This is a genomic window from uncultured Corynebacterium sp. (genome assembly GCF_946998835.1).
Taxonomy (GTDB): Bacteria; Actinomycetota; Actinomycetes; order Mycobacteriales; family Mycobacteriaceae; genus Corynebacterium.
This window is the reverse complement of the sequence record NZ_CAMQAZ010000004.1, coordinates 57672-115342: the sequence shown is the minus strand read 5'-3', so window position 1 is coordinate 115342 and position 57671 is coordinate 57672. Positions and strand designations below refer to the sequence as shown.

Annotated in this window: 51 protein-coding genes (2 of these 51 cut by a window edge); 26 read left to right on the top strand and 25 right to left on the bottom strand. The window is 57.9% G+C overall.

The window, feature by feature from the left end; all coding sequences use genetic code 11:
- The 7 genes from nadD to holA all read left to right on the top strand — a co-directional run.
- Positions 1 to 143, top strand: partial view of a nicotinate-nucleotide adenylyltransferase gene (gene nadD / locus Q0U90_RS02460; protein ID WP_297451192.1) — the 3' portion only. The gene continues 628 nt to the left of window position 1, outside the view; 143 of the gene's 771 nt are visible here — the last part of the coding sequence; its start codon lies beyond the left edge, outside the window; it ends in the stop codon at positions 141 to 143.
- Between the two features lie 82 nt (positions 144 to 225).
- A complete protein-coding gene (rsfS, locus tag Q0U90_RS02455; protein WP_297451189.1) occupies positions 226 to 684 on the top strand; it encodes a ribosome silencing factor in 459 nt (152 codons plus the stop codon).
- Between the two features lie 2 nt (positions 685 to 686).
- Positions 687 to 1397 carry a histidine phosphatase family protein gene (locus tag Q0U90_RS02450; RefSeq protein ID WP_297451186.1) on the top strand — a complete coding sequence of 237 codons (711 nt, stop codon included), beginning with the start codon at positions 687 to 689 and terminating at the stop codon, positions 1395 to 1397.
- Positions 1342 to 2694 (top strand): DegV family protein, encoded by a 1353-nt coding sequence (locus Q0U90_RS02445; protein WP_297451183.1) that lies wholly within the window; start codon positions 1342 to 1344, stop codon positions 2692 to 2694. The genes Q0U90_RS02450 and Q0U90_RS02445 overlap by 56 nt, the downstream gene beginning before the upstream one ends.
- 126 nt (positions 2695 to 2820) lie before the next feature.
- Positions 2821 to 3606: a ComEA family DNA-binding protein gene (locus tag Q0U90_RS02440; RefSeq protein ID WP_297451180.1), complete on the top strand. Its 786-nt coding sequence runs from the start codon at positions 2821 to 2823 to the stop codon at positions 3604 to 3606.
- Positions 3590 to 5641 carry a ComEC/Rec2 family competence protein gene (locus Q0U90_RS02435; RefSeq protein WP_297451230.1) on the top strand — a complete coding sequence of 684 codons (2052 nt, stop codon included), beginning with the start codon at positions 3590 to 3592 and terminating at the stop codon, positions 5639 to 5641. Before Q0U90_RS02440 ends, Q0U90_RS02435 begins: the two co-directional genes overlap by 17 nt.
- A gap of 66 nt (positions 5642 to 5707) precedes the next feature.
- The gene (gene holA / locus Q0U90_RS02430; protein WP_297451177.1) at positions 5708 to 6697 is read left to right on the top strand and encodes a DNA polymerase III subunit delta; all 990 of its coding nucleotides are present in this window, start codon (positions 5708 to 5710) and stop codon (positions 6695 to 6697) included.
- Positions 6698 to 6796: 99 nt separating this feature from the next.
- Here holA and Q0U90_RS02425 read toward each other — a convergent pair whose 3' ends face one another.
- From Q0U90_RS02425 to Q0U90_RS02415, 3 genes are all read right to left on the bottom strand, one after another.
- Positions 6797 to 7231: an OsmC family protein gene (locus tag Q0U90_RS02425; RefSeq protein WP_297451173.1), complete on the bottom strand. Its 435-nt coding sequence runs from the start codon at positions 7229 to 7231 to the stop codon at positions 6797 to 6799.
- A 472-nt stretch (positions 7232 to 7703) separates the two neighbouring features.
- Entirely contained in the window at positions 7704 to 7970 is a 267-nt protein-coding gene (rpsT, locus tag Q0U90_RS02420) for a 30S ribosomal protein S20 (protein WP_297451170.1), read from the bottom strand.
- A 239-nt stretch (positions 7971 to 8209) separates the two neighbouring features.
- Positions 8210 to 8824 carry a type II toxin-antitoxin system PemK/MazF family toxin gene (locus tag Q0U90_RS02415; RefSeq protein WP_297451167.1) on the bottom strand — a complete coding sequence of 205 codons (615 nt, stop codon included), beginning with the start codon at positions 8822 to 8824 and terminating at the stop codon, positions 8210 to 8212.
- Positions 8825 to 8986: 162 nt separating this feature from the next.
- Here Q0U90_RS02415 and lepA point away from each other — a divergent pair, with 162 nt between their 5' ends.
- Positions 8987 to 10834: a translation elongation factor 4 gene (gene lepA, locus Q0U90_RS02410; RefSeq protein WP_297451164.1), complete on the top strand. Its 1848-nt coding sequence runs from the start codon at positions 8987 to 8989 to the stop codon at positions 10832 to 10834.
- Positions 10835 to 10927: 93 nt separating this feature from the next.
- On the opposite strand, the gene Q0U90_RS02405 is transcribed toward lepA, so the two are convergent.
- Positions 10928 to 11944, bottom strand: a complete 1017-nt coding sequence (locus Q0U90_RS02405; RefSeq protein ID WP_297451161.1) for a GIY-YIG nuclease family protein — start codon at positions 11942 to 11944, stop codon at positions 10928 to 10930.
- 159 nt (positions 11945 to 12103) lie between these two features.
- Here Q0U90_RS02405 and Q0U90_RS02400 point away from each other — a divergent pair, with 159 nt between their 5' ends.
- The 6 genes from Q0U90_RS02400 to Q0U90_RS02375 all read left to right on the top strand — a co-directional run bounded on the left by Q0U90_RS02400 (position 12104) and on the right by Q0U90_RS02375 (position 21045).
- Positions 12104 to 13120: an ankyrin repeat domain-containing protein gene (locus Q0U90_RS02400; RefSeq protein WP_297451158.1), complete on the top strand. Its 1017-nt coding sequence runs from the start codon at positions 12104 to 12106 to the stop codon at positions 13118 to 13120.
- Positions 13121 to 13196: 76 nt separating this feature from the next.
- Positions 13197 to 14780 (top strand): cation:proton antiporter family protein, encoded by a 1584-nt coding sequence (locus Q0U90_RS02395; protein ID WP_297451155.1) that lies wholly within the window; start codon positions 13197 to 13199, stop codon positions 14778 to 14780.
- 128 nt (positions 14781 to 14908) lie between these two features.
- Positions 14909 to 15844, top strand: a complete 936-nt coding sequence (locus Q0U90_RS02390) for a hypothetical protein (protein WP_297451152.1) — start codon at positions 14909 to 14911, stop codon at positions 15842 to 15844.
- 67 nt (positions 15845 to 15911) lie between these two features.
- On the top strand, positions 15912 to 16484 hold the full coding sequence (locus Q0U90_RS02385; RefSeq protein ID WP_297451149.1) for a histidine phosphatase family protein: 573 nt from the start codon (positions 15912 to 15914) through the stop codon (positions 16482 to 16484).
- Between the two features lie 82 nt (positions 16485 to 16566).
- Complete coding sequence (locus Q0U90_RS02380; RefSeq protein ID WP_297451145.1) at positions 16567 to 20073, top strand: exonuclease domain-containing protein; 3507 nt, start codon at positions 16567 to 16569, stop codon at positions 20071 to 20073.
- Between the two features lie 6 nt (positions 20074 to 20079).
- Positions 20080 to 21045, top strand: a complete 966-nt coding sequence (locus tag Q0U90_RS02375) for an ADP-ribosylglycohydrolase family protein (protein ID WP_297451142.1) — start codon at positions 20080 to 20082, stop codon at positions 21043 to 21045.
- Here Q0U90_RS02375 and Q0U90_RS02370 read toward each other — a convergent pair.
- From Q0U90_RS02370 to Q0U90_RS02350, 5 genes are all read right to left on the bottom strand, one after another.
- Positions 21042 to 24539 carry a DEAD/DEAH box helicase family protein gene (locus tag Q0U90_RS02370; protein ID WP_297451139.1) on the bottom strand — a complete coding sequence of 1166 codons (3498 nt, stop codon included), beginning with the start codon at positions 24537 to 24539 and terminating at the stop codon, positions 21042 to 21044. The two genes, Q0U90_RS02375 and Q0U90_RS02370, sit on opposite strands and share 4 nt — an antisense overlap.
- Positions 24540 to 24721: 182 nt before the next feature.
- Positions 24722 to 25882 (bottom strand): restriction endonuclease subunit S, encoded by a 1161-nt coding sequence (locus Q0U90_RS02365; protein WP_297451136.1) that lies wholly within the window; start codon positions 25880 to 25882, stop codon positions 24722 to 24724.
- Complete coding sequence (locus tag Q0U90_RS02360) at positions 25879 to 27474, bottom strand: class I SAM-dependent DNA methyltransferase (protein WP_297451133.1); 1596 nt, start codon at positions 27472 to 27474, stop codon at positions 25879 to 25881. The genes Q0U90_RS02365 and Q0U90_RS02360 overlap by 4 nt, the downstream gene beginning before the upstream one ends.
- A gap of 187 nt (positions 27475 to 27661) precedes the next feature.
- Positions 27662 to 29458 carry a BCCT family transporter gene (locus Q0U90_RS02355; RefSeq protein WP_297451227.1) on the bottom strand — a complete coding sequence of 599 codons (1797 nt, stop codon included), beginning with the start codon at positions 29456 to 29458 and terminating at the stop codon, positions 27662 to 27664.
- Positions 29459 to 29665: 207 nt separating this feature from the next.
- The gene (locus Q0U90_RS02350; RefSeq protein WP_297451130.1) at positions 29666 to 30751 is read right to left on the bottom strand and encodes a biotin/lipoate A/B protein ligase family protein; all 1086 of its coding nucleotides are present in this window, start codon (positions 30749 to 30751) and stop codon (positions 29666 to 29668) included.
- 32 nt (positions 30752 to 30783) lie between these two features.
- Here Q0U90_RS02350 and Q0U90_RS02345 point away from each other — a divergent pair, with 32 nt between their 5' ends.
- A complete protein-coding gene (locus tag Q0U90_RS02345) occupies positions 30784 to 31404 on the top strand; it encodes a cation transporter (RefSeq protein WP_297451224.1) in 621 nt (206 codons plus the stop codon).
- Between the two features lie 20 nt (positions 31405 to 31424).
- Here Q0U90_RS02345 and nagB read toward each other — a convergent pair whose 3' ends face one another.
- The 4 genes from nagB to Q0U90_RS02325 all read right to left on the bottom strand — a co-directional run bounded on the left by nagB (position 31425) and on the right by Q0U90_RS02325 (position 35437).
- The gene (nagB, locus tag Q0U90_RS02340; protein ID WP_297451127.1) at positions 31425 to 32210 is read right to left on the bottom strand and encodes a glucosamine-6-phosphate deaminase; all 786 of its coding nucleotides are present in this window, start codon (positions 32208 to 32210) and stop codon (positions 31425 to 31427) included.
- A gap of 164 nt (positions 32211 to 32374) precedes the next feature.
- The gene (locus Q0U90_RS02335) at positions 32375 to 32701 is read right to left on the bottom strand and encodes a hypothetical protein (RefSeq protein ID WP_297451124.1); all 327 of its coding nucleotides are present in this window, start codon (positions 32699 to 32701) and stop codon (positions 32375 to 32377) included.
- A gap of 90 nt (positions 32702 to 32791) precedes the next feature.
- Positions 32792 to 33580 carry a MerR family transcriptional regulator gene (locus Q0U90_RS02330; protein WP_297451122.1) on the bottom strand — a complete coding sequence of 263 codons (789 nt, stop codon included), beginning with the start codon at positions 33578 to 33580 and terminating at the stop codon, positions 32792 to 32794.
- Positions 33581 to 33691: 111 nt separating this feature from the next.
- Positions 33692 to 35437, bottom strand: coding sequence for an ABC-ATPase domain-containing protein (locus Q0U90_RS02325; RefSeq protein ID WP_297451119.1), 1746 nt, complete (start codon positions 35435 to 35437; stop codon positions 33692 to 33694).
- A gap of 142 nt (positions 35438 to 35579) precedes the next feature.
- Here Q0U90_RS02325 and Q0U90_RS02320 point away from each other — a divergent pair, with 142 nt between their 5' ends.
- Positions 35580 to 36905 (top strand): MFS transporter, encoded by a 1326-nt coding sequence (locus tag Q0U90_RS02320; protein WP_297451116.1) that lies wholly within the window; start codon positions 35580 to 35582, stop codon positions 36903 to 36905.
- 24 nt (positions 36906 to 36929) lie between these two features.
- Here the strand turns inward: Q0U90_RS02320 and Q0U90_RS02315 are convergent, their stop codons facing one another.
- Positions 36930 to 37538, bottom strand: coding sequence for a histidine kinase (locus tag Q0U90_RS02315; protein WP_297451113.1), 609 nt, complete (start codon positions 37536 to 37538; stop codon positions 36930 to 36932).
- Between the two features lie 67 nt (positions 37539 to 37605).
- Positions 37606 to 38214 (bottom strand): HD domain-containing protein, encoded by a 609-nt coding sequence (locus tag Q0U90_RS02310; protein ID WP_297451110.1) that lies wholly within the window; start codon positions 38212 to 38214, stop codon positions 37606 to 37608.
- 57 nt (positions 38215 to 38271) lie between these two features.
- Here Q0U90_RS02310 and Q0U90_RS02305 point away from each other — a divergent pair, with 57 nt between their 5' ends.
- The gene (locus Q0U90_RS02305) at positions 38272 to 39366 is read left to right on the top strand and encodes a trimeric intracellular cation channel family protein (RefSeq protein ID WP_297451107.1); all 1095 of its coding nucleotides are present in this window, start codon (positions 38272 to 38274) and stop codon (positions 39364 to 39366) included.
- Between the two features lie 15 nt (positions 39367 to 39381).
- Positions 39382 to 40677, top strand: a complete 1296-nt coding sequence (locus Q0U90_RS02300; protein WP_297451105.1) for an alpha/beta fold hydrolase — start codon at positions 39382 to 39384, stop codon at positions 40675 to 40677.
- Between the two features lie 51 nt (positions 40678 to 40728).
- Here the strand turns inward: Q0U90_RS02300 and Q0U90_RS02295 are convergent, their stop codons facing one another.
- The 8 genes from Q0U90_RS02295 to arsC form a co-directional block, all read right to left on the bottom strand.
- Positions 40729 to 42573, bottom strand: coding sequence for an ABC transporter ATP-binding protein (locus tag Q0U90_RS02295; protein ID WP_297451103.1), 1845 nt, complete (start codon positions 42571 to 42573; stop codon positions 40729 to 40731).
- A 1-nt stretch (position 42574) separates the two neighbouring features.
- Entirely contained in the window at positions 42575 to 44305 is a 1731-nt protein-coding gene (locus tag Q0U90_RS02290; RefSeq protein WP_297451101.1) for an ATP-binding cassette domain-containing protein, read from the bottom strand.
- A gap of 117 nt (positions 44306 to 44422) precedes the next feature.
- Positions 44423 to 45463, bottom strand: coding sequence for an ABC transporter substrate-binding protein (locus tag Q0U90_RS02285; protein ID WP_297451099.1), 1041 nt, complete (start codon positions 45461 to 45463; stop codon positions 44423 to 44425).
- Positions 45464 to 45532: 69 nt separating this feature from the next.
- Positions 45533 to 46402, bottom strand: coding sequence for an ABC transporter ATP-binding protein (locus tag Q0U90_RS02280; protein WP_297451096.1), 870 nt, complete (start codon positions 46400 to 46402; stop codon positions 45533 to 45535).
- Positions 46399 to 47496, bottom strand: coding sequence for an iron ABC transporter permease (locus tag Q0U90_RS02275; protein WP_297451093.1), 1098 nt, complete (start codon positions 47494 to 47496; stop codon positions 46399 to 46401). The genes Q0U90_RS02280 and Q0U90_RS02275 overlap by 4 nt, the downstream gene beginning before the upstream one ends.
- Positions 47497 to 47870: 374 nt before the next feature.
- Entirely contained in the window at positions 47871 to 48038 is a 168-nt protein-coding gene (locus Q0U90_RS02270; RefSeq protein ID WP_297451091.1) for an antitoxin, read from the bottom strand.
- 145 nt (positions 48039 to 48183) lie between these two features.
- On the bottom strand, positions 48184 to 49578 hold the full coding sequence (locus tag Q0U90_RS02265; protein ID WP_297451088.1) for an MFS transporter: 1395 nt from the start codon (positions 49576 to 49578) through the stop codon (positions 48184 to 48186).
- A 197-nt stretch (positions 49579 to 49775) separates the two neighbouring features.
- A complete protein-coding gene (arsC, locus tag Q0U90_RS02260) occupies positions 49776 to 50120 on the bottom strand; it encodes an arsenate reductase (glutaredoxin) (RefSeq protein ID WP_297451086.1) in 345 nt (114 codons plus the stop codon).
- 224 nt (positions 50121 to 50344) lie between these two features.
- Here arsC and Q0U90_RS02255 point away from each other — a divergent pair, with 224 nt between their 5' ends.
- The 7 genes from Q0U90_RS02255 to Q0U90_RS02225 are packed head-to-tail and all read left to right on the top strand — an operon-like array spanning position 50345 to position 55425.
- Positions 50345 to 51475, top strand: coding sequence for a metal ABC transporter substrate-binding protein (locus Q0U90_RS02255; protein ID WP_297451083.1), 1131 nt, complete (start codon positions 50345 to 50347; stop codon positions 51473 to 51475).
- Positions 51472 to 52167 (top strand): ATP-binding cassette domain-containing protein, encoded by a 696-nt coding sequence (locus tag Q0U90_RS02250; RefSeq protein WP_297451080.1) that lies wholly within the window; start codon positions 51472 to 51474, stop codon positions 52165 to 52167. The genes Q0U90_RS02255 and Q0U90_RS02250 overlap by 4 nt, the downstream gene beginning before the upstream one ends.
- The gene (locus tag Q0U90_RS02245) at positions 52157 to 52987 is read left to right on the top strand and encodes a metal ABC transporter permease (protein ID WP_297451077.1); all 831 of its coding nucleotides are present in this window, start codon (positions 52157 to 52159) and stop codon (positions 52985 to 52987) included. The genes Q0U90_RS02250 and Q0U90_RS02245 overlap by 11 nt, the downstream gene beginning before the upstream one ends.
- The gene (locus Q0U90_RS02240; RefSeq protein WP_297451074.1) at positions 52980 to 53798 is read left to right on the top strand and encodes a metal ABC transporter permease; all 819 of its coding nucleotides are present in this window, start codon (positions 52980 to 52982) and stop codon (positions 53796 to 53798) included. Before Q0U90_RS02245 ends, Q0U90_RS02240 begins: the two co-directional genes overlap by 8 nt.
- Positions 53799 to 53801: 3 nt before the next feature.
- A complete protein-coding gene (locus tag Q0U90_RS02235; RefSeq protein ID WP_297451070.1) occupies positions 53802 to 54494 on the top strand; it encodes a metal-dependent transcriptional regulator in 693 nt (230 codons plus the stop codon).
- The gene (locus Q0U90_RS02230; RefSeq protein WP_297451068.1) at positions 54461 to 54904 is read left to right on the top strand and encodes a hypothetical protein; all 444 of its coding nucleotides are present in this window, start codon (positions 54461 to 54463) and stop codon (positions 54902 to 54904) included. Before Q0U90_RS02235 ends, Q0U90_RS02230 begins: the two co-directional genes overlap by 34 nt.
- Positions 54901 to 55425 carry a hypothetical protein gene (locus Q0U90_RS02225; protein ID WP_297451066.1) on the top strand — a complete coding sequence of 175 codons (525 nt, stop codon included), beginning with the start codon at positions 54901 to 54903 and terminating at the stop codon, positions 55423 to 55425. The genes Q0U90_RS02230 and Q0U90_RS02225 overlap by 4 nt, the downstream gene beginning before the upstream one ends.
- A gap of 10 nt (positions 55426 to 55435) precedes the next feature.
- On the opposite strand, the gene Q0U90_RS02220 is transcribed toward Q0U90_RS02225, so the two are convergent.
- Both Q0U90_RS02220 and Q0U90_RS02215 read right to left on the bottom strand, forming a co-directional pair.
- Positions 55436 to 56401 carry an NADP-dependent oxidoreductase gene (locus Q0U90_RS02220; protein ID WP_297451063.1) on the bottom strand — a complete coding sequence of 322 codons (966 nt, stop codon included), beginning with the start codon at positions 56399 to 56401 and terminating at the stop codon, positions 55436 to 55438.
- 83 nt (positions 56402 to 56484) lie between these two features.
- Complete coding sequence (locus Q0U90_RS02215; RefSeq protein ID WP_297451060.1) at positions 56485 to 57165, bottom strand: GntR family transcriptional regulator; 681 nt, start codon at positions 57163 to 57165, stop codon at positions 56485 to 56487.
- Between the two features lie 148 nt (positions 57166 to 57313).
- Here Q0U90_RS02215 and Q0U90_RS02210 point away from each other — a divergent pair, with 148 nt between their 5' ends.
- Positions 57314 to 57671: the 5' end (the start) of an MFS transporter gene (locus Q0U90_RS02210; RefSeq protein ID WP_297451221.1), read on the top strand. It continues 1121 nt past the right edge of the window; 358 of the gene's 1479 nt are visible here — the first part of the coding sequence; it begins with the start codon at positions 57314 to 57316; its stop codon lies beyond the right edge, outside the window.

Below are 57671 nucleotides of genomic sequence, written 5' to 3'. Positions count from 1 at the left end.
AGTACATCGCTAAGCGTGGCCTGTACCAGTCTGCTGAGGGGACGGTCGGTTCGGTCGGACCGGCATCGGTGAACTCATCCTCCGCGGATGCGGTGTCGGGCGCAGCGGTGTCAGACGATGCGAAGGCCGAAACTGCCGGTTGAAAGTTAGCAAAATCCCGCTGAGGCGGTAAGTTACAAGTACAAACGCTGTTTTTCACTTAATCACAAGGAGCTGAAGTCTTTCGTGACTGCACAAGCACGCGCCATCGAGCTGGCGACCGCCGCGGCAAAGGCCGCCGATAGCAAGAAGGGTGAGGACGTCGTTGTTCTCGATGTCTCTGGCCCGGTGGTGATTACGGACGCATTCGTCCTGGTCAGTGCTGACAATGAGCGTCTGGTTGCCGCAATCGTCGATGAAATTGAGGACGATCTGCGTGACCTTGGCGCAAAGCCGGTGCGCCGCGAAGGTGTCCGCGAGGGACGTTGGGCGCTGCTGGACTACGGCGACATTGTCGTGCATGTTTTCCGCAGCGAAGAGCGTGACTTCTACGGTCTTGATCGACTGTGGCGCGATTGCCCGCGCATCGAGGTCGAGGGCATCGAGCAGCCGAGCAATGAGGACGGCGAAGATTCCGCCCGCAGGGCTCGCTCCATCGACGAGATTCCGCTGGCTGCCGACAACCCGGATACGGACGAGTTCTAATCGTGGCGGGCTCACGCGAGGCGCATGTTGCCGCTCGACGCCGCCTGATTATGCTGCGCCATGGGCAGACGTCGTACAACGCTACCGGCCGCATTCAGGGGCAGCTGGACACGCAGCTTTCCGACGTTGGCCGCGAGCAAGCCCGTACCGCGGCGCAGTACCTGGCGGTGGCGGAACCGAAGATTACAAAAATCGTGTCTTCTGATTTGTCCCGGGCAGCCGACACCGCCCGCGCGCTAGCGGAGACCACCGGTGCCGAGCTGAGCTTTGATAAGCGCCTGCGGGAGACCAACCTTGGCGAATGGCAGGAGCGCACCTACGACGAGATCGACTCCGCGTTCCCCGGCATGCGTGACCACTGGCGCCACAATCTCAACTGGGCACCCAAGGGCGGTGAGACCCGGTTTGAGGTTTCCAACCGCATGCTCGCAGTGATTGCTGAGCTAGCGGCCGACCCTGCTTGGGAAACGGACACTTTCGTGCTCGTATCCCACGGCGGTGCGATCGCTGCAGCTACCGCAGCTCTGCTGCAGATGCCGCGCGACTACTTCAGCACGTTCAACGGCCTGGGCAACACCGCATGGGTCGAAATGGAGCAGCGCACCCGCGTAAACGGTGAGACCTCCTGGTTCCTCAACGCGTTCAACGCGAAGGTTCGTGAACGGGAGCCGAAGATTTCTGACTCCGGTTCAGGAGGCCACCATGCCCGGTGACGGTCACGTCCGCATTGTTGTCGATGACACCGCGTGTCTGATGCCCGAGGTTGCCCGCAAGCTCGACATCACCGTGGTTCCCATCAGCCATGACATCAATGAAGATGCCGTCACAACCTCGGCGGTCAGTCCGCTGAAGCTATGTGCTGCATACGCGCGTGCGTTGGAACGTTCCAACAAGGACGGTTCCGACGCGGGCGTTGTTGCCCTGCATCTGAGCAAAGGCATGTCCGCCACCTGGTCCAACGCTGTCACTGCCGCAGGCGCCCTGGACCGCGTGACCATCATCGACACCGACACTGTTGGCGCGGGCGTCGGTGCCGCTGCCATTGCGGCCGCCAAGGCAGCGCGGGCTGGTGCCAGCCGTGATGAGGTTGCCGATGTCGCTCGCGATGTGCTGCAGCGCTATCGACTCTGGCTGTTTGTGCCGAAGCTCGACTCACTGCGCCGCGGCGGTCGCATCCCAGCTGGACAGGCGATGCTGTCTACGGCACTTGCCATCAAGCCCATCGTCGGCATTAAAGATGGCGCTCTGGCACTCGTCGCCAAGTGCCGCACAGAAGCCAAGGTCAAGCAGCGCATGGTGGATTTTGCCACCAAGATGGTGAAGTCCGCGTCTTCAGCGAACCGTCCGCCGGCAGTGCTCCTGCATCACGCCGACGCGCTTGACGACGTCCACGAGCTCCAGGCCATGCTTGCCGAAAAGCTACCCGACGATACCCGGTTTCGAATCCTAGATTTGCCGGAGTCGATTACTGCCCATGTCGGGCAGGGTGCCTATGCAATCGGCATGGTCTCTGGTGGCTCGATTGATTCGGAGGCCATGGACTTTGAAGCCGAGATGGGTGTGACAGCGCTAGTCCACAGCGTGGAGGAGAGCGATGCGGCCGGTGCCGGCGCTGAGGTTTCCAAGGGCGCCGGAGAAGATGGTTCTGGTGACTCAGCTGATTCCGGCACCCCTGACACCGATGAGCCAATCACCGACCAGGCGGCAGTGCAAGTAGTCGAGGATCCCACCGCTAGCCGTAACCGCAATAAGCGCATCCAACGCACGGTTGTGACCAATGAACAGGGAATTCCACTTTTCACCACGGCGGTTTCTAAGTTGCCAACGTGGAGTGAAAACCGGCAGGCAGCATTGGAAAAGGCTGAGCGTCTGGCGAAGGCTATCTCTGATTTGGCGCTGCGCGACAAGTCCGATCCCGAGGGGGCTGTATTTGGCGCTGAGGAGGAGAAGGCGCAGGGGCCGTCGTCAAGCGAAAAGCGCGATGATGACGGTGACGAGAAGAAGAGATAGCTTCTGACCTGTGTAGATGTTGTGGCCTGTGGATAACCTCCACAGGTCAATTTTTATCCACAGATGACGCTGTTATGGGCGCTTTCGCGGGGCCGCGGGGAGGGGCCCGGCGCTAGTGTGCGCATCGTGACGACTTTGCGGAATCGACTGGCGGACTATCTGGAACCGATCAATCAGGACAATCGGATGGCGGTGGACTTTTCCACGCGTCGGGCGGTGGTGACGCCGCGGGTTGCGATGGCTGCGTGCATCGTGATTGTGGTATTGGCGTTGGGGGCCATTGCTGCGGTGGTGTGGCCATCGTCGCCGCAGGTGGAGATGCCGCCGGTGCAGGACGCGGCATCGGTGGGGACGACGCCGGAGACGACTGAGACCGCGGCGGAGGTTCCTGGCGGTCCGGGGCAGGAGACCAGCGCGCAGACACAGACAGGGCCGCTGATTGTGTCGGTGGTGGGGCTGGTTGTACATCCCGGTGTGGTGGAGGTGCCAGCAGGTGCGCGGGTGGTGGAGGCAATCGATCGCGCGGGTGGGCTCTTGCCGGAAGCGAATCCAGCGAGCGTGAATCTGGCGGCACCGTTGGTGGATGGTCAACAGATTGTGGTCGGGACGGAGGCGCTGCCGGCAGAGGAGATTGCGGGTGGTGTTGGCGGTGCTGGCGGTGCTGGCGGCGCGCCCGGTACGCCCGGTGCAGGTAGTGCGGGCGGTGCGGGCGGTGCGGGCGGAAAGATTAACATCAACACCGCGACCGCAACCCAGCTGGAGGAACTACCAGGCATCGGCCCTGCGACAGCGACCAAGATTATTGACTTTCGAGAAAAGAACGGGCCTTTTGCCAGCATCGATGCACTAGAGGAGGTCCCGGGCATCGGCCCGGCCAAGGTAGAGGCGCTGCGTGATGCCGCCACCATCTGAGCTGCGCGTTCGCGCCGGGCTCGATGTGCGACTCGTGCCAGCCGCGGTGTTGGCGTGGGCGACTGCAGTGGCGGTCATTCTGCAACCAGAGTGGGCACTGGTTGTGGCACCGAGCGCAATCGTGGTCTCGGTGGCATTGCCGTGGGTGTGGAAGCGCTGGTCGTGGCGATGGGGCAGTAGTGCGGTGACGTCTGGTTGGCAAGCGATTGCCACCCTCCTGGTACCGGCCATAGCAGTGGCTAGCGTTGCGGCAACCACGCGAATCCGCATTGCTCAAGCCCGCGCCCACGAGCTCTATGACGACATTGGCGGAATTGCGAAAGTGCGGTTGCGCCTGGTCACTGAGCCGAAGGCAATTGAGTTCGGTGCCAGTGTGAAGGCTCGCATCGAAGGGCTTCCCGGCCAGGTTTCGGTTTTCGGTGACGAGTCACTGTTGGCTATCACGCGCGACTCAATCATTGAATCCACCGCTGGTGTACGCGCCGCGAACAAACCCTGCATTAGTGGAATCCAGTTGAAACTCCGCGGCGATGTGGAGGTCATCGTGCCACCGCAGGGGCTGGCAGCCGAGGTGCGCCAACAGCTCTTTGAGTCGTCGCAGCGTCTTCCGTCCGGTCCCGACCGCCTCATTCCCGCGATGGCCATCGGCGATGAGCGTGGTTTCACCCTCGCCGACGGCGACATGATGACCGCCTCCGGACTTTCACATTTATCGGCAGTCTCTGGGGCGAACGTCGCGCTTGTTGTCGGTGCGGTTGTAGCCGTGTTTTCGTGGGCCGGACCGCGGGTGCGGGTCGCAGTCGCCGCGCTTGCCCTGTATGGCTTTGTGGCAATCGTGGGCACAGAACCGTCAGTGCTTCGCGCGGTGGTCACCGGTTGCATTGGGCTATTGGCAATCATTGTGGGACGAGCAGGCCAGGCCATCGCGGCGCTGTCAGCTGGCATTATCGGGTTGATTCTTCTGGCGCCAGACTTGTCGGTATCGGTGGGTTTCGCCCTGTCTGTCGCAGCCACCGCCGGGCTCGTCCTGCTTGCCGAGCCCCTTGCCAGACGCCTTTCCGACACCACCGTCATGGGCACCTGGCCCGCGCCAATAGTCCGCGCCATTGCCGTAGCGATTGCCGCCCACGTAGTCACGATGCCCGTGTTGGCGCTCCTCATCGGCGAGATCAGCCATGTTTCGCTGCTCGCTAACCTCCTCGCCGCGCCAGCCGTCGCACCCGTTACTATCGCCGGTTCGCTAGCCGCTGTCGCTGCCGCACTGCATCTCAATTGGCTGATCAGCGCGCTGCTCTGGTGCGCCGCGCCATGCGCGTGGTGGATTCATCAGGTCGCACACCTCACCGCGAGTCTCGTCGCGCCCGCCACGGGCGCCACCACGTTGGTCATCTCCTGCGTACTCACGCTCGCATGCTTGACGACGCTCTGGGTCTGGCCCCGTGCGGCGCTCCGCGCAGGTTGTTCCGCAGTTGTCCTGGCTACCTGTAGTTACGCCATAATCTGGGTGTTCGGCCTGGACATTGCGCGTGCACCAAAGGGGTGGAGTGCTGCCGCCTGCGCTGAGAAGAACCACATTGTTCTCATTCACGCGGAGGCTGTCGGGAAACCCGGTGATGCCCCTGAGTCGTCTAACTACCCCATATCTGACGCCCACCCCGCACGATCTGACGCCTACCCCGCACGAGCTCCAGACAACCGCTCTGTACCGACGCCGCCCCCGCTCGCGCTCAGTCGGCAGTGCCGAATTGCGCTCGGCCTCACCGAGGAAAAGGCATGGCACGCCCAGGTGCTCGATGGCGCCGCCGATAATCCCACGACAGAAACCGTGGCGGTGGAGTCCCCGTCGTATGTCGCGGAAGCAATGAGTGGCCGCCCCGCCCAATCGCACAGTTCACCTCAGTGGTTTATCGCCCTCGAATGCGGTCCACGTGTCCGAGAAACCGTAATGACACCCGAGCATATTCCCGTGGTCTGCCCACAACGAGATGGCCCACAAGCCCTGTATTCGAATGGTGAAGTCTGGCGAGGAAGGTGAAATCCGGGCCGTCCCGTAGGCTAGAAACAACAGTGGCAGGAATCAACGCGGAAAAGAGGTTGGGGTTTGAGCGCCGTCGCACCCGTGAATTTGATTGTGGGCAAAGAAGAGCTGCTGAAAGACCGCGCCCGCCTCGCCATCGTCGCTGCCGTCCGCGCGCAGGCGGCTACCGAGTCTGATCCGGGCGGACGCTCGGTGCCTGTCACCACCATTCGGGCAGGGGACATGACCACTGTCGACGCAGTGGAACTTTTCAGTCCTTCGCTGTTTGGGGATGACCGGATTGTGGTTGTCACCGACTGCCAGGATGCCGGTAAAGAGCCTGCCAAGCTGTTGATGGATTCGGTTAAAGATCCCGCGCCGGGCATCACAATGATTCTCCTGCACACTGGTGAGGGACGCCAAAAGAAGATGGTCGCAGACCTGCGCAAGCTGGGTGTCCGCTTTTTTGAAGCTCAGCCGCTCAAGAGGAACGATTTGCCCGGTTTCGTTGGCGAAGAGTTCGCCTCCCACGGGGTTAAGGTGCGTCGCGACGTCATCGATACCGTCCTGGATGCGGTCGGTTCGGATCTCCGCGAGCTGGCCACTGCCATTTCCCAGCTCTGTGCGGATACTGCAGGCAAGGTCACCTCGGAAGCAGTGCGCACCTACTATGGTGCCTCGGCGGAGGTCTCGGGCTTTGAGATTGCCGAGCTCGCACTGCGCGGCCGGGGTGGGGAAGCGTTGGCCAAGATGCGCCGTGCTTTGCAGTTGGGAATGGCACCGGCACTGCTGTCGGCTGCCATCACCGGAATGGTCGGTGATGTTGCTCGGCTCCACGGCGCGCGAGGCGTGAATGCTCGCAGGGATGCCCACCGCTATGGCATGCCGCCGTGGAAACTGGAGAAAACACAGCGTTTGGCCTCGGCCTGGTCAACCCCGGCAGTAGCGCGCGCTGTGGTTGTTGCGGCACAGCTGGACGCGGACACCAAGGGAGCCTCGTCGACTCCCGAGCTGTCCCTGGAGCAGTCGGTGCTGCGAATCGCAGAGCTGGCGCATTCGTCCTATCGGCGTTAAGCAGTTCGTGTTCCGATGGGCTTCAGTTCTGTGACTTGCCCCGATACCTAGCCGCTTTTACGCTGCGTTGATTCTCCGCGATGCGCGTTTGAAGGACGATTATGCAAGCTCGAAGGACGAGGTAGCCGGGTTGGACAGCGTGTCCTGAACCGGGCAGTGGGATTCAACAAAGTCTAGGAATGTGACCAGTTCCTCCCTCGTGTTGTCTGCATCAATGTGGAAGCGGGTATGAATCTCGGAGAAACCGATCTTTGCCTCCGGGTTCTTCCCCATGAAACCGTCTGGATCGAGCACACCGGAGCACTCAACCTTGACGTCGTTGAGCTTGATGCCCTGGGCATCGGCGAATGAGCGGACGACGATGCACTTGCAGGCGCCTAGGGCTCCGAGCAGCGCCTCTACCGGGTTCATGCCCTTGTTGGTTCCCCCGAGGTCAGTCGGCTCGTCCAGGGTGAAGCTCATGTCGTGAGAGGTTACCGTGGTTTCGAGGTTGGTGGGGGCGTGCGCGACCGTTGTGAAAGTTGTCTTAGGCATGACGTTCCTTCCTATAGAAATTGTGCTGGCGTAGTCGATTCTGGTGGATTCTCAGATAATGCGCAGCATTTTTAGGGTTAATAGACAAAAGTGTGTCTGATTCAAGACATTCCCGCAGTTCAAGTTATGTAAATCGCGCTTGAATAGCGGGCTTGGTCCTGCTCAACGGGCTGCAAATGTGAAACTGTGTGAGTTTATAGCACTTTCATGCCATTTTTCATGCAATTTTTGCCATAACCGAGGTCACTAACTCGCATTGGCCCGCGGTCGCCAAACATAAACGCGGTCAGTAACTCGCGTTGGGGTTAAATAATAAAAACCGCCTCCCGCCACATCCGAAATGAAATCGGAAAATAGCAGGAAACGGTTAACTTTCACGGTGCAAGCGCGGCGTTAAAGCAGTGCTAGCACGACGCAAGCGCAGCGCTGAAATAGCCGCTGCAAAAGCACGGCGCACAGCGCCGAAAGGGGATTAGCCCTCCAGCTTGTTGAAAGCCTTAGCCATACCGGACTTCTTGTTAGCCGCAGTGTTGCGGTGGAAGACGCCCTTGGTGACAGCCTTGTCCAGCTTGCGGGAAGCAACGCGCAGCTGAGTCTCAGCAGCAGCCTTGTCGCCAGCCTCAACAGCAGCCTGGAACTTGCGGATCTCGGTGCGGACCTCAGAGCGGATAGCCTGGTTACGCAGGCGAGCCTTCTCGTTGGTCTTGTTGCGCTTGATCTGGGACTTGATGTTTGCCATCGTGAATACCTCTTGTATCCGTAGTAGTTGGAATTGTTACCGCCCGCCACCAAGAAAAGTCCTGATCACAGTGCAAATTGCGGTGTAATATCGCCGCCGGTCATTTCAATGAACCAGCGAGATGAAACCACGCACTGCGCTTGTACGACGACGAAAACGCGAACCCAAGGTCCTGCCCGCGCTCGCCGCAAAGGAACGCAACGGTAAACAACTTGCAGAATCTTAGCAAACAGCGCTGCCTAATTCCAGCCGTAGTCCCCGCGCAGTCGGGCAGCGATGAGCTCAAAGCGCCTGCGGGGCATCATTGCACCTGCACGGCGAATGCCAGATTCCGGAATAAGCAAGATGCGGTCCATACGAACCCACGATGGCTTGGGATCGTCATTCCAGAACCCGCTGCCGATAAACAGCCACTCCGGCTGCTCGCTGTGCTCACTGCGTGTGGAAATCAACATGCCCAAAAGGAACTGGTCATGGCGGCCAACCACAACCACAGCGCGCTCGCGCAAAGCGGCATTCTCACCTTCGAGCTGCAGCGGAATCCACACCACTTCGCCGGGGTCGGCTTGGCCATCCATGTCAGGGCTGTAGACAATTGTGCGGGCCAGTTCTGCGGTTGGGCGCGCGATGGTCACCGGGTCTCGCAGTCGAAGTAGGGCCTCCTTGGACTCGTCGGAAAGCGAGGTGTCCTGGGCGAGTCCTAGCTGCGTGTTGAGCTTAAACAGCGCCTCGTCGAGTGTGTCGGGGCCGCGGAACCACTCGGTACCGGCGAAAAGACGCGCGCTGATGCGATTGCGCAGGCGGCGCGGCCAGCTTTCGCGGTCATTTTGATCGGTGGGCGAAGTGGAGCTCATGGAATCTAAGTCTAGAGGTTTAGTGCGGAGGGAATCGATAGGTAAGATTGTGCGTGATTGTATTTAAGCCCGGCTGGTCGGTTTTCGAGGCCGGCGCATGTGGGTCGGTTCATACCGTGCCCCAATGCCCATAACGTCTTTATTTTTCGGAGTAGACCCAACGTGACCAAGAATTTTGCGGAGCAGACTTTTACGGACCCCTCACGGATTCGAAACTTCTGCATCATTGCGCACATTGACCACGGTAAGTCCACCCTGGCGGACCGAATTCTGCAGCTCTCGGGCGTTGTTGAAGCACGCGATATGCGCGATCAGTACCTCGACAATATGGATATTGAGCGCGAACGCGGCATCACCATTAAGGCCCAGAACGTGCGCCTGCCGTGGGTTCCGCGCACCGGCGAGCACGCTGGCGAAGAGATTGTCCTGCACTTGATTGATACGCCTGGTCACGTCGACTTCACCTACGAAGTCTCGCGTGCGCTAGAGGCGTGTGAAGGTGCGATTCTGCTTGTCGACGCCGCTCAGGGCATCGAAGCGCAGACCCTGGCCAACCTGTACCTGGCCATGGAAAACGACCTGGAAATCATCCCGGTTCTGAACAAGATTGACCTGCCGGCCGCGGATCCGGATAAGTACGCGGAGGAAATCGCGCACATCATCGGCTGTGAGCCGGAGGATGTCATGCGTGTTTCGGGTAAGACTGGTGAGGGCGTTGAGGAAATGCTCGACCGAGTCTGTGAGCTCGTCCCGGCGCCGGTCGGCGACCCGGAGGCACCTGCGCGTGCACTGATTTTTGACTCGGTCTACGACACCTACCGTGGTGTGGTCACGTACATCCGTGTTGTTGACGGTCAGCTTAAGCCGCGTGAGGTCATTCAGATGATGTCCACCGGTACCAAGCACGAGCTGTTGGAAATCGGCATTGTTTCGCCACAGCCGAAGAAGTGTAAGGGCCTTGGCGTCGGCGAGGTTGGTTACCTCATCACCGGTGTGAAGGACGTCCGCCAGTCCAAGGTCGGTGATACCGTCACGCTGAACGCCACACCGGCTGAGGAGCCGCTGGAAGGCTACGAAGAGCCCAAGCCGATGGTCTACTCCGGTCTGTTCCCGATCTCTCAGCAGGACTATCCCGACCTGCGTGATGCGTTGGAAAAGCTCCAGCTTAACGACGCTTCGTTGACATTCGAACCGGAGACCTCGGTGGCCCTCGGCTTTGGTTTCCGCGGTGGCTTCCTGGGCCTGCTGCACATGGAGATTACCCGCGCCCGCCTGGAGCGCGAGTTCGACCTGGATCTGATTTCGACGGCGCCAAACGTCGTCTACCGCGTTGTCACCGAGGACGGCTCTGAGGTCACTGTTCACAATCCGAGTGACTGGCCGGAGGGCAAGCTCCGCGAGATTTACGAGCCGATGGTCAAGTGCACCATCGTCGTGCCGAGTGAGTTCGTCGGCTCCACTATGGAACTGTGTCAGCAGAAACGCGGCGAGATGGGTGGCATGGACTACCTGTCGGAGGATCGCGTGGAGCTGCGCTACAAGATGCCACTGGGCGAGATTATCTTCGACTTCTTCGACATGCTGAAGTCCCGTACCAGGGGTTATGCCTCGCTGAACTACGAAGATGCCGGTGAGCAGATTGCAGACCTAGTCAAGGTGGATATCCTCCTGCAGGGCGAAGCAGTCGATGCGTTTTCCGCTATCGTCCACCGCGACAACGCGCAGTGGTACGGCAACAAGATGACCAAGAAGCTGCGCGAGCTGATTCCTCGCCAGCAGTTCGAGGTCCCGGTCCAGGCCGCAATCGGTTCGAAGATTATCGCCCGCGAGAACATCCGTGCGCTGCGCAAGGACGTCCTCGCTAAGTGTTACGGCGGTGATATCTCTCGTAAGCGCAAGCTGCTGGAGAAGCAGAAAGCCGGTAAGAAGCGCATGAAGAACATCGGTTCGGTCTCGGTGCCGCAGGAGGCATTCGTGGCTGCGTTGTCCACCGATGAGGGCGGTAAGTAGAGGGAGCGGCTCTGCCTTCTTCGTGGAGCCTCCCAACCGGGAGGCTTAAGTTGCCTAGGTTTTGGGTGCGTTGCTGTCGTACAATCAGGCAACCTATCGCGCCTCTTTCAGAGCGCGACAGTATTGAAATACCTCAGTCGAAAGAGCTTGGCTGTGCCAGCGGCGAAACTTTCCGGAGCCACCGTTTCGCATGAGGCTAATGACAAATTGGCGTGCGTCTATCAGCAAATCTGGTTCCGTCTTAAAGAATTCACGGAGTGTTCCTATCGGCATTTCGACGCCCACAGTGTCAATGAGACTGTAAAAATGTCGTTCGAAATATATCCAAGAATGCTCACTTCTGATAATGGCGTTGTTGTAGCCTTTGTCGAGGACACATGAAGGCAGATTAAAGAAGACAAGCTGGTGCATATCTGCGATGCGCCCTTCTGGGTCATCGAAAGGGAATCTAGGAAAATAACCTAGCTCGAGATTTCCGACGTTGAGTGTTGCGAATCGCCCACCCGAGGTATTCGGGTAGTCAGAGATTGTCCAGTACGTAGATTCCAGTTTTATTGCATCAGGGATTACGTGGCTGAGACAAAAAGCGAGATCATCTAATACAGCCGTATAGGTTTCATCGGATACCGAGGTTGGAACCTTGGAACGAAGCTTACTTGGAGTCGATGGGACTTCAGATAGGCGTAATTCTAGGTTTTCAAGTTCGTAATTGCCGTGGCCGAGTGCCCAATGGTTCTGTTCCTCGACGGTGACAACATCATCAAATTTTGAAGGCTGATTGTGGCCAAGGTTGAAAACCTTGTTCCGCAATTCAAAGCCGAGTGATTTTTGCCTAAAGATTTCTTGGTATTCCGCTTCGTCAAGATTTCCCACTGGCATCTCGCGGAACTGAATTGCTACAACGTCGTCCCAACCCTTGTGGTGGGATGAGCCGTGGACATGTGTCGCAAAACGGCTGACAACGTTTACTGATTGACCGACATATCGACAGCCATCGGCGAACTCGAGAACATAGATGCCACGTCGGTGGTTGCTGATTAGTGAGCTGATGCTCATGCCAGGTTCTAGTTCCCAGCGTTTGAAAACGATGTTGTCACCTGCAGGGTTCATGGATATTGATTTTATGGGTAGCGATTCTCCCGTAGTTAACCCTGCGCCAAACTCTCCGACTTCCGCTAGCCTGCGTGCATAACAATGAGTTTTCATTTTCCCAAAAACCTTTGACAAGCCAAAGCATATTGCTAACGAGACTGCAGAAAGGGAAACCACATGCCACGGAAGCGGAAGAAACTGGTTGAGAACTTCGAAGAGCTGCTCGAAGCCGGTGACATGGATGCGCTGAAAGCGGTTTATGACACTTGCACTCTCAACGCAGTTTTCGGATACAGCAAGGACACTGCACTGGCGCTCTGTGGCACCCCTCCGGAGCTCATGCGCTGGCTAATCGACCAGGGGCTCGACGTCAACACCGAGAACCGCTTCGGTAAAACCGCCCTGGCAGAGCACGCAAGCCGGGGCGACATCGACAAGATGAAGCTTCTGCTTGACTGCGGTGCCGACATCGAAGCTGGCAAACACTGGCCTCTATTCCAGGCAGCGAAGACCCATCAGCCCGAGGCGATTGCGTTGCTGCTGGACAATGGCGCTGACCTTCACCGCGAGAACCGCCTCGGTCACGGCCGGACAGCGTTCAAAGAGGCCGTCGCTACCGCCGATATTGATGCTCTCAGTCGAGTCCTAGAGAGTATCGAGGTGCTCCTGGACGCTGGTTCGGAAATCGACGACGAAGTGCGCGAAGAGTTCACCAAGTTCGGTCGCTGCTACAACCGCATGTCAGACAAGGCGCGCAACGAGTACCAGCCGGTCATGGATCGTCTCTACGAGCGCATCGGTGCGGAACATCCGCAGGTAGTCACACCTCACGACGGCCACAGCGACATCATTGTCCCTGCAGATAAGTCAACCAACGACCAGTTCCGATACCTCTGGAACTACCTGGTTCCGGGTGGTGGTGCAGCCGAGACTGTGCAGGGCGAAGTTATTCGCATCGTCGGTCGGCTCGGGTACGAGGTCCTAGAGATGGGCTACGTCAACTGGGACGAAGACTATGCCAAGATGACCGACTTCTGGCTGGAGACGGTTGGGGCTGCCGAGGGTGCAATGGCCGTCGTGAAGCAGCGTAAAGCTGGTGAAGCGGACATTGATGCGTTGATGGAAGCGGCCGTTGCGTGGGTGGCGGAGCACCCGCAGCCAATTGCGTTGGGCGAGGTTCCGTACCGACGCTAACCCCGGTTAGGTGTTAAAAATCTGTTAATGGTTGGCCACTGCATCAATCGGTAGTGTCAGCCGTTATCTTTGATGGGTGGAATCCGTATACCTAACAGCAATACTGTTTTCGATTATCGGCGGGCTCGGTGCGTCGTTGCTTCGGCTGCCGCCGCTGATTGGTTTCCTTGGGGCAGGCTTCGCCGTTCATGCAATGGGGCTTGAGGAAATCCCGTTCATTGATTCGCTAGCCGAGCTCGGTGTTACCACCTTGCTGTTCACGATCGGGCTGAAGCTAAATCCGAAGGATATCGTGGCGCCGCGAGTGGTCTTTTCGGGGTTGGGCCACGCGTTTTTAAACACGGTAGTTTTTGCCGCGCTATTCGGTATCGCCAGTTTCTTGCCGCTGCGTGAACTCACCGGGCTGTCGGTAACCGCGCTGATTTACATCGGCATCGCAACCTCGTTTTCATCGACGGTGTTTGTGATGAGCCACTTGGAGGAACAGAACCGCGGAGCTTCGGCCATCGGACGCATCGCGATTGGTGTGCTCATTCTGCAGGACATCATTGCGGTCGGCGTGCTGGTGGCATCGTCGGGTAAGACCCCGGAGCTGTGGGCGCTGGCGCTGCCGCTATTGTTCTTCATTCGCCCGCTGGCAGCGCGGCTTCCCAACCGCATGTTCCGCACTGAGCTGCTGGTTCTCACCGGTATCGGCATTGCGGTTGCCTCGTATTCGGCATTTGAGTTGGCAGGGTTGTCCGGCTCGCTGGGGTCCCTGGTGGCCGGCATTCTGCTGTCCTCGCACCCGATCTCTGACCGTCTGTCGGAAGCTCTGATTAGTATCCGCGAGTTGCTGCTGGTCGCGTTCTTCATTGAGATTGGTCTCGGTGGTCTGCCGAGCGCGGGCGGCTACGTTATCGCTGCGATTATGGTGCTGTTCCTGGTGTTCAAGGCCACTATCTTCATCTGGATTCTCAAGCGCACCGGACTGTCGCTGCGTACTAGTGCGTTGGCGGGCCTGACGTTGAGTAACTACTCGGAGTTCGGCCTGATTGTCATGGCGGCGGCGACGCAACAGGACATTCTGCCGGAAGAATGGACCTCGATTATGGCAGTCGCCGTGGCGGGTAGCTTCATTGCCAGCTCGCTGATGGCCCCGCACGAAGACAAGATTGTCAGCTTCCTGCAGAAGTTCGTCCCAGAAACCCCAGAGGACCGCCTGGTGCCAGAAGAGGCAAAGGTCATTATTGATAACGCCGATGCTCTCATCATGGGTATGGGTCGAGTCGGCGTTGGTGTCTATCGCAGGTTGGTTAATGAGTACGGCATGAACGTCTTCGGCGTTGACTTCGATGAGGATCGCATCGAAGAGCTGCGTAAGCAGGGCTACCAGGTCATCCCAGGCGATGTGACAGACCCAGAGCTCTGGCACCACATCGAGTTGGAGAAGAAACCAGCGCTGTACGTGCTGGCGCTGTCTGAGCACGCTGAGACCTACGCGATGATTCAGAACATCCGTAAGCAGGACACCGAAGCCGTGGTTGCTACTACCACCAAGGTGCAGCGGTTTAAGAGCCAGCTTCTTAACGTTGGTGCTGACATGGCTGTCTACCTATACGATGGTGCTGGCGAGGAGCTCGCCGACCGTGCAGTGGAGGCACTTAAGCAACACTCGTAGTCGCATCCGTTAAATACGGCAAACAACAAGCCAGCCGATTCGTTCGGCGATAAGCTGATTTCATGTCAGTCACCCAAAACCAGATGCCCGCGAGTCCTATTCGATCCAGTCGCAGTGCGATGTTTCGGATGACCGCGGGCCTTGCTGTTGTCATGCTCGGAACTCTCGTCGGCTGCTCATCTTCAGATTCCGAAGATGCCGCCGCATCACAAAGCAACAATGATCAGAGTGAAGTGCAGTCGCAATCGACGTCGGCAAGCGAGGGCGATAATCCGAAGATGCCGTCGCCGACGAAGGGGACAAGCGCCGACAGCATCGGATTCGATGAAAGCGCCTACCAGAAAATTGACGTTCAGCGGTTTAGCCAGAACGGAATCAAGGCGTTCTACGTCACGCTAGACGGGAAAAAGAGCGAGTGTTTCTACTCAGACGGCGCGGTGACGTGCATCGGTAAGGCTGATTCGTCGATCCCTGATGTGGAGGTTCCGCCGTTCCCACCACAGTCGCCGGGCGCAATCATGCTGAATACTTCAGGTGCCGCGTACACGCTCGTCGAAGGGGTACCGCCGGCTCAGGAAGAGCTTGACGACGGCCAATGGACGAGCTTCGGCACCGCTGCGTGTGCGAAGACGGATGCGAACAAGCTGGTGTGCCAGTCTGATAACGCGGCCTTTGCCATCGAAGGCAAGGACCGGAAGATTCGGACCTCTGGCAAGGTTTTCGATTCCGTCGAGGAACTCATGGCCCAGGGGAGTGAGCCGGCGAGGGGCTACAGTCAGGGCACGGATGCACTTGTTCAGGGGCCGATGATGTGCGGTGCCATGGAGGGCCATCGTCTGGCGGAAGTGGTAAAGGGTGAGATGACCTGCGCTGAGGCCATGGATGTGCTGGATCGGTACGACGCAATCAAGGACACTGAGGGCGGTGGCAATACGCTGACGGCCCAGGTGGGGGACTGGGTATGTAGTTCGCCGACATACGCGAGGTCACAGGAACTCCAGGCTGCGACGGTGTGTGAGAATTCTAAGCGGGGACTGCGAGTCCACGAGCCGCTGATGGGTTAGGTCGGCTAGCTGGGGTAATGGGAATGCCCCGGCTAACGGCATTTCGGAACAGGCCTAAGCTGGAGGTATGACTGATTTATATCTCGTGCGGCACGGCGAAACTGAGTGGTCGCGCACTGGGCAGCACACCTCGGTAACTGATCTCCCGCTGACTGACAACGGACGGGAAGAAGCCAAGGCCTTAAACGGCTGGCTGGATCCGAAGGACTTTGGGCTGGTGCTGGCATCGCCGCGTACGCGCGCCCAGGAGACTGCCCGTTTGGCGGGATTCCACGACTTTGAGGTCGACGAGGATCTTGCGGAATGGTTCTACGGCGACTACGAGGGGATTACCTCGAAGGAAGTTCAGAAGACTGTTCCGGATTGGCAGATTTGGACTCACGGTGTGCCCAATGGGGAGACCGCGGAGGAAGTCCGTGAACGTGTTGAGCGTGTGGTCAAAAGGGTGCGCGAATCGGGCGTGGACAAGGCAATCGTGTTCGCTCACGGCCACTCGCTGCGTGCGCTCACGACGGCTTGGCTGGAGCTGCCAATGCCGCTTGGCCAGTCCTTTCCGTTGAATACTGCGTCGTTGTCCGTGCTCGGTCGCTACCATGACCGACCTGCTGTGTTGCGGTGGAACCTCTCGCGGGGGTTGTAACCGCGAGCAGAGTTCGCCTGCCGGCCGAAAAGCTGCGAGCATATGATGTGAATCTCCCCGAAAGAAACGGAGTCCGCGTCCAATGACATCCATTCCACCCAGCAATTTCTTTCAAGCGATGAGGCCAACCGGCAGTAGGTCCGGTTTTGCGGTCTTGGACTTTGAGACCACCGGTTTTTCCCGGCATGACCGAGTCATTGAAATTGGTGTGGTGCTTTTGGACGCGAACTGTCGTGTCGAGTGGACGTGGCAAACTCTGGTGCAGCCGAACCGGGGTTTCGATAACTCAGATGTCCACGGCATTACCCCCACGGATTTGGTCGGGGCACCCACGTTTGAGCATGTTGCGCGCCGCTTCGCCGATGTTCTCAACGGCCGGATTGTTGTCGCTCACAACGCTGGCTTTGAGTACAAGTTCCTGACCAACGAATTCGGGCGTCTTGGCGTCGAGCTTGCCGACGGTAATTGGTTGCTGGACACGATGGTGCTAGCTCGGCAATTTATTCCTGGCCAGCCTGTTTCACTGAAAAATGTTCTCAGCATCATGGGCATTGAGAATAGGGCTGCTCATACGGCACTTGCGGATGCCGAGGCGACCGCGGCAGTGCTTCAGCGTTTTGTACAGGCCCGCCCTGACATCGTGGACTACGCCGAGCCGCTTTATTTTGCGCCAGCGCAGTTGGCACAATTACACATTTCCGATGTGCCACTGCTCGAACGCAATGATGCGCGGGCTGGTGGAGATGCAACTGCCGCAGGTGCCGGCACGAGCCAGCAAGCCCCCGAGAAGCTGTGGCTGCAGGAACTCACACAACATGTGCCACGAACTGGTGATGAGGCTTCCGATCAGTACATTGGCTACCTTGTCCAGGCAATGGTCGATGGGCGACTGGACATGCGAGAGCTGGCCAAGCTGCACGGCATTGCCGCCGAGCATGGGTTGAGCGCAGATGATGTCAATATGCTGCACGAGCAATACCTGCAGCAGCTGATTGTGCAGGCCTGGGCCGATGGCGTGGTGACAGAGCAGGAGCGCAGCTGGCTGATTCGAATTGCCGGGGAGCTCAACATCGAGCGCAATCGTGTGGAAGATTTGGTCACTTCTGCCCGAAAACTGGAACTTCGCCCTGGTGACCGCGTGACTTTCACCGGTGCCATGGCAACCCCGCGAGAAGTATGGGAAGCACGTGCGCGTGCTGCTGGCCTTGATGTCGGTGGAGTTATCAAGGCGTCTGTGGTTCTTGTTGCCGCGGATGTCCACACGCAGTCGGGTAAAGCGAGGAAGGCTCGGGCACTGGGCATTCCCATTGTCGACGAAGTGACTTTCGCCCATGCGCTGGCAGAGCTAAATGCTGCGCAAAAGCGCGAAGCGGAAGACACCCCGCGCCCAGAGCCCACCTCTGACAGCGAAGAATCCACGGGCAGCGACCCTCTGTCCGAGCTGCAGGACCTCACCACAATTTTCCCGTGGCTGGCTGATAGGGACTTCAGCGGAATCGGCGAAGACGTCCTGGGAATTGCGCAGGCGTGGATTAAGAATCACCAGACTTCGGGGCTCACAGGGCTGTCGCCGTACATGAACTTCGTGGTGTTCCCAGAAAGCCCGGAATGGCAGCGTGTTTTAGCCAAGTTGGGGCTAACAGAACCGGAGGTCAAAGACACTTCGCTGCGTGACCGCCTGATTCGCGAACTCACCGTCCGCGACTTGCAGGACCTCAAAGGTTACGGTCGTGTGCGCGTCCAAAAGCTGGTAGCTGATGCCGTCACCCATGCATTCGATGAATTTGAAGCGGGAGAGGCCAAGGACATCGGTGATGTTTTCTCCTCACTGCTGGGCAATGCTCAGCCGGATGAGCACGCTGCAGAGCACTCGGACGAGCACCCGGCGGATACTCCCTTCGACAGCACTGACGATTTCGGCATTAGCTGGGACGACACGACAGCTCCCGAGACATCGGTGCTGCTGGATTGGTTGGCAATCACCGGTGCCTCCAAGCGCATCCTCGACGAAGGAGAGGGCAAGGCCTACGTTCCCGAAGCCGTGCGTGAACAAGTGGGCAGCCTCAACGCCCGAATCACCGACATCCTCACCGGTGCCGAACGCGAAATTCAGAACATCACCGACCAGGACGAACGCTTCCCGGCAATCCTCAACCGCCGCCTGCACGACGGCGCCACCCTGGCGGAGCTCGGTCAGCAATTCGGTGTTTCCCGCGAACGCGTCCGGCAGTTGGAGTCCACACTGCTGGCATCACTTGCCGATGCCGGCCCCAACTGCGAAATCCTCCGCACCGGGCTCTTCCACCGCTACGCACCGCTGGCGACGATTAGCCAGCTCCGCCACGATATGCCAGGCCTGTTCACCGTTCCCGATGGAATGTCCGCACCGCTGCTGAACCTGGTCAACCTCACCGGCACCGCGGGTGCTGCCGTGCCCCAGGCACAGTGGAGCGTCGAGGGCGAATGGTTCATCGCCAACGGGTTCGAGGACAAATTCGCAACCGCTGTCGAGCAGCTCACCGATGACTTCGGCATCGCACCCGTGTCTGACTTGGTTGCCGAGCTCGACCTCCCCGAGGCAACCGTGCGCGAGTGGATCGCCCAGCGCACCGGGTACAAGATCTTTGAGGGCCACCTGTTTACCAAGGTCACGTCGGTAAGCGATAGGGCAGTGGCGTTGCTTGCGCACCGTGGCAAGCCGATGCACATCGACGACATCGCCACCGTTATCACCGACCGAAACTCGCGCGGCATTGATGGCCGTCTCGCGCTCGACCCGCGGACGAAGCGGTGCGCGCCGGGCACGTGGGCGCTGGCGCAGTGGGAGCTGGAAGAGTGGACGACGATTGCCGACTACATCTCTCGACGTATTGATGATGCTGTCGCACAGGGGCACGATGGCGTTTTGCTTGACGACGTCATTGCTGGCGCGACCGTGTTCGGAGTATCTGAAAACTCCGTGCGCACGTACGCCGGCGGTGGTGAGTTCGTGGTGGAAGACGGCTACGTTCGTAAGCGCTCGGCCGAGGAAATGGAACCGGTCGATGCCACGCCGGAGGAATCCCGTGGCCTCTACTTGCGCGATGGGCAGTGGTGCCTGCTGCTGACTATTTCTCACGATCATGCGCGTGGCTCGGGAAGCGCTATTCCCACTGGTGTCGCGGGCATGTATGGGCTGGGATACGGCGAAGAGAAGCTGTTGCCATCCAGGTTGGGTGACCAGCGTATTGTCGTTGGCCGCACGAACACTTCGATGTCGACGATTTCCCGCTTTGTCAACGATATGCAGCTGGCCGAGGGCGAGCGTGTGTGGATTCACTTCGGTGACACTTTCGACATCACGCGTGCGCCGGCGGAAAACCCTGACGCGGAAGGCCTGGCGGCGCTGGTTAATGCTTTTGGTCTCGACGAGGAGTTCGCCGGTGAGCTCTCTGCTGAGGGGAACGCCGGTGAGCTCGATGTCGATGCGGTGCTCGCGGCAATCAATAGGCAGCTCGGTCTGCCCGCCGATGCACCTCGCCGCAAGACGGTCTCACGCCTGCGCCATCGCCGCGATGACGAGCTGGCCGACACCATTCAAGCTCTGTAGGCGCCTGTGAATCACAATTCCGATGCTTTCGCCCGAGTAGTCGACCGTGCCCGTGGCGTGCTCTACGGCCAGGTCATCGGCGATAGCCTCGGGGCGCTAGTGGAGTTTTGTAGTGCCGAGGACATCGCACAGCGCTATCCGCACGGTGTCCGCGAGCTTGCCGAGGGCGGCACCCACAACATCGCCGCCGGTCAGCCCACCGATGATTCCGAAATGGCGCTGGCGTTGGCCCGCTCACTGGTGCGCTGCGAAGGCTACGATACCGCCGATGTCCGTGAGTCCTATGTGCGTTGGGCAAACTCCGATGCTTTTGATATGGGGGAGGCCACCACGGCGGCGTTGCTTCGGCGCGCACCGAACCCGAATTCCCAGGCCAACGGCGCGCTCATGCGCATCTCACCGTTGGCTATCGCGTACTGGCGCAACCCCGCACGCGCTGGCGAACTCGCCCGCAAGGATGCCGCCATCACGCACCCGCACCCGGTGTGCGTCGACGCCAATTCACGTTACGCATCCGCGCTTGCCGACGTCATCAGCGGTGGCCTCCACCAGCCGCGCCGCGGCATTGGCATAAGTGCGCTGATGGAATGGTTGGCCTCCCAGAGCACGCAGTGGGAGACCGAGTGGCAGGCCAGTGGTGCCATGCTGGACAGCGGCGAGCCGGATTTCTCTGTGCATCAGGGCTGGCTGCGCTTTGCGCTGTGGGCGCTGCATGAAGAATTGCGCCAGGTAGAAGACAAAACCACGACCTTTGAGGACTCCCTGGTCCGAGTCATTGGTCGTGGTGGCGACACCGACACTAATGCGGCCATTGTTGGTGCTTTTCTCGGTGGCGTTTTTGGTGCCTCCGCCATTCCACAGCGGTGGCGTGACGTGATTGATTCCTGCTCGCCGAAACGGAACCGGCCCGCGGAGTATCACCCAAACGATGTTGTGGAGTTGGCGGAGCAGCTGGCGGTCATCGCGAACTAACCAGCGTCCGCGCTGCGCTCAATTTTCTCCAACCGGTTCTTCAGGTCAATGACCGCGGCCATGCTGCCGTCAAAGACTTCGACGGGGGAGCCGTAGTCGTTGTAGGGCGCATTGAACAGGTCGGACACGGTGACAATGCCGTTTTGAACCAGGCCTGTAATCACTCGGTTCATAAATTCCAGCTGCACCGAGTTCAGATTCGCGCCGTCGATCAGGTCAGCGAATGCCGCGCGGGCAGCGCCTTCCTCAAGACCGATTACCGTGCGCACGAACCGGCTCAGCGACATGCCAAGTCGGTGCTGTAGCTCGTCGACATCGCCAATTCCGGCTTCTGCGACGAGCTGCTCCAATGACTCCACATCTACTGGTGTCAGCGGGATCGCCTTGTGTAGCTTCTGCAGCACAAGGGAGTCACCATGTTCTTCCAGAAGTTCGCGAATCTTCTGCTCAATGCTGCTTTCTGTGACGGCGAACGATGCTGCGGAGGCGGGTAATTCCACTTCCTGCAATTCGCCAAACTCGTCTTCAATGTCGGTAATCACGACATTGCGCCTGCCGCGGTCGACATGTCGCACCAGGGAACGCATGCCACGGCGCAGTAGTTCTAGCTCATCCAGGCTGACGCCTTCCCACCACGACTCAGATGCCGCATTTTCCAGCAACTCAGCTTGTGCTGCAATCTCTGGAACATTGAGTTTGGTCAGCAGGTTTTCCGCCAGCCGCATGACTCGATTGCGCGGTGCCTCAGGTACGGCTCCATCAACCGTTTCCAATCCCTCGGCGACGGCTTCCTGCATCTTCAAAATCAGCAGATCGAAGCGCTTCGCGAATTCTTCGTCCGCTGCAGATGCAAACGGCAGGTCTGCCAGATAGTCTTCGAGCTCCGCAATGTCTGACGCATTCAACTGATTCCACGAGCCCGGGCGCAGGTATTTTTCCAGATACGGTCGCGTCTTCGGACCGACCAGGGGACTGTTGACCGGAACCTGTGAGAGCTGATTACGCAGGTGCGTCTTCACCGAATCTGCCAGGTCAGAATCGGTATTCGAGTGTCCCAGCAGGTCGATCAGACGCAGGCGGGCGAGGAAAAGTCGTTCCTGCAGTGACTTTTGTGCTGAACCGTCAGTGCTTTCCGACGAAGCCTCTGCGCTAAAACGGTGGAAGTTATCGCAGTAGTCGAAGACGTAGAATTCCGTCTTATCCATGGCTTCACCAAAAAGGTTCTTGCAGGTACGAGTACCGCGGCCAATCATCTGCCAGAACTTGGTCTTGGAATGGACGGGCTTGAAGAACACCAGGTTGACGACAGCCGGAACATCAATACCGGTATCGAGCATGTCCACACTCACCGCAATGTCGATGCTGCCTGGTTTGCTGGATTCGAAGGCTTCAATCAGCTGGTTTGAGCGGGAGGATTCATGGGTAATGACCTCGGTACGCAGCGTCGGATTAGCCACCTGTAGGCGCTCGCCAATCTTTTCCGCATGGGCTTGGCTGCGTGCGAAGAAGATGGTCTTACCAATGCGGTCGGCACCAGCGACTTTGATGCCGTTGGCCAGCACTTGGGTAATGACCTGGTCAATAGTGTCTTGGTTAATTAGCTTGGAGTTGATCTCTGATGCGGTGGCACCTTCGGGTGCGGCCAGCTTGGCACCGTCTTCGTCGGTACCCCAGTCCTTGTTATCCCACTCGATTTTCTCTTCTTCGCTGAGCTCGTCGTAGACGATGCCGTCGCTCAGGATGATAGAGCTGGTGGAAAACACCTTGTAGGGAACGAGATACCCGGCGGCAGTAGCTTCTTCCAGGCCGTATTCGCCGGTCGGCTTGCCCTTGGGTAGCTGGAATAGGGAATAGGTGTTGCGGTCGACTTCGTCACGCGGGGTAGCGGTGAGGCCGAGGAGCAGCGAGTCGAAGTAGTCGAAGATTCGGCGGTAGCGCCGATACACACTTCGGTGTGCTTCATCGACGACGATGAGGTCGAAGGCGTACGGGTCGAACTGTGTGCCCATGAGTCCGACCATGGTTTGGTAGGTGGACACGTACACTGACCCGATGCCGTTGGGGTTTTCCAGCAGGTTGACGATGCCTGCTTCTTCGTAGTGAGCCTGGAAGTTCTTCGCAGCCTGCCGCACCAACGCTGTGCGGTCGGCCAGGAAGAGAGCATTCTTCACCCAGCCCGCCTGTTGCAGGAGTTTGACTAAGGCAATGGATACGCGCGTCTTACCCGTACCTGTTGCCATCACCAGCAGTGCTCGGCGGTGTCCTTGCCCGTAGTGCTCGGTGACGGCGCGGATCATCTGCTCTTGGTAGAGACGGCCAGCAATGTCACTGTCAACTGGGATTTCAGAAAGTGCCTGTCGCTGCGAGCGCTTGGAGATCATCAAGTACAGCTCATCCGCGGTCGCATACCCTTCGACGGCACGCGGCTGGTAGCCACCGACCTCCGGAAGCCCCGCGGCATCGTCCCACAGGTGAACTTCGTAGCCGTTGGTGTAGTAGATTACCGGGCGGCGACCGTAGTGCTGTTCAATCTCGTCGGCGTATTCGCGGGCCTGCTCACGCCCAGCGCTGATTGATGCGGCAGTCTTCTTCGCCTCAACCACAGCCAGCGGCTTGCCGTCTGCTCCCAGCAGCACGTAGTCCGCGCGTGTTCCGGAGGGCAGTAGGAACTCGGCAACGAGGTTGCCCGCGGCAGTGGTAAATCCTGCTTCCGCAAGCATGGGGTCGATGATGTCGCGGCGGGTGTCTTCCTCGCTGATGGCGTAGAAATCGCTGGTATCCACTGTCCCCGCATCTGCTTGTGCGGCGACCAGTTCTTCACGAGTCTTCTCTTCCAGCTGCTTGCGCAGCGCTTCCAGCTCTTGGCGGAGCTGTTCTTGCGCCTCAGCGTCTTGAGCCGCTTTCTTCCGAAACAGTTCTTGTTGACGCAGGTGTTCTTCCCGCTGTCGGTGCAGCTCTTCGCGTTCTTCGCTCAGTAGCAGTGCGTCGCGCTTGCTGGCGTCGAGTCGGCGCTGCAGCTCGTCCAATTGGGCTTTGCTTGCCGACGGCTGTTTCGGAGCCTCCTTGAGGAAATCCGGGTTAAACGGTGCGCTCGGCAGCGCTGCTTTTCCCTTGTCTGAGGTGTTAGCGGTAGCCCACACCAGGAAATCGTACAGCTGCGCGATGGAGCGGACCGCTAGTTGTGGGTCAAAGAATGCGGCCCCGTGTGCGGCGATGTTGCCGATCTTGCGGACCGCAGTGATTTTCCCTTGAATGACCTGCGGCACGAACTGGCGGAATTGCGGCCGACCTGTGAGTTCAGCGAATGAGTACCCTTCAGTTTCCAGCCCGAGAAACTTGCAGATGTGGAAAGTCAGTCGCTCGGCGACAAACCGAGACTGGAAAGCGGAAGCCCTGGGATTGGAGAGGGCTGCGGCTTCAGCATTTCGGCAGTCAGCCAGGAGTGAGGGGAAGGCAGCCCCGACGAATCCGAAGTTGGTTCGAGGTGCTGCCATGTGTTCCTCCGAAGGTTGCTGATTGGGGTCGGTGCGTGGCTGGGTGCTGTAGTTCGTGCATTCAACAGCGTTTATGCAACGAGTCGAGTATATCGAGGCAAGTGGCGGTGAATCACTAGAACGCGCAAAGCGTAGGTTCGTTGAGAGATATCCGGCATCAGCGTTTCTATGATTCCGAGACTTTAGAGCTGTCCTGCGAATGCTCGGGTTGCGAGGGACTGGTGGAGTTCTTCGAGAAGTGACTGTTTCTCAGCGAGGAACTTTTTCTGTTGTTCAATTCGAGTGAGTTGACGTTCAAATTCCCTAGTTGTTAATTCATCCCTCAGAGGTATACGAAGCGACCGTGCTTGTGAAATAGTCATTGTGTTTAAGCCGGAAGTAGTCTTCGCCAACCGAAGGAGCTGTGTTCGCACTGATACTGATGACAGAAGGGCATTGAGGACAATGGGGCTGACCTCTGTAGGCCTTACACGGAAAAGGTGATTCTGGAAGACCAAGTGTCGAGACCCTACCTTTGCAACTGCCGCTCGACCAACTTCTAGCGGGTTAGCATTAGCTTCAAGCATTAGGATATCGCCATCTTTAATGGTGCAGCGTTCGAGTTCTTTCTCAGTGCATCGAATAGTCTTTAAATTGTCGAGGATTAAATTATTTCTTTGAATATTTGCTACTCGTAGATATTCGACCTCAACTGGATTTACCCCGCGGGTTTTACTTAGAGATAGTCCTCCTTGAAGGTTCGCAAGGCTTTCTAAACGGGGTGTTTTCGATGGATCAGCGACGTACTTTTCAATGCATCCCTGTCTCGCAGTATTCAGTTTGTTGATTGTCTTGTTGACAATTGAGTTTTGGAGGGTGCTGTGTCCTAATATTCTGGCAATCCTCCGCTGGTCCTCGAGGGGAGGGAGGGGGATGCTGATTTGCTGTAAAGACTTTTTATTCAGGGTCTGCCCAAGAACTGCATCATTTCCACTGGTCAGATTTCCGCTAACTCGTAATGCCGCCATTAGGAAGTTTTTATCTAGCGAGGTCGAATCCTTTGGGAGGATTGCTGCGATTGCTTCATTGGTAAATAGCTCAATCGTTGAAATTCCTACTTTTCCGATAGACAGTTTAAACGAAAAAAATACGGTCCCGGCCGGGTATGGAGTGATATTGAGTTCTCGAACTGCAAGATCAGTAATCTGCTCTGATGTTGTTGAAAGTACAGCCCCCTGGTTCATATCTTTAATAGATAACCAGGGAGTTCCTACGCCCCAGTAGGCTTTATTTTTTCGAGCGGGAGTTTTTCCAATTTTAATATCGCAAACATCCCCCAACTTCACCATCGGCCACTGGTTCATTTTGCACCTCCCAGCAGGTCCTTGAGTTCCTTCATGCCAGCTGCAATCTCGACATCAAGCGCTTCAATTTCAGCAATAATCTCTAGCGGATCGCGGGTCTCAACATCCTCGAAGACGATTTCCTTGTAGCGGTTCATTGACAGGTCGTAGTCATTGTCCGCAATCTCAGTTACCGGCACACAGAAGCTTTGCTCGGTGCGGGCACGCTTACGCTCGGAAGTCTCGCGAAGAGCAAAGCGGGCCACAACATCGGGAAGGTTGTTCTTCTCATGCTGCTCCGCAGTAAGCTCGACCGGCTCGGGGCGGTCGGTTGGATCATCATCCTTAGGCAGGCGGTCCTTGGGCACAGGTCCCAACAAATTCAGTGGCAACAGCTCGGTGCGCTTGTCGTCCAACGAGCGGCCGTCGGCAAGCACTTCGTAGAACCAGACGTCCTCGTTCGCCTTCGAATCGGTGCGCGTAAAGCACAGAATTGCAGTGGATACTCCCGTGTACGGCTTGAACGCGCCCGAAGGCAGCTTGATGATTGCGTCGAGCTTCTGGTTTTCCACCAGCTCTTTACGAATCGCCTTGTGCGCCTTCGTCGAACCGAAGAGAACGCCCTCGGGCACGATGACGGCGGCGCGACCACCGATCCTGAGCAGTGACAGGAAACGGTTGATGAACAACAACTCGGTCTTCTTGGTCTTGCCAAGGGAGGTGAGTTCTTTATCCAGGTTGCTTTCGTCCACGCTGCCCGCGAATGGCGGATTGGCGAGGATGAGGTCGAAGCTTTCCTTGTCTTCGTCGGGGATGGTTCCCAGGGAATCTCGGTAGGCAATGTTCGGGCTGTTAAAGCCATGCATGAACATGTTCATTGCAGAGATCCGCACCATGGTGGAGTCAAAGTCATAGCCGGTAAGACCGTGCGCTTCGAACTCGTCGCGGACCGACTTTTTCATCAACTCGTCGCCGTGGTGATCGCGAATCCACTCGGATGCGTTGACCAGGAAGCCCGCGGTGCCGCAGGCGGGGTCGATGATGCGCTCGCTGGGGGAGGGGCGCATCAGTTCCACCATCAAGTCGATAATGAGTTGGGAAGTACGGAACTGACCATTGGTACCGGACACGCTCAGCTTAGAGAGCATGTACTCGTACAAATCACCCATGAAGTCTTTGTTGCGCAGATCCAGTTTGTTGATCAGCGTCATCACAGACTTTAAGGTGTTTGGGTTTTCAATGCCGAAGTTGGCAGAGCGCATGTGCTGCGCCATCACACCTTCGCCAGTAGTGCCATTTGTGTCAGCGCCCAGATTGCGGAGGAAGGGGAAGACCTCATCGGCCATAAGGTTCTTGACCTGGGTTGGGTCCGTGACGGCGAGGAGGTCCCGCCAGCGCAAGTGCTGCTGGTCCGGGCCAAAAATATCGCGGGACTCCGGTACTGGTACTCCCAACGAACGCTGCTGGTCAATACTATTTTGCTGCTCATCCAAGAGGCGGAGGAAAAGCAAGTACGTGAACTGCTCAATCACGTTCATTGGATTAGTGATGCCGCCGGTCCAGAACACGTCCCAGATGCGGTCGACATCATTTTTCAAAGCACCAGTAATCATGGGTCCAAGTGTATCGGCAGGGGCGGACCCTGAAGCTCATTGGCTATCGTGTGGCTCGACCAGGTGTGCGAGGGGTGCGTGACACTGCGCTGTTGAGCTTCCCACTTAACTTCCCACTAACTTCCCAGAGTGTTATGTCGAGTGGGAAGTTGAGTGGGAAGTTAAAAACGCCACGCCGGGCAGACAGCTAGCTCTTTTGCGCTGTGGTGTCTTCCTCGCCCGTGCCATCGGAGGCAGAGACTCCTCCATCAGTCGCCTCAGTCATCTCGTTGGTCTGGTGATACCACTCGGTCAGCTGTTCCATACCGGACTCGACTCCCGCGGAGGAGCCGACACCCTGATCCTTGTCAGTGCGCTCAACAGACAGTTCGAAGTCATCGCCGTACTCTTCCAGACCGCGTTTGACTGCGTTGCGGACCGCGGTTTTGGCGAAGGTGGTGCGGATTGCCTGCGGGTCGGTGCTGAGGTCCTTCACGAAGGATATAAGCAGTGCGATGATGATTACCACGAAGGGCATTGCCGTCAGAATGGTCAGTGACTGCAGGCCGGACAGGGCATCCTCTCCGCCGGTGAGGAGCATGACCACAGCGATGCCCATCATGAGAACACCGAAGCAAACCACGACCAGCTTATTCGGCTCCGGATCGCCCTTGGACGCCATCGTGCCCATCACCACCGATGCCGAGTCAGCAGAGGTAATGAAGAAGATTGCCAGAATCACAATCACCAGGGCAGAGACGACACCGCTAAACGGCAGCTCGCCAATCAGGTTATAGAGCACCTGCTGGGAAGAGGCAGAGCCGTCAAAGCCGGGGACGTTGTTGCGGGCGAAGTCGATAGCAGTGCCGCCGAAAATAGAGAATGCGAGCATCAGTACAAAGGACGGCACGATGATGGTGACCAAAATGAACTCACGGATTGTGCGGCCACGGGAAATGCGGGCAATAAACATGCCCACGAAGGGAGCCCAGGCAATCCACCACGCCCAGTAGAACATCGTCCACGCAGCCTGGAAGTCCAGAGTTTCCTGGCCCCACGACAACGAGCGGGAGGACATATCCAGGAAGTTATCCAGGTAGTTCAAAATGCTCGATGGCAGAAGGTTAATCAGGAACAGAGTCGGTCCTGCGACAAAGACAAAGAAGAGTGACAAGAAGGTCAGCATGATGTTGGTATTCGACAAAATGCGAATGCCCTTCGACACACCAGAGACTGCCGAGATAATAAAGCCGACGCTTAAGAACAAAATAACTACAAGAAGTACCGCCATCGAGGGAGTAAAGCCGACGAGCGTTGAAATACCCTCACCGATTTGCAGCGTGGCAATACCCAGGGAGGCAGCAGTACCGAACAGCGTCGCCACGATCGCCAAAATGTCGATGGTGCGACCAATGGGGCCATCAGTGCGTTTCAAAATTGGCATGAAGAGCGAAGATACCAAGCTGGCGCGGCCACGGCGGTAGGTCGAGTATGCGAGTGCGCCACCGACCAGTGCATACAGCGCCCATGGTGAGAAACCCCAGTGGAAGTTTGCCTGGGCAACTGCTCGGTGCAGCGCTTCCTCAGTGTGAGCCTCCACCGTCAGCGGTGGCGGTGAATGATAGAACGCCAACGGTTCAGACGGGCCGAAGAAGTAAATACCGACACCGATACCAGCAGCGAACATCATGGCTACCCAGGAAAAACGGGAGTATTCCGGTTCTTCGTCATCCTTGCCCAGCTTGATATTGCCGTAGCGGGACATGGCAATACCCAACATCACAATGACACAGATAACCATGGTGACATTGAAGAGCCAGCCGAAGTTTTTCAGGCCCCACGACAGAGCGGCCGAAGAAACCGAGGAAACTGTTTCAGGGCTGGTGATGCCCCAAACCACAAAGGCGATAATCAACACCGCGTTGACACCGAAAACAAGCTTGTCCAGCCCGAACTTGTATTTCAGCTCTTCGACACTGAAGCCAGGCACCAGTCCTGGGTGCATATTGGCAGGGTAGAGACCGATTGCGCGTTTAGTACGCAGTGCACGGGCTCTATCCAGGGTTTCATCAAGAGGGCTTAGTTTCTTCTTCGGGCGTTGTTGTTCTGCGTCGTCCACGCCGAGTCTCCTTGGTTTACTTTTTATCCAGTTAACCCTCTTTCCCGAAGAGTTTCTTCATTTAGATAGTTGGCTAGATAGTTGGCGTGGACGTTAGGGGACTCGGTGAGTCCAGCCCTCCGTGCCGTATTTGGTGTCAATAAGATGCTGCGCCGCAGCGAAGTCCTCGTCGGAAAGCGATGCCTCGGTGGCACCGTAGCGGTTGATGAATGTCTGCTTCATCGTGTCAATGACTTCCGCGCGGCTGGCGCCAGTCTGACGGCGGAGCGGATCGACGCGCTTCTTCGCGCTGCGCAGGCCCTTATCGGCAATCTTGGCCTTGCCAATGCGCAGGACTTCCATCATTTTGTCAGCGTCGATGTCATAACTCATGGTGACATGGTGAAGCACTGTCGAACCACGGCGCTTCTGTGCGGCACCGCCGATTTTGCCACCATCGGAGGTGATGTCATTGATGGGGACGTACCACGCATTGACGCCGAGCTGCGCAAGTGCAGCGATGACCCAGCGGTCGAGGAACTCGTAGGATTCAACGTAGCTAAGACCGGCGACCAGCTTCTCTGGCACATAGAGCGAGTAGGTGACGCAGTTGCCGCCCTCCATGAACATCGCGCCACCGCCGGAGAGACGACGCACCACTTGCACATCGTGCTTCTCTACACCCTCGGGTTCGAGTTCGTTGACATAAGACTGATATGAACCAATCACAGTGGCACGATCATCCCAATCCCAGAAACGCAGAGTTGGTCCGCGCTGTCCGGAATTGACTTGGTCAAGGAGGACCTCGTCGAGAGCAACATTCATCACCGTCGGCAGGACACCCGGCTGCAACACCTCCCACTCCAGATCTGTGAAGTCGACAGCCTGTGTCAGTGCGCGGCGAACGACCTGGGCAATGACGTGGGTATCAAAACCGTGCAGTCGCACCTCGCGACCAGACTGATCCTCAAAATCCTTCAACGCCGCATCGAGTCGGGCCTGTAAACGCTCCGTGTTGTCCCCGGCAGGCGCACCGAGGAGAGCGTCATTAATGATGTCGTAGGCTTCGTCGGGCTCGAGGAAAAAGTCGCCCGAAATGCTTATCGACGAAATCGTGTCACCGGTGGTCTCACAGTCGGCGACAACCAATTTGCCGCCGGGAACCTTCATTTCTGAGTGGAACTTCTGTGCGGAGGTCATAGGTTTCGATGGTACTCGCGCCGAGCGTTACGATGTCCTCCGTGTTTACCTCATCAACTTTGGATCACCGTGCCCGCAAAATTGTTGCGTGGGTAGCAGGCCTGAATCTTCTCGGATTCTTTATTGAATTAGTTGTTGCCTCAATTATTGGCTCCGCAGCGCTGTTCGCCGACGCTGCAGACTTTCTTGAAGATTTCCTCATCAACCTGCTGGTTCTCACCGCATTGGGTTGGTCGCTGGCGAGCCGTCGTAAAGCAAGCTTCGGCCTTGCCGGGCTGATTCTGATTCCGGCGATTGCGGCGTTCGGCACTGCCATCTGGAAGATGGTCAGCGGTGAGCCGCCAGAGCCACTAACGCTGTCGGGGACGGCAATTATCGCGATGGTCATCAATCTAGTCTGCGCGATTTTGCTGATGAACCTGCGCAAGGCCGACAGTGCGCTCATGCGCGGCGCATGGTTGGCGGCGCGTAATGACGTCCTGGCGAACCTGCTCATCCTCGCCGCTGGAGTGGTCACCATTTTCTGGTTCAGCGCATGGCCAGACATCGTCGTGGGGCTTGTGATTGGCGTCATTAATCTCACGGCCGCGAAGGAAGTCTACGAGCAGGCGCGTGCCGAAGACCCCGAGCTGGAGATGGATGACGACGACTAGCGCTTACTAGTCGTGTGTTCTTACTTCCACATATCCTTCTGCCACTGCGGCTTATGAGCGTAGGTGAACTCGTAGTACTCCTTGTTCTTCAGCTCACTGGCTGCGGCCTGGTCAATCACAACTGTGGCCCGTGGGTGCAGCTGCAATACGGACGCAGGCATGGAAGCGCTTAGCGGGCCCTCGATGGAAGCGGCGATAGCGTGTGCCTTTGCAAGGCCTGTAGCTAGCAGCAGGAGATGACCCGCTCGTGAAATAGTGCCAAGGCCCTGGGTGACCACGTGGTACGGGACATCTTCGGCGGAGTCGAAGAAGCGGGCGTTATCCAGCACGGTCTGCGGGTGCAGGGTCTTAATGCGAGTCAGGGAACCGAAAGAGCTGGCGGGCTCGTTAAAACCGACATGCCCATTGGTGCCGATGCCCAGCAACTGAATGTCGATGCCGCCGGCCTCGATAATCTTGCGTTCGTAGTCCTCGCAGGCAGCGCCAATGTCGTCTGCGAGGCCATCGGGAATATGGACCCGCGCCGGGTCGACATCCACGTGATCGGAAAACTCGTTGTGAATCACGTGGTAGTAGCTCTGCTCATGCTCGATGGGGAGCCCCACATACTCGTCGAGTGCGAAGAAACTGCAGTCCTTGAACGTGACATCACCGGCCTGATGGCGACGAATCAGTTCCCGATACGTCGCAAGCGGGGTCGACCCTGTCGCTACACCAAGGTTTCCACCTTTGTTGGCGTAGTGAGCGAGGTAGTCCGAAGCGATGTTCGCGACTTCGGCCTCTGTATCGGCGATGATGATTTCCATAGTGGAATACTCCTGAAAACGAGGGCGCGTTGCAAGAATGGAAAAAAGGGGGACGGGCAGAATGCTCGTGACTCCGCAACACTAGAGCGTGCCAGTGCTATCCAATTGAGATTAATCTGGCAACAGTAAATATCGGTAATCCATCCCCGTTTTTCCGGCGTGAGTTACTTCACCCAGAAATTGCCGTCTTCATCCTTGTAGATGATGTCGCCAGCGTGAGCGACCTGGGTGTCATTAACCTTCAGCTCGCGCAGATCAAGAGTTTCCACGGTCGGCTCGACGAACTCGCCACCGTCAAACCACGCTTGGAAAGCATCAACCGAGGACGAAGAACCGGAGAAACGGTGCTCTTCGTATTTCTGAGTTGAGGCCTTGTTACCGTCAATCGCCTGCCTGACGGTCGGAGTCACAGCAACGGCACCCAAGACAGCAACTATGCCGATGATCACAGCGGCGATAGTGCGGTAGGTGACGGAGCGAGAAATCTTCATGGGTCAATTCTAAGCGGATTCAGCCCCCGGGTGGAAAGGCATGGATGAAAGGCTACCGCCCGCCGCCTAGCGTCACCCGCCACCTGCCACCTACCGCCACTCGGCAGTAGCCGGGTCAATCCCTTCCTTACGAGCCTGAGCTTCAATCAATTCCAGCAGGTAGCCGGCATTGCCGCGATAATACCGGTCAAACCGGGAATCAGCGACGTACATGCGTGCCAACAGAATCTGCTTTTCTCGGCCAGCCTCGTAGAAGCGGGTAATAGAGGCCAAGTGACGGTCAACTAGCTCGGCCGCCTCTTCGGAACCTGGCTCCACGTGTCGCTCGGCAGCGTCGGCAAGCGCATCGGCAAAATCCTTAGCCTCTGCCTCAAGAGCAGCCCAGTCGTTATCGTCCATTTTTTCCTGGGCCTGCTGGGACTGCTCCCACTCGGTAGTGTCACCCCAGCGTTCCTCAGCTTCGGCTTCTAGATTCTGCCAATCGCGGCCCAAGAGCTTTGCCTTCGTCTTTGCTTCCATTGTGTGTCCTTCCTCAATCAGTTTGTCCAGAGACTGCACCATATGGTGCAGGTCAGCGATCTTCTCGGTGAGAACTGTTCGCTGTGCGAGCAAACGATCTTTCCGACTTCTCGGGGAAGAATCGTCGTGGATGAACTCCTCGATAGCCTTCAACGGCACACCAGCGGCTCGATAGACCAGAATCTCCAGCGCGGTGTCGATATCCTCATCGGTGTAGAGGCGGTAGTCGGACCACGTGCGATACTGCGGGCTGAGCAGCCCGATGGCATCCCAGTGTCGCAGCGTGCGCGTGGTAACGCCCAGGAGTTCGGCTGCCTCGCCGATGGTGTACTCGTTGTCGTTGTTGCTCACGGAAATCATCTTTCTGTTTGACGCCGCGTCAAGGTCAATACCTAACGCCGGAATCAGATGAGGAAGTTTGCTGCGGCAGCCGCTGGTGTGCCGTTCCGCAGCCCGCTAACCTTCGGCTCGCTACCGCAAGAGCCGAAGCCTGTTGATTGCCGCCGCAACCTCTTGGACACGTGGCTCGGCCAAATGACCAGAGTTGGTGAACTCAGCTGTCGCGTCGAAGAGCGAATGACAAAAGTTGTCGTATTCGCGCTGGATAAGCTCGGTGAGGTCAGTACGTCCATCGAGCTGCTTGACGACGGCCCCCAGAATCCGGGCAATGGCTTCTGTTTGGGAGGAATCCATCAATTGGCTGACAGCGCGCAAGTCAAGATTGTCCTTGCCCACCTGAATCAGCTCCAGACCACGAGCACGCGGTGGCTTAGGTGGTTTCGCACCGCGCCCGCCGCGACCGCCACGACCACCGCGACCGCCATGCCGGTGACCACCACGGCTCCCACCGGCAGGGAAGTCAGCCCGCAATAAACGCTCACCGATCTGCGAAAAAGCTGGCGATGGCGCAGCCGGAGTGGCAGATTCGCGCAGTTCACGGGCGCGCTCGGTGACGTCGTAAGGCGTGTACGCATCCATAGCAATCACGGTGTCCGCGACATCGATGAATGCGCCAGAACCGCCAGCGACGATGACCGTGGAGATGCCGTGGTCCTCCCACAGCTCGCGGACCCGCGCGACCAGTGGAGTAATCGGCTCGCGGTCATCGGGGATGAGGCGGCGCATGCGCTCATCGCGAATCATGAAGTTGGTCGCGGAGGTGTCCTCATCGATGAGCAGCACGCGCGCGCCGGCACCCAGCGCCTCCATCAGACCCGCAGCTTGGGAGGTCGACCCCGATGCGTTCGCCGTGGAAAACCGAGTCGTGTCATCACCGGAGGGAAGACCGTTGATAAACGGCGAAATATCCACACCAGTGATGGCCCGGCCGTCCTCGGCACGCAGCGCAACCGCAGTCTCATCGGCGACTACGAACTCGCGGCCATCGCCAGCGACATGGTCATACACGCCTGTGACCAGAGAGGACAGCAGCGTGGACTTGCCGTGGTAGCCACCGCCGACAATCAAGGTCACGCCCCGCGGAATGCCCATGCCGTGCACCGTTTTCCCCGAAGGCAGCTGAAAACTGTGCTGCAACGATTCCGGCGCGCTAAACGCAGTCGCGCCGGGCTTCGGCAACTGGCTATTGCCCGCCTGCCGAGGCAACACCGCACCGTCTGCCACAAACCCAATCAGGTCCGCGTCCGCCACCGCACGGCGCAAAAAGCACTGGTCATACTCCAATTCTGCGGCTGCCTCGAGCGCATCGATGGGTGCGTTCACGATGGCGTCGTCAAGCGCGTCCAACAGATCCTCACAGATCAAGCGCGCCGCCTCGCGCCCGATAATGCGCCGACCGCGTGCGGGCAGTTGGATTTCCAGGCAGATTTGTAGGACATCGCCATGCTTATCGACGCCATGCGTATCCCCACGGAGCTCAGCGACAGCTGCTCGGCGCAAGACCTGCTGGCCTGGAGAATCAATGAACAGCCCGCGGCCATACTTCTTACAAGCGCGCACGAGGCGGCGGTTCAGCAAATCGAGCTCAGCCCTGCTGAACCTGCCCGGTTGTGACCGCGACGCACCGCGATAGTCCAGCACTGACAGTGGAATCTGGACACGAGCCCGCGATGCCGGGGCGTAGGGGTCGGACTGGACCTTGTCGATGTATAGCGTCGCGTCCAGGTCCGGCAGCTCGTGAGAGCCACGCAGAGATTTGTATGCACCGTAGCTCTTGCCATCGAGGTTGGAAAGACGTCGATAAAGGTCAGCGGGCATATTTCTACTTTCGTTGGGTTAGTTGGGTGTTCTTCCCGCGAGTGTAGCGGCAGAGAGGATAGGCGCGATCCATTCCTCGATTGGCCTGGGCAGACGGTCGCGTGCGGTAGCGCTGTTGCCACAGGCAGGTAGCGTGAAAGGTATGACTGATAGCTCGGAAGCCGCCACACCCACGGACGCAGGGGACAACCCAGAGTTAGTGCAGAAACATGCCCGCTCGAACGCCAAGCGCTATGTCTGGGCGAACGGTCTGCAGAATATCGGCGACCAGATTGTGGCAGCCAAGACGCTGCTGCCATGGCTGCTGCATTCTGCTGGTGCGCCGGGCTTCTTCATCGCCATGCTCGTGCCAATCCGCGAGTCTGGCTCGATGCTTCCGCAGGCTGCGCTCACCCCGTGGGTGAAGTCTCGGTCTCGCCGCACCACCGTCTGGATTGCCGGCGCGTTGGGGCAAGCGGTCGCGGCAGCGCTGATTGGTCTGGCGGCGTTGTTCCTCGAAGGTGTGGCGCTCGGCGTCGCTGTCATCATCGCGCTTGCAGGCTTTGCGACGGCCCGAGCCCTGTGCTCGATGGCCTCAAAGGATGTCCAGGGCCGCACGATTCCGAAGGGGCAGCGCGGGCAGATTAGTGGCCGAGCTGCGATGTTGGGCGGTGTCGCCGCAATTATTGTCGGTGCGGTGTTGTGGATCATCCGCGACAACGTCACCAAACCAATCGTGGCGGGCCTCATTTTTGTTGCGGCACTGTCGTGGGTGGTTGCGGTTGTGATTTTCCGGGGAATTGTTGAGCCCACCAACGAGGGGGATAAGGAAGAACCGAATAAAACCTGGTGGAAGGACACCTGGCGGCTCTTTGCAGAGGATAAGAACTTCCGCGACTTTGTGATTGTCCGAAGCCTCTTGCTGGTCACAGCACTGTCTACGTCGTTTATTGTGACCTTAAGTGCGCAGGTAGGTGCTGATCTGGAAGCAGCTGATGGTGGTGGCGGAGGAGTAAGCGCCAATGTCGGTATCTTCATGCTCGCCGCAGGCTTCGCCTCTTTGGTTGGTGGAAAAGTCGCCGGAATCTGGTCGGATAAATCCTCGAAGAAGGTGTTGACCTATTCTTCGCTGGTCGGTTCGATTGTTCTCTTTTTGTTGGTCGCAAGTGCTCACTGGCTTTCCGCCGGTGCGAACGCTTGGATTTTCCCGCTCGGTTTCTTTGCAATGTCCGTCGTCCACGCGGGTGTTCGCGTGGCGCGTTCGACCTATGTTGTGGACATGGCAGAAGGTGACAAGCGCACCGAGTATGTCGGAGCGGCCAACACCATCATGGGCGTTGTCCTGCTCATCGTCGGTGCGCTTTCGGGTGTTATCGCCAGCTTTGGCCCTGCGGCAGCTTTGATCTTCCTGGCGCTAATGGGGCTGGTTGGTGTCGCTATGTCCAGCAGGCTGAAGGAAGTCTCGGCGCCGCACAAGGTGACGCTTTAACTGGAAGGACTCGCGGTAGGAGCCCTAGGCTCCCGCGGTCGCGCTAACCGCTACCGCCTCATTGGTCTTACGCCAGACAATGTCAATAACCAGCGCAGTACCAATGACCGCTGCCCGAGTCTCATCGCTCAAGCTCGGCTCCAAGTGCAGGGCGTAGGTGTCCTTGCCGGATATTGCGCTCTTGAGACCACGAGTCTGCCGGTCAATCTTCGCTACCGGGCGTCCCTTGCTGGTCAGCGCGTAATTTTTACCACGGTAGCCGCCGTCAACATCGACGTCGGAAAGCCCTTTGACAGACAACGTGAGCCGTGATTTTAAGCTGAATCGCTTGGTTTTGACTGTGGCGATTTGAGCGCCGTTGGGTGTGAGTACCTTGTAGGTAACACCGAAAGCGCTCGATGGGTCGGTGAGGGTGAGCAGCTTGTCGCCCCTTTCGCCGTTCTTGTCCACATCGAAGACGTCGTATTGGATATCGATGCCCAACATGCGCTTGCCCAGGGGGCCCGCTTGAGTGATCTGGGCGATTTCGGTGCCGTTTTCATCGAAAATGGAGTACTCACTGCGCATTACCGTGCGCGTTTCTTGAACTACCAGGGTGTCCGTCGTAAGCAGTCGAGGTTTCTGTGTGTTCATGGATTAGCTCCAAGCTAGAAAGCAGTTACTTTGCACCCTACGGTCATCTAGTTGGCGTTGCTTACCGTTAAACAGACTTTTCAGTATTTTCTACCCAGGTTCTTAGTTTCTCAATAAGAACGCCCAGGTCCGCTAGCAAAGGCATGTCGGGCAGTCGTTCGGCAATCACGTTGCGGACGCTTGTGTACCACCACAGTTGCTGGCTCGGAGTTGAACGAAAGCGTTCCCACAGAGCGTGGCCATCGCGGTCTAAATCCTCCAGAGTCTGGCTGAGATTGTGGAACTTATCCGCAGCGGCCACGATGAGGGACTCCTCGCTGCCATGAGAAAGCTGCTCCAGGTAGGCATCGGCACGCTCCTGCCACGAGGGCAGGGAAGAGTCTTTGGTGACGCCCTCGACGATCTCAACCACGCGAGGCCCGAACTCATCTTCCATCTCTGCACGCGAGTAGTTCTCCGGCACGTCTTCCAAAATGTCGTGGAAAAGGGCTGCCAACAGCACGTCTTCGTCGTTAGTCACGCTCGCCGCAATCAACATCACCGCCATTGGATGGCTGATATAGGGAACGCCAGAGCCCTTTCGGTAGTGTCCATCGTGCGCGCGGGAAGCAGTTGCTATGCCGCGCATGAGCCTGTCGCTGGGGCGTGCCAAAGCAAAGGTGTCAGCGTTTTCCATGTGTATCCCGACCTTTCGTTGATGCTTGAAAAATAGCAGCGTCTAAGCTTGAACATCATGAACGTCGCAGAAGTAGATCCGCTCATCGAGTCGATGTACCGGTGGTCCGATGTCAGTGGTGTCCTGCTCATGGGCATCATTGGCGGCACCATCGCCCGGCAACGAGGCTACGACATTATCGGGTTCTTCTTTATTGCGCTGTTCTCCGCATTGGGCGGCGGCATGATTCGCGACGTTCTGATTAACCAAGGCACCGTCGCCGCAATGAGCCAGCCGGAGTACCTAATCCTGGCGTTTACTGGTGCGCTTATCGCGCGATTTTTCTATTTCAAAGGAAAGACCTGGGAATATGTCCAGGTCCACGGTGACGCCGTGGTTTCGGGGCTCTGGGCCGCTACGGGAACGGTCAAAGGTGTCACGTATGGCTTACCCATTCTGCCGTGCATCATGATGGGCGTTTTCACCGCCACTGGTGGCTCCATGATTCGTGACATCGTAACCGGGCGAGTACCCGCTGTATTCGGCGGCAACCAGCCCACGGTCATCCCCGCAGTGGCCTGCGCAATCATTGTCATCGGAGGCCACCATCTCGGATTTTTGGCCGTGTCTATGGTCGTCGGCCCCGTTGTCAGCATTCTGCTTTCGCTACTCGGGTACTGGGGTAATTGGCGCGTATCGGCACGCTCGGAGTGGGCGCCACTGAACGACACCGCGGCGCAGATTGCTGTCCTCGCACGTCGCGCAGAGGGCAAGAGCCGCGAGGTCGGGCGACGCTTCGAGCCCGCGCGCCTTCGCAGTTGGCGTCACCGTCAGATGGAAAAGGCGCTGCAGCGTCGCATTCAGGCTGAGGTCGATAGGGGAGTATCGCGTTCCGACGCAGAGGCCACCGCGGAGGAATTCCTGGAGGAGTTCAATGCGGACTTCCCAGCGGACCTGCAGATACCGACGGCACAAAAGGAGACCGTGCAAGAGGAAAGCGACGAATCCGATTTCGGTGTGGACCTATCCGGCGATTCCTATGACGATTACGGGGAAGATACTGCACTGCGGCAACGGGAATACCGGGAGATGTTGGATCAAATTCTCGCTGACGATGAGGCGACCGATTTGCTCGTCGCAAAGCTAATGAAGAAATACGAGCAGCGGGATTAGAGGAGCGGTAGAGACATGGCATCGACGAGTACTGCAAGCAGGCATTTTGGGCACATTATTCAGGAACACACCCTTGAGGTTCCCTGGGATCCTTTTACCGAAGCTGCGAATGCCGCGACATTTGAGCTCTTTGCGCGAGAAATTTATGCGCCTGGAAATGAGAATGCGCCGGCAATTGTCTATTTGCAGGGAGGCCCTGGCTTCCCGGCGCCGCGTCCGGTGGGCGCTAATGGAGTAATTGGCGAGGCACTAAAGGAATTCCGCGTCATTTTGCTGGATCAGCGTGGCACGGGGCGCTCGCATCGAATTGATGCGGCCAATATTGCGGATATTCCGACTGCGCGGCTCGCACAATTGCGTCAGGAATACATCGTCGAAGATGCGGAAGCACTTCGAAAGCACTTGGGCATTGAGAAATGGTCGCTGTATGGCCAGTCCTTTGGTGGTTTTTGTATTACTTCGTATCTCAGTCGCTATCCGGAATCGGTGGAACATGCCTATCTCACAGGTGGTTTGCCTGTTCTGGACTGCGGCGCTGATGACCTCTATCGCACGACATATGCGAAGCTGCGCACCCGGCATGAACGCTTTTATCGTGAATACCCGTGGGCTGAGAACCGCATTCGAGAAATCTGCGCGCACCTGGAGCAATCTGCAGAAACTCTCCCCACAGGTGAGCGCCTGAGTTCTCGCCGATTCCGCACCATCGGAATTGAATTGGGTCGTGGAGATGGATTCCACAACCTGGCGTATTTGTTGGAAGAGCCGTTCCACATTCGCAATGGCGAAAAGCAATTGCGCACTGATTTTCTGGCCGATGTCGGCTCCCGCGTGAGTTTCGCCGAGGGGCCGCTATACGCCGCGATTCACGAATCCATTTATGGCGGTGTCGGGGACCAGTCCACAACGAATTGGGCGGCACACCGCATTCGCGAGGAAATTCTAGGTTTCGAAGAAAACGCCAATCCCGCAGGAGACGAGCCGTTTTACCTCACCGGCGAGCACATTTTCCCCTGGCAATTCGACGAAGATTCCGCGCTTATTCCGTTCAAGGAAAAAGCCGAAGAATTGGCGCAGCACACCTGGGAAAGCTCACCGTATGATTCCGCGCGTTTGCTTGCCGACGCCCCAACCTCGGCAGCCGCGGTTTATCTCGATGACATTTTCGTACCGTTCGAGTACTCCATGGAGACAGCCAACAGCTACCGAGATCTGCGACCACATGTGACCAATGCATTCCAGCATGACGGTATTCGCCACGATGGTTCGGCCATCTTCGCACGGCTCCGCGAGCTCGTCGAAGATCACTAGGCGCGAGTATCCGAGTGCCGCGGAAGACCTGCGCGGAGAGCTAGACCGAGTCTAGACCTCGGCACGCGCCAGTCGAGCAAAGGCGCCGTCTGCGTTCAGGAGGTTGTCATACGTGCCGCGTTCGATGAGCTGGCCGTTTTCGATGACCAGGATGTCATCGGCCTCGACCAGAGTCTGAAGACGGTGTGCAATGAAGATGCAGGTCGCGCCACATGCGCGGGCATTGTCGACGATACGAGCCTGCGTCAGTGGATCCTGGTGGCTGGTAGCTTCGTCGAAGATGACAATCTTTCCGCCGAGGTTTGCGCCCGGGGTGTTGGGCACGGAACCGTCGGCAAGTGCCGCGCGTAAGTACGTGCGAGCCAGCGCCAGACGTTGGCGTTGACCACCGCTGAGCCGCTGCGCGCGGCGGCCAATGGGCCTGTCCAGCGGCATCTCAGCAGGGTTGATGGCGGCGAGTTCGAGCGCCCAGTGCATCAGTGATTCGGGAACCTCGCAGCCATCAGGCGCGCCGAGACATAGATTCTCAGCGATCGTGGCCTCCATGAGAAAGGGATTCTGATCTGCGACAACAACCACTCGGCAGACATCGGTTGAGCCGAGGTCGCGGGCATTGTGGCCATTGATGATGATGGCACCGGAGTCCGGATCGACATGCCGCTGGATTAACCGGGAGAGTGTGGACTTGCCCGAACCAGTTGGGCCGACCACACCGATGAACTGGCCTGAGGCAATGCGCAGATTGATCTTGGTCAGTGCAGGGTTATCGGCGCCAGGGTAGCGGTAGCTGACATCGCTCAGTTCGAGGGCAGGGACTGAGTCGACGATGTTAGCGCGGGCGCCCTGCGCGTGGCGCGGTTCCGGCTGCTTCGGCAACTCCATCTGTGCCGGCCGCTCCGGTTCTTCCACGGTCGGCGGCTGCGCGGCCAGCTCCCTGATCCGAGTGACTGCATTGAGTCCCGCTGGCAGAGAAGACGCCAACCGTTCAATTGAATCCATTGATGAAGCAGTTCCCGCCACCAGGGACGTCGTCACCAAAACAGCAGGGAGCATACGGTAGTCGGCTGAAAGCGCCGGGATGCCAGCACAGAATACGGCAATGCTGCCGCCCCAAATCCGAAGTCCGGTCGCGCCAGAGCGCAGTCCCGCCCGCGTGCCGCCTGCGCGCATCTTCTGAGCAAGCTGCTCGTCGAGCTCGCGTAGTCCCCGCAGCCGCTGCTCGGCTGCGCCGTAGATGAGGATTTCCTCCCGAAGTCGCAGCGTATCGGCAATGTACTGCGCAATGTTCGTGCGTGTGGAGTTTGTTGCGGAAGCCTCCGTCGTCGCCTTCTTAGCGCCTGCGAGTGCAATCACAAAGCCAACCGCAAAGGTCAGCGTCAGAGCAATCGCAGGCAGTGCTCCGGCAGTCAAGGCTGCTGTCACGACCGCCAGCAGAGGAATCAGCACGGCCGTCACCGCAGGCGCAATCGTGTGCGCGAAGAAGACTTCCACACGGTCGACATCACGAATCGCAATTGTGTGAATTCTGGCAGTACCCAGTCCATCGGTTACTGCAGGTGCCTGCGGGACTAGGCGCTCGACAATCCACAGCCGCAGCTCGCCAAGCAGCCGGAATGCCGCCAAATGCCCGAGGTACTGCTCGACATACCGCAGAATCGCCTTCAACAGCGCCAGCCCCGCAACCACGCCGATGACCGCCCATGTCCACTGCATGCTCATGCTTTGCGACGAGTCGGTTGCGTCCCACCTCGACAGCGCAATTGTGGCAATTGCCCAGGCAGGCACGGCCAGCATCAATGCCCCAAGAATATGCCCAGCCACGCGTGCGAGGATAGATGCACTGAGCGCCCCGCGAGCCTGTGCGGAAAAGCGCAGCAACCAGATGATGTTGTTCATGTCAGCTCTCCTCGGTCAGCGCCCGTGCGTAATACTCATTGCTTGTGCTCAGTTCCTCGGGTTTGCCCGCAGCCACGATGCGGCCTTCAGCGACGACAATGACCAGGTCAACATCCGATAGTGCTTCCATCCGATGAGCGACCATGATGCTCGTTCGGCCTTCAGCAAGGCGGGTCAAGGATTCCTTGATGAGACCTTCCGTCCGACGATCAATGTCCGCTGTTGGCTCGTCGAGAAGCACAATCGGCGCGGCGCCGAGCAGACCACGCGCAATGGCCAGGCGGCGTCGTTGCCCGCCTGAGAGCCAATTGCCCTGATCACCGACCTCCGAATCGAGACCACCAGGGCGCTGCTCGATTTCAGTGAGTAAGTGCACGTCGCGAAGTGCTTTTCGCATATCGACGGCCGTTGCGTCCGGGCATGCGATGCGAAGATTGTCCGCGACGGTGGTGCCGAAAATAGCTGGCTGCTGGGAGATGAGCAGCGAGTTGGCGAGCAACTCAGGGGTTGAAAGCGCGTGGCCGTCGAGGCAGACTTCCCCGGAATGCGGCTGCAGACCTGCCAGTACACGCAGCAGCGTGCTCTTTCCGGAACCGCTGGGGCCAACGATGCCGACTCTGCTGCCGGCTGGAATTGTCAGGTTGATATCGGAGAGAATGCGCTTTTCGCCGATGTCAACGCTCAGATTGCGGAGGGAAATCTCCGGTGCGTGCGGTGCGGTGGCTTTGGTGGAATGCGCTGTTACGTCTGCGTGAGTGCCGTCCGTGGGCGCGTCAGCTGCAGGTGCGCCGAATAGCTCGACAATTCCATTTCGATGCGTGCGCCCACCGAGTCCGATATAGAAAGTGCGGCCGACGCGATTAACGGGCTCGTAGAGCAAAACGGCTAGACAAATACCTGCGAAAGCTGTGCCCACGCTGATTGCGTCTGCCTGCAAACGCAGTAGGACAAGGCCGATTGCGGTCGTCGACATTGCAATGCCGAAAACCGCGTCGTTGACAATGATCATCAGCTGATTGCGGGCGAGCAGGGCAGTGAGCTCAGCCATGGCGGTGCGAGTTTGGCTGGCGAAGCGCGCCATGACCCGGTCAATTGCCTCCAGCACTTTGAAGGTGCCCAGCCCTTCGAGCATTTCCAAGTAGGCATGCGTGGCCTGTGCTTGCTTTCGTCGATACGTCGCATTGGATTTCCGCAGAATCTTTCCAGCGCCAACAATGATCAACGGCGTGGAAATGAAAAATACTGCCAGCCACAAGGCGGTATTTGCATCCACCCACAATGCCCAGACCGCCAAAATGATCAGTGGTGTACTAAACGAGGCCAACGTGGGAGCGAGAAATGTCGCTCGGTAATTCGCGGTCTGTTCGACGCTTGTGGTCGCGGCATCGAAGAGTAGGCCCTCGCCAGTGCTGGAGGCGCTTCGGTGTGCGTGACCAGCTTTCCCGGCGCCGTGCCCTCGTCCATGCGCGTGCTTCGGAGCCTGCTTAGGAGCGGAAAACTCCGGCTTCAGCACACTGCCAACCACATGGGACCGCCACAGTTTTTCCTGCTCACCAGCAAGCCTGGGTGGCAGTGCCTCGGTGACGAAGGCACAGAGGCTTCCCAGAATGACCGCCACAATTGCAGCGGCCAGGGATTCATGAAGTCCCCACTGCCCAAACCAGGTGCCGCCACTGGCGTCCGTGACACCATGCAAACTAATTACGGCATCGAGCGCGTTCCCAAGAGACACAGCGCTGAGAGCGAAGAAAAAGCTCCGACCCCAGCTGGATAACACAACCCAGTGCATTCCGCGGGGTGGGGAAGTCAGTGCTTCATGAATCCACATAGCGACGTGAAAACCTATTTTCTATTTAGCCAGCGCGTCAGCAATCTCACGCAGTCCATCGGGCATGTGCATTCCGGCGGTGCCAGAGGTCGTCTTCGCATCAATCAGTTGCACTCCATCATTCTTGACCGCAGCGACGTCGGCAAGCGCCGGATTATCCAGCAACTCCTGGAATGGTGCCTTGCCCTGGCCGTGGAAATCCTGGATCAAAATGACGTCCGGGTTCAGCTGCACAATGGTCTCCGGATCAGCGGGAACGGCACCCGGACGCTTGCCCTTTGGCGAAATTGGCTCGCCACCGGCCAATTCGACAAGATTCGTCGTCGCCGACTGCATTCCCATAATCATTTTCTGACCACCGCGGGCAAAGAGAACCAGCGTCTTTGGCTTAGCGGTGGAATCAGTTTCCGAAAGAACCTTGTCAGTTTCCGATTCAATCTTGGCAACCATTTCAGCTGCCTTCTCTTCGGCTCCGAGCAGCTTGCCGAGCGTAGTCACCGACTCTGCCAGTGCCTTCGGTGACGCGAAATCACTACTGGAAAATGCTGCGGTCGGAACATCGCTGGCGCCGAGCAGCTTGCTTGCCGACTGCTCCTGATCATGACGGCTGGTCATCAACACCATGTCCGGCTCATAGGACAAAATCTGCTCCGGATCCGGCTTCGTAGAATTGGCAAGCGAGTTGGGTACCTTTTTCGCCAGCTCCACCTGATTACCAGAGGTCTCATCGAGCGCGTTCTTCGTCACCGCGACGACTCGCTCTGGCCCAACCAGTTCCAGCGCCAGATCTGCAACCTCGGTCGACAGTGCAACGATGCGCTTCGGCTGGCTCTGCACCGTAACGTCGTGGTCGCCGACGGTCACAGTCCGCGGCCACTGCGCCTGCTTGTTCGTCGTAGTTTCGCTTGACGACGGCTGCTGCGACGCCTCCTCCGAAGAAGAACAGGCGACCACCGCAGCGAGTGGGAGCGCTGCAATCAACGGCAGCGCGAAGGTCTTTTTAGAGTTTCGCTTCAAAGCGGAGGAAGGAGACGTTGAGGCAGGAGAAGTTGGTGAAAACATGAAAGTACTTCCTTGATTGTTGAGTAGTTATTGTTGGGAATTCTTCGGGTGCGTTAGCGCTAGCTGGAATCAGACAGCCGGACGAGCCCGCGCCAACGCCGTCACTCGCACTGAACCGGTATGTGGATCGGTATCGACAGCACTGGCGATGCGATAAATCGCATCTATTCGGTGAGGCGTCAGCACTTCTTCGGCGGAGCCAGTGACTTCCAATCCGCCGTTATGAATCACACTGAGCCGGTGGCAGCTGCGGGCCGCGAGGTTGAGGTCATGCAGGACGACGCCGATACCGTGGCCCTCGTCGGCAAGCTCGCCGAGGAGCTCGAGGATCTCCAGCTGAAACCCGAGGTCCAAGGCCGCGGTGGGTTCGTCGAAAAGCATGACTTTGGCCTGTTGCGCCAACAGCTTTGCGATGAACACCAACTGCCGCTGCCCGCCGGACAGGGCCGTGATGGGGCGGTCGGCGAGTGCGGCGACACCAACGCGGTCGAGGGCGTAGGCGACGATGTCGTGGTCCGTGGAGCTGAGCGCACTGCGAAAACGGTCACGTCGACGGTGGTGTGCGTACCGGCCCAGCGTCACGACAGTTCGCACGTCAATAGCTGCGTCGGCCGGTGTGTGCTGCGGTAGATAAGCCAAACGCATGGCGCGTTCGTGGGCGCGAAGCTTCGTCAGAGGAGTGCCGAGGAGCTCAACGTGTCCCGAGCTCGGTGCCACAATTCCCGCCATCGCGCGGAGCAAGGTCGATTTTCCAGTGCCGTTGGAGCCGATAATCCCGTGGACTTCGCCAGGTTCAATGCTGAGATCAACGCCACTTACGACGGTCCGATGGCGGTAGCCGACGCTGAGGTCGGTGGCTCGCAGTAGTGCGCTGGTTTCGGTGTCTGGCTTAGCGTCTTGAGCGGCTTGGTCGCTGAGGTTTTGTGTCTTCTTACTCATCGCTGGCGGCTACCCTGCCTGAGAATCAGTGCGAGCAGAGCAGGTGCGCCGAGGAATGCGGTGACCGTTCCGGTCTGTAGCGCAACTGGGGAAAAGAGGCTGCGCGCGATGAGGTCGGCGAGAATGAGAAACACTGCGCCAAGGCACATGGAAATCGGTAGCAGGCTCCGGTGATCAGGGCCGATGATGAGGCGGATCAAATGGGGGACGACCAGCCCGACAAAGGAAATGACGCCGGTGACAGCGACTCCTGCTGCCGTGACCAAAGCTGCCAGGGCGAGCAGCAGTTGCCGTATCCAGACTGTGCGCATGCCGGTGGCCGCGGCCTGTTCTTCACCGAGGAGGAGCAGGTTGAGCTCGGGAATGAGCATCATCAAGATGGCCGTGCCGACGATGATGGGTCCGACTGCCAGCGCAATGTCCTGCCAATTCGCAGCGGTTAAATCGCCGTTCAGCCAGAACATTGCCTGCTGAGCGTCATCGCTGTGTGGCGCATTCGCGATGGTAGCGGCGATGACCGCGCCGAGGAATGCATTGAGAGCAATGCCGACGAGCAATAGAGTGGCGCCGCTGCCGCCGTTGAGGCCAGCGACGGTTTGGACAAAAATGACAGCGAGTAATGCGCCAACAAATGCGCCTGCAGAGAGAACCCACGGCGCTTTTGCAGCCACGCCGGTCACGATGAGGATGACTGCCACCACCGCTGCACCGGACGAGACACCGGTAACACCGGGTTCCGCCAGCGGATTGCGAAAGACCGCCTGCATAGTCGCGCCAGCGACCGCAAGAGATGCGCCGACCAGTCCCGCAAGGAGGACGCGGGGCAGACGGATACTCCAGACAAGTGACTGCGTAGCAGGGGATATCTCTGGCAGAAGGTGGTTGGAGACTGAGATGTCGTCGCCAAGCGCATTCGTGAGCGGAGTGAGCAGTGCGACGATGCCGTTGCTGAGACCTGTTCCTGCGGGGCCGATGGAGATTGCCAGGAGGATTGTGGCGGGGACAGCTAGGAAAAATAGGAAGCCGAAGAGCCGGGCTCGGAGTTTTTGCTTTCGAGTGCGTGGGGGAGAAGCTCTATCGACAATAATTTTCACTTGGTTAATGATGGACAATATGAAAACAATTGTCAATAAAGATGGGTGTGTGGGGTGCTGGAGCCCTTGGGGCGCGGGTTAGTGACTGCGTTTATGGCTGGCGGCGTTGGGTCGATGCGAGTTACTGACCCCGCTTATGTCAAAAATGGGCCGAAAAATGGCTTCAAAGTGCTATAAACTTACACAGTTTCACATTTGCAGCCCGTTGAACAGGCCAGGCTCCTATCCGAGCGCGATTTACGTGACTTGACCTGCGGGAATGCCTTGAATAAGACACATTTTTTGCTACTAAACCCGGGAACGCAAAAACCCCGCGTCAGCTCCCCTGTGGATACAGGGTGCTAACGCGGGGTGTGAAGCTGAAGCTCTGTAGCTTACTTTTCGTCGCCCAGACGCTCATCCGCCATGTCGCGGACCTTCTTGATCTGGTCTGCCTTGTCCTCGCCGAGCTTGTCCTTGCCAATCTGCTCAGCCTTGTCCAGAACCTTGTCGGTGTTCTCTTCGTTGTTCAGTGCGTCCTTGGCCTTGTCCATAAGTCCCATGGTTGAGACTCCTTCCATTTGTAATGTCTTCTGGCTCTTTTTCGTTTGTGACATAGAGTGTACCGATGAATTGGTGACCTCGCGACCGCACTATCCTCACGAATCAACTCAGCCATCCAATCAGCAACACCGTGACCGACAGCTATTAAGCTGTCTTGGTGTGGGCTTCATCTGCCTTGTGCATGACCTCGCGCTCGTACTTGCCGACGAAAATCATCAGGACAAACGCTATAGCGACAACGCCAATGAGGGTCGCGAATGTAACATTCCAGCCTGCGAAGTCGATCAAGAGGCCGACACCAGTGGAGGCGAGTGTTGCGCCGAGAAGGTATCCAAACAATCCAGTGAAACCAGCTGCGGTTCCCGCAACATACTTAGGCGAGAGGTCGATGGCCTGCAGTCCGATGAGCATGATCGGACCGTAAATGAGTGCGCCGATCAGGGAGATGAGCACGTAGAACATCCACAATGGTGCCGTGGCGGGTAGCTGCCAATATGCGAAAATGGTGATGCCGGTGCCAACCAGGAAGAGCATGCCGGCGCCTGAGCGCCAACCCTTGAAGACCTTGTCGGAGACCCATCCGCACAGTAGGGTACCAACAATTGCTGCGCCCTCGTAGAGCATGAATCCGATGATTCCGCCCGTGACATTGGTCTTGTGCAGTTCGTTTGTCAGGTAAATCGGAATCCAGTTAAGAACTCCGTAACGGAGTGCGTAGACGAACACATTGGCCAGCGCCAGCATGACGATAACCGGATTGGTAAGAACATGGTTCTTGACGATTGTGAACCAGGGTTCTTGTGCCTCGTCATTAGTTCCTTCGACTTTGTCCGGGTCGTTACGGTATTCCTCTACCGGAGGCAGACCCATGGATTGCGGGTTGTCTCGAATCAGCAGGAATGCGATGGCGGCAATCACGAGCGCGACAATTGCCGGTAGCCAGAATGCGGGAGTCCAGTCGGCGTCGGAAGTGGCGAACGAATGCAAGCCCCAGGCTGCCAGAGCGCCGCCGACGGCGGCGCCGACATTGTGGGCAGTGTTCCAGATCGACATCAAAGTGCCGCGCTCGGATGTCGAGAACCAGTGGACGACAACACGTCCAGAGGGAGGCCAGCCCATGCCTTGGAACCAACCATTGATGAACATGACTGTCGCGAATATTGCAACAGAGGCGCTGATTGCTGGGACGAACGCAACAAAGAGGTTTACGACCGCGGACAGTGCTAGGCCAAGTGGGAGGAAGTACCTGGCATTGGCTCTGTCGGAGAGCATTGCCATGAAAAACTTGGATAGGCCGTAGGAGAACAGCACTGCATTGGCTACGATGCCAATTCCGGCTGCACCGAGTAGGTCGTGCTTTTCCAGCACAGCGGACACCAGGGGGATGTTATTTCTGATGAGGTAGAAGCCCGCGTAGCCGATGAAGATGCCCATGAAGACGTTGAATCGCCAGGTCCGGTAGGTCGGGGCAATCTTTTCCTCGGGGAGGGGAGCTGCTGGGCCGGGTGCGCTGAGCCAGCCGAGCCTCTGACTGCTCATAATGACAGTCCTTTCGCTGAAGGCCGCCGTTGCCTCTAATGCAACCTGTGCGGGTGGTTAGGGCAGCAGGCGGGGAGCTTTATCGTTTCAGCGGCAAGTTTACAGCGACTTCAGTCCCTATTAACGGGGTGGTAACCTCCCGGCCTTGGAGGTCTTTGAGAGAGGTTGGCGTAAAAGCAATTAATGCTTGTCGCTACCTAGAGAATGTCGTTAATAGCCTCGGTGGGGCGCGCCATCCTTACCCCCTTATTGGTGACGACAAAAGGGCGCTCAATCAGGCGTGGGTGCGAGACCATCGCATCCAGGAGTTCTTCGTCGCTGGAATCCTTGGAGAGTCCCAGTTCCTTGAACTCCGCTTCCTTTGTGCGCACAGCGTCGATGACGTTCAGGCCGGCGGCCTCAATCAGTGAACGCAGCTCGTCTTTAGTTGGGGGAGTATCCAGGTACTTGATGATTTCTGGCTCGATACCGGCCTCACGCAATGCGGCGAGAGCCTGACGCGACTTTGAGCAGCGGGCGTTGTGATAAATCTTTGCTTCCATGTCTCCATCTTGGCTGAAGTTATGGAGTGTTGGTGGTCGCTGTGGTGTGGCGGTCGAAAATGCTGGTCAAAAATATGCCGCAGTGGCGTGCGAACCAAGCTTGTTGATTCCCAATTTCCACAAATTCGAACCATTGAAACATTAAAGTTCAATGAGTTGAAAAATAGCCGTGGTTGGGTCTACTCTCGTACCTGGTAAATGAACGACGAAGAGTGGACACCAACATGACAATTTCCGGAAAACTTTCGAGCTCGGCCAAGTCCCTGTGCGCGGGCCTTTCGATCTTGCTAGCTGGTGCTGGCCTCGCAGCTTGCGGTGATAGCAACAGTGAAGCCAGCGGCGAGAACCCAATCAACGTCGTGGCCTCCACTACGCAGATTTGTGATTACGTCAAACAGCTGGAAATCGATGAAGTTGATTTGACCTGTCTGCTGGCACCGAATGCAACAGCACATGAGCTGGAAATGACCCATGAGCAGCTGACCAAGACTGGTAACGCCGATCTCTTGTTCGTCAACGGAGTCGATTTGGAGCACTTCCTGGACCAGGCGATTGAGTCCTCGGGCTTTTCCGGAACGATGGCAGTAACCAGTGGCGTTCTCACTGCAGCCGACGTCGATGCCATGAAGGCATCGAAAGACACGGACAAAACCAAGCCGCTGCCGCCGGAAAAGGCGAAGAACGGCAACTACACCATCGACCGAGGCACGGAAAAGGTCGATGTCGCCCCGTGGCCGTTCCCGCCAGAAGAGCCCGGTGAAGAGGCGGAATTCCGCTTCGATCCGCATGTATGGACCTCGCCGAAGAACGCCAAGATCCAGGTTGCCAACATTGGTCATGCTCTGGAACAGGTCGCTGAGGAACGCGGCGACACTGAGCTGAAATCCACTATCGCCGACCATGTGGCGGCCTACCAGGACAAGCTGGATCAGCTGGATGAGTGGGCAAGTAAGTCCATCGCCAGTGTGAAGGATCCGGTGCTGTTTACCAGCCACGATGCGTTTGGATACTTCTCCCACGAGTTCAACATCAACTTCATCGGCGCAGCGCTGTCCGACTTCAACGAGCAGCAGGACGCCACAGCCGCGCACATCGCAAAGGCCGCGAAGACCGTGAAGGATTCGGGTGCAACCGCGCTATTTGCGGAAAACTCCAACAACTCGAAGTCGATTGAGGCAATTGCCAAGGCCGCAGGTGTCAAGGCCGTCGTCGGTGAGGACGCACTTTACGGCGACTCCCTTGGTCCGGCCGGAAGTGCTGGCGAGACCTACATCGGCTCAATCATCCACAATGTCACTCAGGTAGTGACTGCGTGGGACGGAACCGTCGCGCCGCTGCCAGAGGACATCAAGTGAGCCGCCGCCATCCTGGCAACCCCGTGTCTGCTAACGCCATAGTCACGCTCCGCGATGCCTCATTCGGCTACACTGCGGTGCCCATTGTCAGCCACATCACCGCCAGTGTCGCGCCGGGCACCGGGCTCGCACTCATCGGCGCCAATGGCTCCGGAAAAACCACCGTGCTGCGTGGAATCTTGGGTGGGACTCGTCTTCTCGCCGGTGAGATGCACAATAACGCGAAGATTGTGTCCTACGTCCCGCAGTCGGCAGACCTCGACCGCACCTTTCCAGTCACAGCCTTCGACGTCGTCGCCATGGGAGTCCTACGCGAATTGCGCCCCTTCCAGCCGCTCGGCCACCGCAAAGAGCGCATCCGCGAAGCGCTGGCCAAAGTAGGGCTTGCCGACCGCGCCAACGAACGTTTCGGAAACCTCTCCGGCGGCCAACAACAACGCGTTCTGTTAGCGCGCGCCATCGTCGCACGCCCGCAACTCGTGCTTCTCGACGAACCGTTCAACGGCCTCGACACCGAAAACCGGACCGTGCTGCTGAACCTCCTCAATGAACTGAAGGAAAATGGCACGGCTATTATCGCTGCCACCCACGATCTCGTGCTTGCCGAAGAGACCTGCGAAAACACACTAATTGTGGCGGAGCGGCCGAGTTTTGGCGCGACCTCGAAGTTGGTGCCGGCCTATGTGGACTGACCTTGCAAATGCGCTTGGAATTGCCCCTTTTATGTTCCGGCCGCTGGTTTTGCTGATTGCCCTCGGTGTGGTCTCCGGACTGGTGGGCGTAATCGTGAACCTGCGCGGCCTCGAGTTCAACGCCGAAGCCATGGTGCATTCGATATTTCCTGGAATTGTCGCCGGTGCCGTATTCGGTGGCATCGACATGATTATTCCGGTGGCAGCGGCATTTGCGGTGGTAGTGGCTGTTGCGCTGACCTTGGTATCGCGTTCGCACATGTCGGAAGCCGGTGTCGCAGTTGTGCTAACCAGCTTCTTTTCCATCGGTGTGATTCTCTCGCTGAAGAAGGGCGACCAATCGGGACAGCTGGAGGCGCTCATGTTTGGGCGACTGTTGGAGGTCACCGACTCCCGTCTCACCAGCGCTCTGATTGTCTGCGCCATAGCATTGGTGCTTATTGCGGTGACCTGGCGGAAGCAGGTGTTTGTTGCCTTCGACCGCTTCGGGGCTCAGGCCGCGGGCGTCAAGGTTTGGGGCATCGACCTCACCATTAATGCGGCGATTGCTGCGGTGGTGGTGTCGTCGGCAAGCGCAGTGGGCGTGCTGCTTGTAGTCGGCTATCTGATTGTGCCGGGAGCAGCGGCAAGACTGTTAACGCGCCGAGTCCATGTGATGGTGCCGATTGCGATTGCAGTGGGCTGTCTAAGCGGAATCGTTGGTTTGGCGCTGGTGCCTTTGGGGCCGGTATCGCCGCAGGCAGTCGTAGCACTGACATCGGTGGGACTGTATTTCGTGGCGTTGGGACTGCGCGCGGTGATGGGAGGCGAGCGTGTCTAGCATTCTGATTCTGCCCATTATCGAACTAATCCTGGTAGGAGCCCTGGCGGGAGTAGTTGGGGTTCTCGCAGTGCTGGGCAGGCAAGTGTTCTTCGCGGAAGCGATTACACATGCGACCTTTCCCGGTGCGGTCGTAGGCGTTGTTATTGCAGCGGCGCTTGGCCTGAACCACTCGTGGATCTCTGTCTTCCTCTTTATCGGGGCATTTCTGATGTGCATTCCCATCGGTGCACTTTTCGGTCTTTCAAGAGTGGGCACGACATCGTCGGCAGCGGGAATTGTCCTGACTTTCGGATTCGCACTGGGCTATTTCCTAAACAAGTGGTTCGCTCCGTTGCCGGTGAAAGTGGAGAGTTTCCTGGTCGGCAGCGTGCTAAATGTGAACAAGATCGATATTGCGCTGTCGGGCGGACTCTTGCTGCTGGTAGTAGTGGTCCTTCTGGCACGATGGCGTCAGCTGATTTACTTCACCTTTGACCCGGAGTCATTCGGGGTCGCGCATTCGAAGAGAAAAGCGCAGTTGGTCATTAGCGGGCTGATTGTGCTGACGTTGGTGGCGCTGATTCCGGCAGTGGGCACGATTTTGTCCATTGCGCTACTGGCGGCCCCCGCGGCTGCGCTGGTTGGGGTAGTAAACGATACTCGTCTGCTGTTCGTGTTGGCCCCATTGATGGGAATCGCAATTGGCCTGGTGGGATTGTTTATTGCGGTGGCGTTGGATTTATCGGTGGGCGGCTGCATTGGTGTGTGCGCCGGTTGTTTCTATGTCCCCCTCAAGATTGCGTCAAAACGCAATAACGCTAAAGTCTAAAGAATGCACGTGGAGGATTTACCGGCAAAGACTCAGGACTACCTCAAAGTCATTTGGGATTTGCACGAGCGCACTGGTGAAAAGGTGGCTCTTGGCGACGTCGCTGAGCGGATGGGGGAGAAGAAGCCCACCGCCAGTGAAGCCGTGAAGAAGCTGGCTGCACGTGGTCTTGTTATTCACGAGCCGTACCGGGGCATCAGCCTTTCCGACCGTGGGCGCGACATCGCGCTGGTGATGGTGCGGCGCCACCGGCTCATTGAAAGCTTCTTGGTCTCTACCCTGGGCTACACCTGGGACGAAGTTCACGAGGAAGCGGAAAAACTTGAGCATGCGGTCTCGGAGGATTTCATCGGTCGCATTGATGCGATGCTGGGATTCCCCGAGCGCGATCCGCATGGCGATCCAATTCCCAGCGCAAGCGGTGCTATAGCCAATGCGGTGCGTACGGACCTGACCGATATCGAAGTTGGCGAGATGGTCGTGGTCGATCGTATTAACGACTCCGACCCCGAACTGCTGCGCTACTTGGCGACATCCGGGGTAGGCCCAGGCACAGTCTTGCGCGCAGAAGCTGCACCTTATGCGGGTATGCGGGTCTTTGCCATCCTCGATGAGGTGGGCGATGCCGAACCGAAGAAAATTCATGTGGCAGACTCGGCATTATGGGCAATCAAAGCGACTCCAACAACGAACTGACGAGAGCCGCAGCGCGCTCCTATTATAAGGTGTCGCGGAATCTCACCGGGCCAACCAAAGTGCCGCCTGCACCGTCGATTTCGTTCGACAGTGTTAAGAGTGCTCGTCGGCAGGCCTATACCAGCGTTGAGAGCTTTGACGTGCCGTTGAGCGCCCTTGCCATCTCGTCCGCTGAGCAGCAGGAACACATGGCTGACATCGAAGTTCGCTTGAAGGCCTCGACCAAGGACATGCGGGCACTGCTTGACTACGAAGAGCAGCGCGTTGCGGTCACCAGCACTGTTAAAGAAGCAATCGTCTATACGCTGCTGGCCATGCTCCTTCTGGCAGCGGCCATCGGACTTGGCTATGCCAGCCACCTGGGCGCCGATGCGATTATCAATGCCGGGGCGGAGGTGATGCCGCGATGAGTAAAGGCTCAAGTTCCGACAACGGCTGTGCGATGGTCATTGTCGTCTTTTTCTTCTTCGGCCTGATTATTCAACTCTTCGGGGTCACACTGTGGATTCTGCAATTTGTGTTGCCAGTTGCAGGCCTGATACTTGCGGTTCTCATTGGATATCAGGCATGGGCTGGTGTGCGTCGCAGCGCTGAGGCTCACGAACTCGCCGAGCGCAATCACGCCGAGCTGCAGCAGATTGCCATGGACACGGAGTACCAGCTCACCGCAATCCTCTCTGCTTGGGACAACGTGAACACCACAATGGGTGTTGGCACCATCTACAAGGATGTATTTGCCTCCGGAGAGGCGACGCCAGAGCTTATCGAGCTGCGCGGCGAGCTCTCTCGTGCCCGCGAGCTCAGCAATCGCCTGCATCAGCAGCGCGAAACCATGACCAATCGGGAGTTGCTGGAAGCCATTTCGGATGCCGACGAGCTATGGTGCTCGTTGACGAAGACGTATCAGAACGCTCGCCGAGGGCTGGAATAATTCTGCCTAATTACTCGACGGTCATCACAATCTTGCCGTCGGCGTGACCATCTTCCAGCACGCGGTGCACCTCAGCGACCTCGGTGAGATCCTTCGTCAAACCGATGGGAAGCGAAATCTCCCCGGCAACCACTCGGTCGGCCAGCTCTGCATAAATCGCAGTGTCATTCGAAATCGCCGGAATATGTGCCTCGATGCCGCGGTCCTTCGCCGGTGTCAGATCGGCCAGCGAAGGTAGCGCTACAATCCGACCGCCCGGTGCCAACACATCCAGCGATGGCAGGAAAGTGTCGAAGTACACACCATCGAGCACAACCTCTACGCCCTCAGGGAACTGCTGGCGCACAGCCTCGAACACATCTTCCGCTGTGTAATCAATGTGTTGTGCACCAAAGCCCACCAGTTTTTCATGATGGCGTGACGACGCACTGGCCAACACAGTTGCGCCACGGGCAACCGCCAGCTGCGTCATCAGCTGGCCAACACCACCACCGGCACCATGAATGAGTACGGTATCTCCGCTTTTCACCTTCGCCAGCTGGTCAACAGCCACGGTCGCCGTGATTCCCACCAGGGCGAGGCCCGCAGCGGTGACGTCGTCAAGCGAATCGGGAATTCGGACCACACCGTCGGCGGGGAAGACGTTGTGCGTTGCGTACGTGCCGCGGAAGTCGTCGAAGCCGCGCATGCCGAAGACGCGGTCGCCGGCGACGAAGTTGTCCACGCCCGCGCCGACGGCAATGACTTCGCCCGCGGCTTCGCGCCCGAGTACGGCGGGCGGTGTGAACTTTGCGCACAGGCCGGAAGAACCATCGCGCATTTTGTAATCCAGCGGGTTCGCACCGATAGCTGAGGTCTTGACCAGGATTTCGCCGGGGCCGGGCTCTGCAGGAGTGAGGGGGACCTGCGTGAACTCCTCGGGGCCGCCGAAGCGATTGATAATCATTGCGTAAGACGTCGAGTTATTTTGTGCCATTCCACGATGGTAGGTGAGTTAGACGGCGCCTGTTACACCGTCGGAAAAGTTATGCGCTTGCGGCGCTCATCGCCCTGCACTGCTCATCGCCCTGCACTGCTCATCGCCCTGCACAAGGTGTCGTATGAGTCGTGCAAGTACGTCCTCATGAGATTGGCTGCGCCCGCTGTATCGCCCTTGCTGAGCACATCGATGATTGCTTTGTGACGTTCTTCAAAGGTCAGATGAATATCTAAGCTTGCGGGATATGAAATGAAGCACAACCGCAATTGCGCCAGGATAGACCGAGCGGTTGTCACCAATTCGGGTGAATGAGAGGCCGCCACGATGGTCAAATGAAATTCATTATTGCGGTTGGCAATATTTGCATTGTCAGTATTCGACAGGGTGTCAGTTAGGTTCGTCGCTAGCCGACAAGCTTCATCCTTGCTTAAGCTGCGGAGAGTCCCACATTCCGTGATCCGTCGAAAAGCGTAGAGCTCCTTGACTCTGGGAAGATCAAAACCAGCTACGTACACCCCTCTATTGGGAATGTGAATGACGAGTCCTTCCGCCTCAAGCTTGCGGTATGCCTCGCGGACGGTGTTCCTGCTCAGACCGAGCCGGGTGGATATGTAGGTTTCCCGTAGCTGTTCGCCGCTGTAGTGCTGACCTGCGAGGATTTCATTTCTCAAAAGATTGGCGGCAGCGTCAGCGGCGGCGAGAGCGGGCGCATGCGCAGACATGGAACGTGTGAAGATTCGTTCACCCGCGGAGCTATTCATGTAATTCAGGTTACTCAGATGCAGAGTGCGTGCTTGTAAATATCAAATATTTTTCTAGGGGATTGAAGGAATGTCGGGGAATGAGTTTGAAGCAATTGAATCCGCACAACAGGCGGGTATAAAACGGGCGCGTATAAATAGTGGAGTGATGCAACAAAATCAGACGACCCCAGATCCACAGAGGTGGCGAGTACTCTCAGTCCTGCTGACGGGTATTTTTATGGCGCTGATTGCTGTGAGCATCGTCAACGTGGCTCTGCCTAGTATCCAGACAGGGCTTGAAGCACGTGATGCCGATGTTCAGTGGGTACTCAGCGGCTATGCCCTGTCATTTGGTGTAGTCCTGGTGGCCGCAGGAAGAGCGGGTGATTTGCTCGGCCGCGGCGGGCTCTACATCCTGGGCATGGTTATCTATACCTGCGGAGCTATTGCTGCAGGTCTCGCCCCTAATATCGAGATGCTAAACCTCGCGCGTTTTGTGATGGGCATCGGTGCCGGCTTCTATA

What these genes read in the sequence shown, in the direction of transcription:
- Q0U90_RS02350 (WP_297451130.1), bottom strand. Translation starts at nt 30,751, where the DNA reads ATGACCTCCGCACAGAAGTTCCACTCAGAAATGAAGGTTCCCGGCGGC.
- arsC (WP_297451086.1), bottom strand. Translation starts at nt 50,120, where the DNA reads ATGGAAGCAAAGATTTATCACAACGCCCGCTGCTCAAAGTCGCGTCAG.
- Q0U90_RS02390 (WP_297451152.1), top strand. Translation starts at nt 14,909, where the DNA reads ATGACCGCGGGCCTTGCTGTTGTCATGCTCGGAACTCTCGTCGGCTGC.
- Q0U90_RS02320 (WP_297451116.1), top strand. Translation starts at nt 35,580, where the DNA reads ATGACTGATAGCTCGGAAGCCGCCACACCCACGGACGCAGGGGACAAC.
- Q0U90_RS02405 (WP_297451161.1), bottom strand. Translation starts at nt 11,944, where the DNA reads ATGAACCCTGCAGGTGACAACATCGTTTTCAAACGCTGGGAACTAGAA.
- Q0U90_RS02265 (WP_297451088.1), bottom strand. Translation starts at nt 49,578, where the DNA reads ATGAGCAGTCAGAGGCTCGGCTGGCTCAGCGCACCCGGCCCAGCAGCT.
- Q0U90_RS02325 (WP_297451119.1), bottom strand. Translation starts at nt 35,437, where the DNA reads ATGCCCGCTGACCTTTATCGACGTCTTTCCAACCTCGATGGCAAGAGC.
- Q0U90_RS02315 (WP_297451113.1), bottom strand. Translation starts at nt 37,538, where the DNA reads ATGAACACACAGAAACCTCGACTGCTTACGACGGACACCCTGGTAGTT.
- rpsT (WP_297451170.1), bottom strand. Translation starts at nt 7,970, where the DNA reads ATGGCAAACATCAAGTCCCAGATCAAGCGCAACAAGACCAACGAGAAG.
- Q0U90_RS02270 (WP_297451091.1), bottom strand. Translation starts at nt 48,038, where the DNA reads ATGGGACTTATGGACAAGGCCAAGGACGCACTGAACAACGAAGAGAAC.
- Q0U90_RS02365 (WP_297451136.1), bottom strand. Translation starts at nt 25,882, where the DNA reads ATGAACCAGTGGCCGATGGTGAAGTTGGGGGATGTTTGCGATATTAAA.
- Q0U90_RS02335 (WP_297451124.1), bottom strand. Translation starts at nt 32,701, where the DNA reads ATGAAGATTTCTCGCTCCGTCACCTACCGCACTATCGCCGCTGTGATC.
- Q0U90_RS02330 (WP_297451122.1), bottom strand. Translation starts at nt 33,580, where the DNA reads ATGATTTCCGTGAGCAACAACGACAACGAGTACACCATCGGCGAGGCA.
- Q0U90_RS02305 (WP_297451107.1), top strand. Translation starts at nt 38,272, where the DNA reads ATGAACGTCGCAGAAGTAGATCCGCTCATCGAGTCGATGTACCGGTGG.
- Q0U90_RS02245 (WP_297451077.1), top strand. Translation starts at nt 52,157, where the DNA reads ATGTGGACTGACCTTGCAAATGCGCTTGGAATTGCCCCTTTTATGTTC.
- Q0U90_RS02400 (WP_297451158.1), top strand. Translation starts at nt 12,104, where the DNA reads ATGCCACGGAAGCGGAAGAAACTGGTTGAGAACTTCGAAGAGCTGCTC.
- Q0U90_RS02385 (WP_297451149.1), top strand. Translation starts at nt 15,912, where the DNA reads ATGACTGATTTATATCTCGTGCGGCACGGCGAAACTGAGTGGTCGCGC.
- Q0U90_RS02230 (WP_297451068.1), top strand. Translation starts at nt 54,461, where the DNA reads ATGGGCAATCAAAGCGACTCCAACAACGAACTGACGAGAGCCGCAGCG.
- Q0U90_RS02300 (WP_297451105.1), top strand. Translation starts at nt 39,382, where the DNA reads ATGGCATCGACGAGTACTGCAAGCAGGCATTTTGGGCACATTATTCAG.
- Q0U90_RS02380 (WP_297451145.1), top strand. Translation starts at nt 16,567, where the DNA reads ATGACATCCATTCCACCCAGCAATTTCTTTCAAGCGATGAGGCCAACC.
- Q0U90_RS02355 (WP_297451227.1), bottom strand. Translation starts at nt 29,458, where the DNA reads ATGCACCCAGGACTGGTGCCTGGCTTCAGTGTCGAAGAGCTGAAATAC.
- Q0U90_RS02310 (WP_297451110.1), bottom strand. Translation starts at nt 38,214, where the DNA reads ATGGAAAACGCTGACACCTTTGCTTTGGCACGCCCCAGCGACAGGCTC.
- Q0U90_RS02235 (WP_297451070.1), top strand. Translation starts at nt 53,802, where the DNA reads ATGCACGTGGAGGATTTACCGGCAAAGACTCAGGACTACCTCAAAGTC.
- Q0U90_RS02215 (WP_297451060.1), bottom strand. Translation starts at nt 57,165, where the DNA reads ATGAATAGCTCCGCGGGTGAACGAATCTTCACACGTTCCATGTCTGCG.
- Q0U90_RS02255 (WP_297451083.1), top strand. Translation starts at nt 50,345, where the DNA reads ATGACAATTTCCGGAAAACTTTCGAGCTCGGCCAAGTCCCTGTGCGCG.
- Q0U90_RS02220 (WP_297451063.1), bottom strand. Translation starts at nt 56,401, where the DNA reads ATGGCACAAAATAACTCGACGTCTTACGCAATGATTATCAATCGCTTC.
- nagB (WP_297451127.1), bottom strand. Translation starts at nt 32,210, where the DNA reads ATGGAAATCATCATCGCCGATACAGAGGCCGAAGTCGCGAACATCGCT.
- Q0U90_RS02370 (WP_297451139.1), bottom strand. Translation starts at nt 24,539, where the DNA reads ATGGCAGCACCTCGAACCAACTTCGGATTCGTCGGGGCTGCCTTCCCC.
- Q0U90_RS02415 (WP_297451167.1), bottom strand. Translation starts at nt 8,824, where the DNA reads ATGAGCTCCACTTCGCCCACCGATCAAAATGACCGCGAAAGCTGGCCG.
- Q0U90_RS02280 (WP_297451096.1), bottom strand. Translation starts at nt 46,402, where the DNA reads ATGAGTAAGAAGACACAAAACCTCAGCGACCAAGCCGCTCAAGACGCT.
- Q0U90_RS02425 (WP_297451173.1), bottom strand. Translation starts at nt 7,231, where the DNA reads ATGCCTAAGACAACTTTCACAACGGTCGCGCACGCCCCCACCAACCTC.
- Q0U90_RS02345 (WP_297451224.1), top strand. Translation starts at nt 30,784, where the DNA reads ATGTCCTCCGTGTTTACCTCATCAACTTTGGATCACCGTGCCCGCAAA.
- Q0U90_RS02285 (WP_297451099.1), bottom strand. Translation starts at nt 45,463, where the DNA reads ATGTTTTCACCAACTTCTCCTGCCTCAACGTCTCCTTCCTCCGCTTTG.
- Q0U90_RS02225 (WP_297451066.1), top strand. Translation starts at nt 54,901, where the DNA reads ATGAGTAAAGGCTCAAGTTCCGACAACGGCTGTGCGATGGTCATTGTC.
- Q0U90_RS02295 (WP_297451103.1), bottom strand. Translation starts at nt 42,573, where the DNA reads ATGAACAACATCATCTGGTTGCTGCGCTTTTCCGCACAGGCTCGCGGG.
- Q0U90_RS02360 (WP_297451133.1), bottom strand. Translation starts at nt 27,474, where the DNA reads ATGATTACTGGTGCTTTGAAAAATGATGTCGACCGCATCTGGGACGTG.
- Q0U90_RS02435 (WP_297451230.1), top strand. Translation starts at nt 3,590, where the DNA reads ATGCCGCCACCATCTGAGCTGCGCGTTCGCGCCGGGCTCGATGTGCGA.